The sequence below is a fragment of the Collinsella sp. HCP3S3_D1 genome (assembly GCF_052064015.1).
Classification (GTDB): Bacteria; Actinomycetota; Coriobacteriia; order Coriobacteriales; family Coriobacteriaceae; genus Collinsella.
This window is the reverse complement of sequence record NZ_JBQHWK010000009.1, coordinates 57,672-106,619: the sequence shown is the minus strand read 5'-3', so window position 1 is coordinate 106,619 and position 48,948 is coordinate 57,672. Positions and strand designations below refer to the sequence as shown.

At 59.4% G+C, this 48,948-nt stretch carries 46 protein-coding genes (1 of these 46 cut by a window edge); 37 read left to right on the top strand and 9 right to left on the bottom strand.

Annotation, left to right across the window (positions count from 1 at the left end; all coding sequences use genetic code 11):
- Positions 1-204: 204 nt before the first annotated feature.
- From ACTNDJ_RS04755 to ACTNDJ_RS04625, 27 genes are all read left to right on the top strand, one after another.
- Complete coding sequence (locus ACTNDJ_RS04755) at positions 205-1,686, top strand: DUF1846 domain-containing protein (RefSeq protein WP_154515227.1); 1,482 nt, start codon at positions 205-207, stop codon at positions 1,684-1,686.
- Between the two features lie 193 nt (positions 1,687-1,879).
- On the top strand, positions 1,880-2,263 hold the full coding sequence (locus ACTNDJ_RS04750; RefSeq protein ID WP_441083418.1) for a hypothetical protein: 384 nt from the start codon (positions 1,880-1,882) through the stop codon (positions 2,261-2,263).
- 180 nt (positions 2,264-2,443) lie between these two features.
- Entirely contained in the window at positions 2,444-4,105 is a 1,662-nt protein-coding gene (locus tag ACTNDJ_RS04745) for a CTP synthase (protein ID WP_441083417.1), read from the top strand.
- Positions 4,106-4,107: 2 nt separating this feature from the next.
- Entirely contained in the window at positions 4,108-5,049 is a 942-nt protein-coding gene (locus ACTNDJ_RS04740; protein WP_441083416.1) for a site-specific tyrosine recombinase, read from the top strand.
- 464 nt (positions 5,050-5,513) lie between these two features.
- Positions 5,514-5,948, top strand: coding sequence for a division/cell wall cluster transcriptional repressor MraZ (locus tag ACTNDJ_RS04735; protein WP_035137949.1), 435 nt, complete (start codon positions 5,514-5,516; stop codon positions 5,946-5,948).
- 20 nt (positions 5,949-5,968) lie between these two features.
- Positions 5,969-6,934, top strand: a complete 966-nt coding sequence (gene rsmH, locus ACTNDJ_RS04730; protein WP_154515233.1) for a 16S rRNA (cytosine(1402)-N(4))-methyltransferase RsmH — start codon at positions 5,969-5,971, stop codon at positions 6,932-6,934.
- 90 nt (positions 6,935-7,024) lie between these two features.
- Positions 7,025-7,495, top strand: coding sequence for a hypothetical protein (locus ACTNDJ_RS04725; protein WP_427747787.1), 471 nt, complete (start codon positions 7,025-7,027; stop codon positions 7,493-7,495).
- 239 nt (positions 7,496-7,734) lie between these two features.
- Complete coding sequence (locus ACTNDJ_RS04720) at positions 7,735-9,378, top strand: peptidoglycan D,D-transpeptidase FtsI family protein (protein WP_441063196.1); 1,644 nt, start codon at positions 7,735-7,737, stop codon at positions 9,376-9,378.
- A 124-nt stretch (positions 9,379-9,502) separates the two neighbouring features.
- Positions 9,503-10,927 carry a UDP-N-acetylmuramoyl-tripeptide--D-alanyl-D-alanine ligase gene (locus ACTNDJ_RS04715; RefSeq protein WP_441063195.1) on the top strand — a complete coding sequence of 475 codons (1,425 nt, stop codon included), beginning with the start codon at positions 9,503-9,505 and terminating at the stop codon, positions 10,925-10,927.
- A gap of 3 nt (positions 10,928-10,930) precedes the next feature.
- Entirely contained in the window at positions 10,931-11,950 is a 1,020-nt protein-coding gene (mraY, locus tag ACTNDJ_RS04710; RefSeq protein WP_154515238.1) for a phospho-N-acetylmuramoyl-pentapeptide-transferase, read from the top strand.
- A gap of 9 nt (positions 11,951-11,959) precedes the next feature.
- Positions 11,960-13,366: a UDP-N-acetylmuramoyl-L-alanine--D-glutamate ligase gene (gene murD, locus ACTNDJ_RS04705; protein WP_441053968.1), complete on the top strand. Its 1,407-nt coding sequence runs from the start codon at positions 11,960-11,962 to the stop codon at positions 13,364-13,366.
- A gap of 9 nt (positions 13,367-13,375) precedes the next feature.
- Positions 13,376-14,896, top strand: coding sequence for a putative lipid II flippase FtsW (gene ftsW, locus ACTNDJ_RS04700; protein WP_441063194.1), 1,521 nt, complete (start codon positions 13,376-13,378; stop codon positions 14,894-14,896).
- Entirely contained in the window at positions 14,886-16,001 is a 1,116-nt protein-coding gene (gene murG, locus ACTNDJ_RS04695) for an undecaprenyldiphospho-muramoylpentapeptide beta-N-acetylglucosaminyltransferase (protein WP_427719191.1), read from the top strand. Before ftsW ends, murG begins: the two co-directional genes overlap by 11 nt.
- 96 nt (positions 16,002-16,097) lie before the next feature.
- Positions 16,098-17,516, top strand: a complete 1,419-nt coding sequence (gene murC, locus ACTNDJ_RS04690; RefSeq protein WP_441063192.1) for a UDP-N-acetylmuramate--L-alanine ligase — start codon at positions 16,098-16,100, stop codon at positions 17,514-17,516.
- Between the two features lie 5 nt (positions 17,517-17,521).
- Positions 17,522-18,433: a UDP-N-acetylmuramate dehydrogenase gene (murB, locus tag ACTNDJ_RS04685; protein WP_441083415.1), complete on the top strand. Its 912-nt coding sequence runs from the start codon at positions 17,522-17,524 to the stop codon at positions 18,431-18,433.
- A 205-nt stretch (positions 18,434-18,638) separates the two neighbouring features.
- Positions 18,639-19,655: a cell division protein FtsQ/DivIB gene (locus ACTNDJ_RS04680; RefSeq protein WP_427719196.1), complete on the top strand. Its 1,017-nt coding sequence runs from the start codon at positions 18,639-18,641 to the stop codon at positions 19,653-19,655.
- A gap of 200 nt (positions 19,656-19,855) precedes the next feature.
- The gene (gene ftsZ, locus ACTNDJ_RS04675) at positions 19,856-21,007 is read left to right on the top strand and encodes a cell division protein FtsZ (RefSeq protein ID WP_427719199.1); all 1,152 of its coding nucleotides are present in this window, start codon (positions 19,856-19,858) and stop codon (positions 21,005-21,007) included.
- Positions 21,008-21,217: 210 nt separating this feature from the next.
- Positions 21,218-22,018, top strand: a complete 801-nt coding sequence (locus tag ACTNDJ_RS04670) for a polyphenol oxidase family protein (protein ID WP_441063191.1) — start codon at positions 21,218-21,220, stop codon at positions 22,016-22,018.
- Positions 22,015-22,851, top strand: a complete 837-nt coding sequence (locus ACTNDJ_RS04665; RefSeq protein WP_427795805.1) for a phosphate ABC transporter substrate-binding protein — start codon at positions 22,015-22,017, stop codon at positions 22,849-22,851. Before ACTNDJ_RS04670 ends, ACTNDJ_RS04665 begins: the two co-directional genes overlap by 4 nt.
- Position 22,852: 1 nt before the next feature.
- A complete protein-coding gene (gene pstC / locus ACTNDJ_RS04660; RefSeq protein ID WP_441033191.1) occupies positions 22,853-23,779 on the top strand; it encodes a phosphate ABC transporter permease subunit PstC in 927 nt (308 codons plus the stop codon).
- A gap of 3 nt (positions 23,780-23,782) precedes the next feature.
- Positions 23,783-24,688, top strand: coding sequence for a phosphate ABC transporter permease PstA (gene pstA / locus ACTNDJ_RS04655; RefSeq protein ID WP_427727613.1), 906 nt, complete (start codon positions 23,783-23,785; stop codon positions 24,686-24,688).
- A gap of 12 nt (positions 24,689-24,700) precedes the next feature.
- Positions 24,701-25,504, top strand: a complete 804-nt coding sequence (pstB, locus tag ACTNDJ_RS04650; protein WP_089571588.1) for a phosphate ABC transporter ATP-binding protein PstB — start codon at positions 24,701-24,703, stop codon at positions 25,502-25,504.
- 92 nt (positions 25,505-25,596) lie between these two features.
- Positions 25,597-26,454, top strand: a complete 858-nt coding sequence (locus ACTNDJ_RS04645; protein WP_427719211.1) for a phosphate signaling complex PhoU family protein — start codon at positions 25,597-25,599, stop codon at positions 26,452-26,454.
- A gap of 120 nt (positions 26,455-26,574) precedes the next feature.
- Positions 26,575-27,312 (top strand): YggS family pyridoxal phosphate-dependent enzyme, encoded by a 738-nt coding sequence (locus tag ACTNDJ_RS04640; RefSeq protein ID WP_441063190.1) that lies wholly within the window; start codon positions 26,575-26,577, stop codon positions 27,310-27,312.
- Positions 27,313-27,372: 60 nt separating this feature from the next.
- Complete coding sequence (sepF, locus tag ACTNDJ_RS04635; protein ID WP_154515266.1) at positions 27,373-28,101, top strand: cell division protein SepF; 729 nt, start codon at positions 27,373-27,375, stop codon at positions 28,099-28,101.
- A 15-nt stretch (positions 28,102-28,116) separates the two neighbouring features.
- Entirely contained in the window at positions 28,117-28,404 is a 288-nt protein-coding gene (locus tag ACTNDJ_RS04630; protein ID WP_427727642.1) for a YggT family protein, read from the top strand.
- A 62-nt stretch (positions 28,405-28,466) separates the two neighbouring features.
- Complete coding sequence (locus ACTNDJ_RS04625) at positions 28,467-29,135, top strand: DivIVA domain-containing protein (RefSeq protein ID WP_441063189.1); 669 nt, start codon at positions 28,467-28,469, stop codon at positions 29,133-29,135.
- Between the two features lie 165 nt (positions 29,136-29,300).
- On the opposite strand, the gene ACTNDJ_RS04620 is transcribed toward ACTNDJ_RS04625, so the two are convergent.
- The 3 genes from ACTNDJ_RS04620 to ACTNDJ_RS04610 all read right to left on the bottom strand — a co-directional run bounded on the left by ACTNDJ_RS04620 (position 29,301) and on the right by ACTNDJ_RS04610 (position 31,857).
- On the bottom strand, positions 29,301-29,831 hold the full coding sequence (locus tag ACTNDJ_RS04620; protein ID WP_441063187.1) for a nitroreductase family protein: 531 nt from the start codon (positions 29,829-29,831) through the stop codon (positions 29,301-29,303).
- A 286-nt stretch (positions 29,832-30,117) separates the two neighbouring features.
- Positions 30,118-30,741: a DUF47 domain-containing protein gene (locus tag ACTNDJ_RS04615; protein ID WP_427719219.1), complete on the bottom strand. Its 624-nt coding sequence runs from the start codon at positions 30,739-30,741 to the stop codon at positions 30,118-30,120.
- Between the two features lie 66 nt (positions 30,742-30,807).
- Complete coding sequence (locus tag ACTNDJ_RS04610; protein ID WP_441063186.1) at positions 30,808-31,857, bottom strand: anion permease; 1,050 nt, start codon at positions 31,855-31,857, stop codon at positions 30,808-30,810.
- A gap of 249 nt (positions 31,858-32,106) precedes the next feature.
- On the opposite strand from ACTNDJ_RS04610, the gene ACTNDJ_RS04605 reads away from it, so the two are divergent.
- The 4 genes from ACTNDJ_RS04605 (at position 32,107) to ACTNDJ_RS04590 (ending at position 34,770) form a co-directional block, all read left to right on the top strand.
- The gene (locus ACTNDJ_RS04605; protein WP_154515278.1) at positions 32,107-32,445 is read left to right on the top strand and encodes a hypothetical protein; all 339 of its coding nucleotides are present in this window, start codon (positions 32,107-32,109) and stop codon (positions 32,443-32,445) included.
- Between the two features lie 80 nt (positions 32,446-32,525).
- Positions 32,526-33,221: a Bax inhibitor-1 family protein gene (locus ACTNDJ_RS04600; RefSeq protein WP_154515280.1), complete on the top strand. Its 696-nt coding sequence runs from the start codon at positions 32,526-32,528 to the stop codon at positions 33,219-33,221.
- Between the two features lie 136 nt (positions 33,222-33,357).
- Positions 33,358-34,473, top strand: coding sequence for a TIGR02452 family protein (locus ACTNDJ_RS04595; protein WP_441063185.1), 1,116 nt, complete (start codon positions 33,358-33,360; stop codon positions 34,471-34,473).
- A 78-nt stretch (positions 34,474-34,551) separates the two neighbouring features.
- Positions 34,552-34,770: a hypothetical protein gene (locus ACTNDJ_RS04590; protein ID WP_441063184.1), complete on the top strand. Its 219-nt coding sequence runs from the start codon at positions 34,552-34,554 to the stop codon at positions 34,768-34,770.
- 73 nt (positions 34,771-34,843) lie between these two features.
- Here the strand turns inward: ACTNDJ_RS04590 and thiD are convergent, their stop codons facing one another.
- Together thiD and thiC are read right to left on the bottom strand one after the other, a co-directional pair.
- Positions 34,844-35,674 (bottom strand): bifunctional hydroxymethylpyrimidine kinase/phosphomethylpyrimidine kinase, encoded by an 831-nt coding sequence (gene thiD / locus ACTNDJ_RS04585; RefSeq protein WP_427719233.1) that lies wholly within the window; start codon positions 35,672-35,674, stop codon positions 34,844-34,846.
- Between the two features lie 177 nt (positions 35,675-35,851).
- A complete protein-coding gene (thiC, locus tag ACTNDJ_RS04580; protein WP_099431544.1) occupies positions 35,852-37,186 on the bottom strand; it encodes a phosphomethylpyrimidine synthase ThiC in 1,335 nt (444 codons plus the stop codon).
- A gap of 171 nt (positions 37,187-37,357) precedes the next feature.
- On the opposite strand from thiC, the gene ACTNDJ_RS04575 reads away from it, so the two are divergent.
- Positions 37,358-37,873 carry a hypothetical protein gene (locus ACTNDJ_RS04575; RefSeq protein WP_154515290.1) on the top strand — a complete coding sequence of 172 codons (516 nt, stop codon included), beginning with the start codon at positions 37,358-37,360 and terminating at the stop codon, positions 37,871-37,873.
- A 40-nt stretch (positions 37,874-37,913) separates the two neighbouring features.
- On the opposite strand, the gene ACTNDJ_RS04570 is transcribed toward ACTNDJ_RS04575, so the two are convergent.
- Both ACTNDJ_RS04570 and ACTNDJ_RS04565 read right to left on the bottom strand, forming a co-directional pair.
- Complete coding sequence (locus tag ACTNDJ_RS04570; RefSeq protein WP_441063182.1) at positions 37,914-38,723, bottom strand: YaaA family protein; 810 nt, start codon at positions 38,721-38,723, stop codon at positions 37,914-37,916.
- Positions 38,724-38,826: 103 nt separating this feature from the next.
- Positions 38,827-40,224 (bottom strand): aminopeptidase, encoded by a 1,398-nt coding sequence (locus tag ACTNDJ_RS04565; RefSeq protein WP_441063181.1) that lies wholly within the window; start codon positions 40,222-40,224, stop codon positions 38,827-38,829.
- A 166-nt stretch (positions 40,225-40,390) separates the two neighbouring features.
- Here ACTNDJ_RS04565 and polA point away from each other — a divergent pair, with 166 nt between their 5' ends.
- Positions 40,391-43,141: a DNA polymerase I gene (polA, locus tag ACTNDJ_RS04560; protein ID WP_441063180.1), complete on the top strand. Its 2,751-nt coding sequence runs from the start codon at positions 40,391-40,393 to the stop codon at positions 43,139-43,141.
- Positions 43,142-43,413: 272 nt separating this feature from the next.
- Here the strand turns inward: polA and ACTNDJ_RS04555 are convergent, their stop codons facing one another.
- Positions 43,414-44,241, bottom strand: a complete 828-nt coding sequence (locus tag ACTNDJ_RS04555; protein WP_441063179.1) for a Cof-type HAD-IIB family hydrolase — start codon at positions 44,239-44,241, stop codon at positions 43,414-43,416.
- Between the two features lie 554 nt (positions 44,242-44,795).
- Between ACTNDJ_RS04555 and ACTNDJ_RS04550 the strand changes: the two genes are divergently transcribed.
- The 4 genes from ACTNDJ_RS04550 (at position 44,796) to ndk (ending at position 48,766) form a co-directional block, all read left to right on the top strand.
- Positions 44,796-46,016, top strand: coding sequence for an argininosuccinate synthase (locus ACTNDJ_RS04550; RefSeq protein ID WP_441056173.1), 1,221 nt, complete (start codon positions 44,796-44,798; stop codon positions 46,014-46,016).
- Positions 46,017-46,256: 240 nt separating this feature from the next.
- Positions 46,257-46,427 carry a hypothetical protein gene (locus ACTNDJ_RS04545; protein ID WP_441056172.1) on the top strand — a complete coding sequence of 57 codons (171 nt, stop codon included), beginning with the start codon at positions 46,257-46,259 and terminating at the stop codon, positions 46,425-46,427.
- A gap of 118 nt (positions 46,428-46,545) precedes the next feature.
- Positions 46,546-47,976, top strand: a complete 1,431-nt coding sequence (argH, locus tag ACTNDJ_RS04540; RefSeq protein WP_427747767.1) for an argininosuccinate lyase — start codon at positions 46,546-46,548, stop codon at positions 47,974-47,976.
- Positions 47,977-48,361: 385 nt separating this feature from the next.
- Positions 48,362-48,766: a nucleoside-diphosphate kinase gene (gene ndk, locus ACTNDJ_RS04535; RefSeq protein ID WP_055251725.1), complete on the top strand. Its 405-nt coding sequence runs from the start codon at positions 48,362-48,364 to the stop codon at positions 48,764-48,766.
- A gap of 177 nt (positions 48,767-48,943) precedes the next feature.
- On the opposite strand, the gene rpiB is transcribed toward ndk, so the two are convergent.
- Positions 48,944-48,948, bottom strand: partial view of a ribose 5-phosphate isomerase B gene (gene rpiB, locus ACTNDJ_RS04530; RefSeq protein ID WP_006234151.1) — the 3' end only. It continues 463 nt past the right edge of the window; only the last 5 of its 468 coding nucleotides appear in the window; its start codon lies off the right edge, out of view; it ends in the stop codon at positions 48,944-48,946.

Sequence of the window (48,948 nt, the reverse complement as noted above, 5' to 3'; positions counted from 1 at the left end):
CACTTGCTTTTTTGCATTTTTTTGGGCTGGGTTTGGGCTTGTGTGCAAATTTTTTGGGTCGGGGGTTTTTTGGACAACCCTTTTTGGGGGGGTTTGAAAAAAAAGCCCCGTCCCAAATTAGCTGCCCCGGCCTCGTCGGTGGGGGAGGGTCTGCTCCGCTATAATCGCCTAGGACATTAAATGGAAACGGGACGGGAGCCATACATGCGCCAGGGTTTCGACAACGCGAAGTATATCGAGCTGCAGGCTGCTCACATTAAGGAGCGCATCTCGCAGTTTGGCGGCAAGCTGTATTTGGAGTTTGGCGGCAAGCTGTTCGATGACTATCATGCGAGCCGCGTGCTGCCGGGTTTTGAACCGGACAGCAAGTTCCGCATGCTCAAGAGCATTGCCGACGACGTCGAGGTCATCATCGCAATCAATGCGAACCATATCGAGAAGAACAAAGCCCGTGGCGACTTGGGCATTACCTATGACGAGGACGTCCTGCGTCTGGTCGATCTGTTCCGCGGGAACGGATTTGCCGTTGCCGCCGTGGTTATCACGCAGTATGCCGGTCAGCCCGCTGCCGACGTCTTCCGCAATCGTCTAAACGCGCTCGGCATTCCCGCCAAGCTGCACTATCCCATCGAGGGCTATCCGCACGATGTCGACCTGATTGTTTCTGATGAAGGCTACGGCAAGAACGAGTTTGTCGAGACCACGCGTCCGCTCGTTGTCGTGACGGCGCCCGGCCCTGGCTCGGGTAAGCTCGCCACCTGCCTGTCGCAGCTGTATCACGAGCACAAGCATGGCACCGCTGCCGGCTATGCCAAGTTTGAGACCTTCCCGGTCTGGAATCTCCCCCTCACGCATCCGGTGAACATTGCCTATGAGGCTGCCACGGCAGACCTCGATGACGCCAACATCATCGACTCGTTCCACCTTGAGGCATATAACAAGACCACGGTCAACTACAACCGAGACGTTGAGGCGTTCCCGGTTGTTCGCGCCCTGATGGAAAAGATCTTGGGCGAGAGCCCCTATCAGAGCCCCACGGACATGGGCGTCAATATGGTCGGTTTTGCCATTACCGATGACGATGCATGCCGAGATGCCTCCAAGATGGAGATCGTGCGCCGCTATTTTGCCGCGGTTGAAAGCGTGCGCCGTACTGGCGTGGGCGATGAGCAGGTCGACCGTCTCAAACTCATTATGAAAAAAGCCGGCATCGACAAGAACTATTCGCCGGCACGCTCGGCTGCTCTCACCAGGGAGCAACTGACGGGCGGTCCCGTGGGTGCCATGGTGATGCCGGACGGTTCGGTAGTGACCGGAAAGACCTCAACGCGTCTGGGTGCCGCGAGCTCGCTCATCATGAACGCGCTTAAGCATGTTTCGGGCGTCGATCTTGAGCTCGAGGTCATCAGCGATGAGGCGATTGAGCCTATCAGCAAGCTCAAGACGCATTTCCTTGGCAGCAAAAACCCGCGTCTCCACACCGACGAGACGCTCATGGCGCTCTCTATCACCTCGGCCACGAGCGAGACGGCTACTCGTGTTCTTTCGGGTCTTGAGCAGCTGCGCGGCTGCGACGCCTTCTTTAGCGTGATTATCTCGCCTACGGACGAGACGGTGCTGCGCAAGCTGGGCATTAACGTGTGCTGTGAGCCCAAGTTTGAGCGCCGCGGTTTCTTCCATCGCTAAGATTGAGATGAGACGCCGCATCGGAGTGCGCACCCGATGCGGCGCTTAGGGGGTTTTAGGGCTTAATTTGCCGAAATTTAGGCCGTTTACCTGCCCAAAAGCGATTTGCGCGGTATACAATTACCTCAGTGGATACATCCTTTGCGGGGCTACCCATGATGGATGTTGCCGGCCATCGAGGGATGCGCCGGTCATGCGCGGTGCTTTTGATGCTCGTGCTCGGTTTGAGGAGGCTGCCATGGCGGGCAAGGGTCGTGCGAGTGTCAACGATATGAAGCGTGTCGAGGTGCTGGTGCTGATGGAGATCGCTCGGCAATCTAAGGGAAACGGTGTGCCGTACGGTTTCTCGCGCAAGACACTCTCCGAGTGCGTAGGGGTTTCGCCGTATCGTGCCCGCGCTGCAATCGACCGTTTGGATTCTGAAGGCCTTATCGAGGTCGTTTCTCGTTATAACGATGATGGCGGCCAGCTTGCAAATGGCATATGCCTGACCGGGCGAGGCGAGTGGTACCTTAAGGGTGTTCGTGCCGGCATGCTTGTTCAAGATATGTTGAAGGATGAGACTGCCGATCGGTAACAACACGGCAGTTTCGACGAGCCTGCACCGCCCAAAGCTACTTGGGCGGTGTTTTGTTTCGAGATGGAGAAATGCGGGCATGCGGGTGAAAAATAGCGAGCGGCTTGCTTTTCGAGTATTACAATGAAGACCCGTAAGATGTGAATGGAAAACTTCTACGGGAAGCGCAGGTAATTCAATATGACCAAGCATGTGTTTGTAACCGGCGGCGTAGTTTCGTCCTTGGGTAAGGGCATCACCGCGGCCTCGTTGGGCCGTCTGCTCAAGTCACGCGGCTACAAGGTGACGATGCAGAAGGCCGACCCGTATCTGAACGTCGACCCCGGCACCATGAGCCCGTTTCAGCATGGTGAGGTCTTCGTGACCGAGGATGGCTACGAGTCCGACCTGGACCTGGGCCATTATGAGCGCTTTATTGACGAGAATCTGACCCGTGATTCCAACTTTACGACCGGCGCTATCTACAAGAGCCTGATTGCCCGCGAGCGTCGCGGTGACTTTTTAGGCGGCACCGTTCAGGTGATTCCGCACGTCACCAACGCCATTAAGGATAAGTTCCGCCGCATCGAGGAGCAGACCGGTTCCGACGTGGTCATCACCGAGCTGGGCGGCACGATTGGCGATATCGAGTCGCAGCCGTTCGTGGAGGCCATCCGCCAGTACCGTAAAGAGGCCGGTCCCGAGAACGTCTGCTACATCCACGTGTCGCTCGTCCCCTATATCGCCGCCGCGCACGAGGTCAAGACCAAGCCCACGCAGCATTCGGTCAAGGAGCTTCGCAGCTTTGGCATTCAGCCCGACATCATTGTGCTGCGTTCTGATCACCACATCGACGATGCCATCCGTGGCAAGATCGCAAGCTTCTGCGACGTCGATACCGACTGCGTCTTTACCAACGAAGATTGCGCGAGTATTTACGAGGTGCCGCAGCTGCTCGCCGAGCAGGACTTTGACCTGCGCATTTGCGAGCGCCTGGGCTTGGACCCGCGCGAGCGCGACATGAGCGAGTGGAACGGGTTCCTGCGCAAACAGAATCATGCCAACCACCATGCCGACAAGGTCAAGATCGCCGTTGTGGGCAAGTACACCCAGCTCCCCGATGCCTACCTGTCGGTTATCGAGGCCCTGCATCATGCAGGCGTTTTCTATGATCGTCATGTGGACGTGCAGCTGGTCGACGGCGAGAGCCTCGACGAGCAGAACGTCTCCGAGGTGCTGGGCGACGCATCGGGCATTTTGGTGCCCGGCGGCTTTGGCAAGCGTGCCCTGGAGGGCAAGATTCTTGCTGCCGAGTTTGCTCGCGAGCATAAGATTCCGTATCTGGGCATTTGTCTGGGCATGCAGGTCGCCGTGTGCGAGTTTGCCCGCAACGTGGTCGGCCTTGCCGGCGCTAGCTCCTCCGAGTTCGATCCGGACGGTCCGTTTAGCGTAATTGACCTGATGAGCTCGCAGGAGGACGTGACCGAGAAGGGCGGCACCATGCGCCTGGGCGCCTATCCGTGCAAGCTCGCCGCCGATACCCTTGCGCGCGAGGCCTATGGCGAGGAGCTTGTCTATGAGCGCCACCGTCATCGCTTTGAGTTCAACAATGCCTTCCGCGACCAGCTCGAGGACGCGGGTTTGGTTATCTCGGGTCTTTCGCCTGACGAGCGTCTGGTCGAGATGGTCGAGCTGCCGCGTGACGTGCATCCGTGGTATGTGGCCACCCAGGCCCACCCCGAGTTTAAGAGCCGTCCGACCAAGCCGCAGCCTCTGTTCCGCGAGTTCGTGCGCGCCTCGATTGGCCAGCACGAGGGTGTCGATCGCCTGCAGGTGACGCCCATGAACCTCGCGACGGACTAAGGGTGTCAGCTAACGAAAGACATACCGAAGATACTCCCTCGTTGCTCGATACGGTGACGGGGGAGTATCTTGATTACCTTGCGGTCGAGCGAGGCTTGGCGCGCAATACGATCGCGGCATATCGTCGTGACTTGACGACTTACTGTTCCTACCTGGAGCGGGCCGGTGTTGAGTCCTTTGAAGGCGTGAACCGTCAGATAATAGAGGGTTTTGTCGGTGATCGGCGCGACGGGGGCTACTCCGATGCCTCGGTGGAGCGTGCAGTTGCGGCCGTGAAAGGTTTGCATGCCTTTTTGGTTCGCGATGGAATCGTCGCCCAAAACCCGACGGCTGCACTGCGCCTGCCCAAAAAGGCAGAGCGCCTTCCGGAGTGTCTCTCGGTAGGGGATGTCTCGGCGCTCCTCGACCAAGATTTCCCGGAAGGGGAGATGGGTTTGCGGGACCATGCCATTTTGGAAGTGCTCTATGGATGTGGCCTGCGCGTGAGCGAGTTGGTGGGGCTCGATGTAGGCGACGTTCATTTTGACGACGGCTTTGTGCTGGTGCGCGGCAAGGGCTCGAAGGAGCGGCTTGCCCCACTCGTGGGAAGTGCCGCACGGGCTATGGCTCAATATATTGCTGATGGGCGTCGGCGCCTGGCCGCTCATGCCCGCGGGTCAAAGACGCCGGCAGTCTTTTTAAATAAGAACGGTGGTCGCCTGTCGCGTCAGAGTGTTCACGTCATATGCGAGCGATACGGGCGTCAGGTGGGACTGGTGGGGCTTCATCCTCATGCCTTGCGTCACTCCTTTGCGACCCATATGCTTGCGGGCGGTGCCGACCTGCGCGTGCTACAGGAGATTTTGGGACATGCCGACATTTCGACCACACAGGTCTACACGCATGTCGACCGCACGCAGCTGACCGAGGTCTACCTGGCGGCTCATCCGTTGGCGCATCGCTAGCGACTCTTTGACCTGCATATTTACAACTAATGGGGGACGGACCCCAGGTTGTCGTGACGCGGTTTTGTGCGCGTATCGGCAATCTGGGGCCCGCCCCATCTTTTGTCTTGCGCCGATGCGCCGGTGGGTCGCGCGTGACGTTGGTGGGGAAGTTTGGGGGGGCGATGTGAACGGCGCGTAAAGGGACACAAAATTCGCCTCAAGGTCAACTTGAAGGTTGAGGTTGAAAGCCGGGCTGCTACAGATGGCATCCCGGCTTTGCTGTAAACACAACATGTTGTGTTTTCGAACATATGAACGAGGGTGTTTTACAGCACATAAAGGGTGGAGTGGTGGGGTGTTGTGGGGGAAGGTGTGGGGAAAGATGTTGAAAAATGGGGCAGTTCCCCATATTATTAATGACGTCGACAGGCGGGGTGGTTCCCCGCGTACGTGCCATCTGAGTAACCGAGGGGAGGGCGCACATGGGAATGACGGGTGCATACGAGCGCAATCTCGATGCAAAAGGTCGTCTGTCCCTGCCTGCACCCCTTCGCGAGGAGCTTGGAGAGCATGTTCGCGTGTTCAAAGCCCTGGATGTCGATGCTCTGTACGTGTTCTCTGCCGAGGCCTTCGATAAGTGGGTCGAAGGACTCTTCGCGGGTCGTGAGGGCCACGAGGGTTTTAACCCTCGTGACATCAACGACCAGAAACTCATGAGGGCGATCAACAAGCGCACCACCTCGATGGATGTGGACAGCGCCGGTCGTATCGGTCTTTCTGAGTCTCTCCGCAAGCAGGCGAACCTCGACCGCGAGGTCACGGTTGTGGGCAACTACGACCACCTCGAGGTTTGGGACCGTGCTACGGCCGATGAGGACGATGACGATGAGGCTCTGCTGGACCTCTTCTTCTCGTAAGGGCAAGGCATGAGTAACGGATGGAGCGTGGGATCTTGACACAAGAATATCGGCATGAACCTGTCATGCTCGGCGAAGTGCTTGAGTCGCTGCAGCTAAAGAGCGGATCTGTCGTCTGCGATTGCACCCTTGGCGGTGCCGGTCATTCGGTAAAGATGGCCGCGCAGGTGGGGGAGACGGGTCTTTTGCTTGGCGTCGATCAGGACGACATGGCCCTCGAGGCCGCTGGTGCCCGTCTGGACCGCGAGGTCCCCGGCGTCCCGCATCAGCTGCTGAAGGGCAACTTTGGCGACTTGGACGAGCTGCTTTGCTCGGCCGAGGTGCCCGGGGTCGATGGCTTCCTGTTCGATTTGGGCGTTTCGTCACCGCAACTCGATATCCCTGGCAGGGGCTTTTCGTATAACGAAGATGCCCCATTGGACATGCGGATGGATCCGGGTAACAACACCTTAAACGCAGCTGAGGTCATCAACACCTATAACGAACACGACCTCGCCCGGATTCTACGCGTCTATGGTGAAGAGAAGTTCGCCTCGCAGATCGCACGCGAGATCGTGCGTCGACGCGAGTCCGAACCGATTGAAACCACCGGTCAGTTTGTCGAGATCATCAAGGCTGGCATTCCGGCTGCCGCTCGTCGGCATGGCGGACACCCGGCCAAGAAAAGTTTCCAGGCCATTCGCATCGAGGTCAATCATGAACTCGATGTGCTCGAGAGAGGACTTGACGCCGCCACCAGGTGGCTCAACCCGGGCGGACGCATCTGCGTCATCTCGTATCACTCGCTCGAGGACCGTATCGTAAAGAACCACTTTAAGGAGATGAGCCAGGGGTGCACGTGTCCGCCGGAGATTCCGGTGTGCGTGTGCGGCAACGTGCCGATACTCAAGGTCATCACCCGCAAACCCTTGGTTGCCCAACCCGATGAGGTTGCGCGCAACCCTCGGGCGAGATCAGCCAAAATCCGTGTGGCGGAGCGCTTGTAGCGTTACGCGCGCGATATTGGACCTCCCGCTCGCACCATAAACGAAGCTTAAACACACTACCAACGTACTCGGGATGGGAGGCGGCATATCATGGGCTACAACACCTCAAACGCAGCACTCGCCTATGATATGAACGCCATGCCCGCCTACCGCGAGGCACCGCAGGCGCCCGCTGCTCCTCGTGAGCAGCGCACACCGCGCTTTGATGTCTACACGGGCGCGGGCCGTCAGGCAAACCAGGCGGTAAGCCCGGTTTTCATGAGCGTTCTTAAAACGTTTTGCATCATTGCGGCTATCTTCATGACGATTGGCGTCGCCCGCGTGGCGCTTGCAAGCGTTACGGCCCAGGTGCTCAACAGCAACGCCGAGCTTACCAACACGCTCGAGAAGGCGACCGATGAGAGCTCTGACCTTGAGGTCATGCACTCTGTTTATGGTGCCGATACGCGCATTCGCGATCTTGCGGGCGCTTATGGCATGGTGGAGCCCAGCGAGAGCGTTACACTTGATTTTTCGCAGGATGCAGCCGCGGGCGCTAGCTCGGTTGCGGCTGTCCAGTAATAAGACGGTAGCTGAGTATGACAAATGATTATCGCCGCGGTCCAGACGGGAGTCGCGGGCAGGGACGTCCCTCTTCGCAGGGACGTTCTGGTTATCAAGGATCGGGTCGGTCATCTTACAACTTGGGGTCGAATCGTGGCAACGACCCAATGTCGCGCCTTCGCGGCTCGGATGACCCTCAAGTACGCAATAGCAGATCGAATAGACGATCTTCGACCGAATGGCTTACGGGGACGCCATTGCCTCGCCGTAATGTCGTCATGGGTTGTATCGGTTTGGGCCTGGCTGCGGGCGCCATCCGCCTTACCGACTACCAGATCGTAAATGCCGATGAGTTACGCGGGCGCGCCGATGCTCGACGCCTGCTTGCGGAGACGCTTTACGCCAAACGCGGCACGATTTACGACCGAAACGGCAACGTGCTGACGTCGTCGGTCGAGTGCAGCAATGTCGCCGTGAATCCACAGCTGATCGAGGATGTCGATAAAACGGTATCGGCCTTGGTTAAGGCGACTGGAATCGATAAGAAGACTTGCCGCAAGCTGGTTCAGTCCGATGGCACTTGGGTGTATATCAAGCGCCAGGTGGACGAGGACGATGCCGCGGCATTGAAGAAGAAAAATCTGCCCGGCGTGCTCTTTGAGCAGGCGATGAAGCGGGTGTATCCATACGGCAATCTGGCTTCGCAGGTTCTAGGCGTGGTGAACGTTGACAACGTGGGCCTAACGGGCCTTGAAAAGCAATATGACAAATTGCTGACCGGAACAAACGGCACGCTGGTACGAGAGCGTGCGAGGGACGATAGCTATATTGCGGGTGGCGCCTATAAAAAGGTTGCCGCCATCGATGGCGTTGACATCGTGACGACGCTGGATGTCAATATCCAGCGTGCAGCAGAGGACGCTCTGGCGGAGGCGGTCGAGAAGACCAAAGCCAAGAACGGTTCGGCTTTGGTGACAGACCCTACTACCGGCGAGATTCTGGCCGCCTGTTCGTATCCGACCTACGACCCGACCAATCTGGAAAACGCCAAGACCGAGGATATGAACTTGCGCTTGGTCACCGATGCGTATGAACCCGGTTCGGTCTTTAAGACGCTCGTTGCAGGTGCGGGTTTCGATTTGGGCGTCGTGCGCTCGAGTACGTCGTTTGAGGTGCCGGCGAGCATTAAGGTCGGCGACGATACCGTCACCGATGCCGATAAGCGTGACTACGCCATGACCATGGATGTGCGCGAGATGATGCGCCGCTCATCCAATGTTGGCTTTGTATTGGTCGGGCATAAGATCGGCGCGGACGATTTTGCCGCGTACGTGGACAAATGGGGCGTTGGACACAGTTCGGGCATCGATTTTCCCGGCGAGAGCCTTGGCATTGTCAAGGAGCGTGACCAGTATGACGGCGCCACGTTGGGCTCGATGAGTTTTGGCCAAGCGCTGTCTGTCTCGCCGATCGAGATTGCGCGCGCCGTGGGTGGCATTGCCAACGACGGCGTGATGATGACGCCGCACTTTTATAAATCCAGCAAAGGCGAGGAGAAGGACTGGGGCGAGGGCGAGCAGGCGATTTCTGGGGACGCCGCCGCCCAGGTGATATCGTGCATGCAGACGGTCGTTTCCGAGGGCACGGGTGTCGGGGGCGCCGTCGACGGTTACGACGTGGCGGGTAAGACCGGTACGGCCGAGCGCGCCGATGAAAAAGGCGGCTACCTCAAAGCGAGCTATATGTCGTCCTTTATGGGGTTTGCCCCGGCGCAAGCACCCAAGGTTTTGTGCTATATCACGCTCGACGGAACGCCGAGCGGTTCGGATGCCGCCGCCGTGCCGTTCCAGGTCATTATGGCTAACGCGCTCGATGTGTTGGGTATCCCACGCACCAAGTAGGGGGTTACAATCCTGAAAAGGGCTGTCGATTAATCTGGAGGGTGTTCACATGCCCTGCACCACGCATGCGCGGCGCTGGGATACAATACGCCGATAGCATTATTAGGTTTACAGGGGAGCTGCAATGATAGAGATCGCCGTCAACAACCTCGCGGCCGCAACAGGGGCCCGAACCGTGACGGGAGAAGCCGATCGGGTATGCCGTGGGTGCGTTATCGACTCGCGCCAGGTTGAGGAAGGCGCGATTTTTGTTGCCTTTCCGGGTGAAAAAGTCGACGGCAACGATTTTGCTTCCCGCGCCATCGAATCGGGCGCCGGCGCTGTTGTGATGACGCGCGAGCCCAACGCCGAGCTTGTATCGCTGGCTCAGCGTAAGGGCTGCGCCATCCTACACACCGATGATCCCGAGGAATTTTTGCTGCGCCTGGCACATGCCTATCGCACGCAGCTTGGCTGCCTCGTGGTTGGCATTACCGGCTCTATCGGTAAGACGACGACCAAGGATGTCCTTGCGGCAGTGCTTGCCAAGCGCTATCGCGTTTGGGCCACCAAGGGTAATTTCAACAATCTGATCGGTATGCCGCTCACGGTTTTGGCCGCTCCTGCCGACACCGAGGTGCTGGTTCTCGAGATGGGTATGAACCATTTTCACGAGATCGAGCGCCTTTCTCGGTCCGCCAATCCCAACCTTGCCATCGTGACCAAGATCGGCACCTCTCATATTGGAATCCTGGGAAGTCGCGAGAATATCGCCCGCGCTAAGTCCGAGATTGTTGGGGGCATGTGTGCCGCCGACGACCTTCTCCCGTTGCTGGTTTTGGGCGGCGAAGACGACTTCACCCCGTTCATTCGTGAGACGTTTGCCGAGCCCGCGGGTATCGACGTGATGCTGGCGGGTGTTTCGGATGTTGATGAGGTTTGCGCCCGCGGCATTCACATTGATGACGAGGGCCGCCCGGTCTTTACGCTTGACTTTGGCATGGGTGAGTCCGTTGACACCATGCTCGTCATTCCCGGCGTCCAGTCCGTTCCCAATGCCGTTAAGGCCGCCGCAGTTGCCTATCGTTTGGGTGTGACCCCCGAGCAGATCGATGCTGCCTTTAGGGGTATCGCGATTACCGGTCATCGTCAGGAGATCAAACACGCCAAGAGCGGTGCCCGCATTATCGACGACTCGTATAACGCCAGCGCCGAATCCATGGCTGCTGGCCTTGACCTGCTGTGCTCGCTTTCGTGTTCTGGCTCTCGAATGGCGATTCTGGGCGAGATGGGCGAAATGGGCGACGAGGCCCCCCGCATGCATGAGCTGGTGGGCGCCTATGCCGCGGCTAAGAAGCTCGATATGCTGGCGTGCGTGGGCGGTGAGCTGGCCGCTCGTATGGCCGAAGCCGCGCGCATGATGGGCATGGATGAGGACCGCATCCAGGTGTTCTCCGATTATCAGCAGGTGCTCGACCGTATGGCCGGCGCACTTGAGAAACATGATGTTGTGCTGGTCAAGGGCTCTCGCTTTGTCGAGCTCGACCGCTTTGTGGAAGGTGTGTGCTAGCCCATGTTCGGGAACCCCGCGTATCCTACATACCAGGCCTTTTTGGGACTTGGCATCGCCGCCGCCATTGCGCTGCTGCTCATGCCGTGGTGGATCAAGCTTCTTAAGGTCGAGGGTATCGGCCAGCAGGTCCGCGCCGATGGACCCAAACGCCACCTGATTAAGCAGGGCACGCCCACCATGGGCGGCGTTGTCATTCTCGTAGCCGTTTCGCTGACGTGCCTTTTGATGGGCAAGCTCACCACCGAGCTTGTGCTCGTGCTGCTTGCCACGCTTGCAACCGGCGTTCTGGGCCTTATCGACGATTTGACATCTGTCACGCACGGTCGTTCGCTCGGCCTGACGCCCCACGCCAAGATGATCGGTCTCACCATCATCTGCGTCACGTTTACTGTGCTTGCCGTCAGCTGGTGCGGCGTTGCCCCCGAGATTCGTTTTCCCGGCGGTCTGACGATTGACCTCGGTATCTTCTCGACCACCATTGGTGGCCTTACCTTTCCGTGGCTCTATATCGTCTTTTGCTGGCTGATGATCGCCGGTCTTTCTAATGCCGTGAACCTGACCGATGGCCTGGACGGCCTTGCCGGTGGCACCTCCATGATTGCCATGCTTGCCATGGCTGCCATGGCGTTTTTGCACGGTGACGTAAACCTGTCTATCTTCTGTACCGCATGTGCTGGTGCTTGCCTGGGCTTCCTTTGGTTCAACTGCTATCCGGCGAGCATCTTTATGGGTGATACCGGCTCTCTTGCCTTGGGTGCAGCCTTTGCCTGCACGTCCATTATGACCAACACCGAGGTCGTCTCGCTCATCATCGGCGGCCTGTTTATCGTCGAGACCCTGTCGGTCATGATTCAGGTCGTCTACTTCCACTTTACGCATAAGCGCGTCTTCCTTATGGCGCCCATTCATCATCATTTCGAGAAGAAGGGATGGGCCGAGACTAAGGTCGTCATCCGTTTTTGGATTGTCGCTGCCGCTTTTGGCGCTCTGGGCCTTGCCCTGTTTTTCCAGTTGGGATAGTGGTTTTTCATGCCTCTTGCAGATTCCTTTAGCCTGCTCGTCTTGGGCCAGGGTAAGTCCGGTCTAGATGTCGCTCGCTGGGCGCTTGCGCACCCCGAGCGCGTGAGTACCGTTACCGTGTACGGTGGCGGCACGTCCGAGCCCAATGATGCCACGCGCTCGCTCGAGGCGCGCGGGGTATCGTTTGTCTACGGAACCGAGCAGGTCGAGGGCGCGTTTGATGTATGTGTGACGTGTCCGGGCATCTCGGAGTTCTCGGCATTCTTTAAGGCTGGCCGCGATCACGCTGCCCAGATCATGGGTGAGCCCGAGTTTGCCTACCGCCTGTCTCCCCAAAATTGGATCGCCATTACGGGCACCAATGGCAAGACGACCACCACGTCGCTGACCGACTACCTGCTTAAGGCAGCGGGCGAGGCGAGCGTTGCTGTCGGTAATATCGGTGAGCCTCCGGTGAACGAAATCGACGACCGCGCGCATAACGAGTGGTTTGTAGCTGAGCTTTCGAGCTATCAGATCGCAACGACGACCGAGCTTCACCCCCGTGTGGCGGTGCTGCTCAACATTACCCCCGACCATCTGGGCTGGCACAAGAGCCATAAGAACTATGCGCTCGCCAAGATTAAGCTCTTCGAGAATATGGTCGATGATGACCTTGTGGTTATCGACGTCGAGGATGCCGGTATCCATGAATTCGATGAGTATGTCTACACGCCGGGTCGTCGCATCTGCAAGGTCGCCTTTGACGAACCTGCGGGCGAGGACGCCGCATTTGTGCGCGATGGCAAGATGGTCATTCGCCTGAAGGGCGTCGAGACCCCGCTCATCGCCACGTCCGAGCTCAAAATCTCCGGACATCACAATGTCATCAATGCCCTGTGCGCTGCCACGGCTGCCCTGGCCGTCGGTGCCGATGTCGACGGTGTGTGTCGCGGCCTGGCCTCATTCCAGCCGCTGGAGCACCGCGTTGAGCCCTGTGGCGAGATCGATGGCGTGCGCTACGTCAACGATTCCAAGGCAACGAACACCGATGCGGTCGAAAAGGCCCTGACGGCGTTTCCCGACGACGACGTGATCTTGCTGCTCGGTGGTCACGATAAGGGCACGCCACTCGAGTCCTTCGCCCGCGTTGTCATGGACAACGTGCGATCGGTCGTCTGCTTTGGCGATGCGCGCGAGCGCTTTACCGCCGCTATGGACGAGGCCGATGTCGATGGTGACGTTGATATCGCTCAGGCTGACGACCTGCGCGACGCCGTCGACGTTGCCCGTTCGCTGTCGAGCCGAGGCGACGTGATCCTGCTTTCTCCCGCCTGTTCTTCGTTCGATGAGTTCTCGGGCTACGAGGAGCGCGGCCGCGTGTTTAAGGACTACGTGGCCCAGCTTGCCGCCGCAGCGAAATCGCAAATGGAATAGGGGCCGCCGGTGAGAGAGGAGAGCCCCCGACAAGATATGAGGAGGCCCGACTCGGACCGTGCTTCCTCGCAGCGCAGTACGCCGCGTTCCGGTCGCGGCGGGCAGACGCTCAGCGAACGCTATATTGCCGGCGTCCCCGCCCGCATCATGCGCCCTCGTTTGATATTCATGGCGTGCCTGTTTACTTTAGTGTGCTTTGGGCTGCTGATGGTGTACTCGGCGTCATCGGTCGAGGCATTGCACGAGAACGGCTCGGCGACGTTTTTCCTGGTTCGACAGGCTACCTTTGCCGGAGTTGGCGTGCTTGCCATGGTTGCGATCGTTCGCGTCTTGCCGGACAGCTGGTTTGGGGAAAATGTACTTAGGATCTTCCTTATCGGCATGATTCTCTTGTTGTTTGCGGTATTTCTTGTCGGCAGTGGCAGCCGTGGCGCCACGCGCTGGCTCAACATCGCCGGTATTCAGTTCCAGCCGTCTGAGTTTTTAAAGCCGTTTGCCATCGCGTATTCTGCCATCATACTCGACCGTTTCTTTTCGCCCGGTGGCAACATCAACGAGTTCCTTCGTAAGATGGTCGTCTACTTGGGCATTTCGCTCTTTTTGATCTTTATCCAGCCCGATTATGGCACCGTCTTGATCATCTCGCTGACCCTCATGTGTATGGCGTTATTTGCGGGCCTAGACCCCAAGTTTATCATCGGCGTGATCATTCTCGTCATTGTCATGAGTGTGTTTGCGCTTGTTGCAGAGCCGTACCGCATGGTGCGTGTTCAGGTTGCCCTGAACCCTTGGGCCGACGAGTATGGCGATGGCTATCAGGCAACGCTTGCCATCATGGCGTTTGCTTCGGGCGGCTTGTTCGGCCGCGGCATCGGTAACTCCACCATGAAGTATTCGTATCTGCCCGAGGCACACAACGACTATATTCTGGCCATTATCGGCGAGGAGGTCGGTTTTGTCGGGACCGCGCTGCTCTTCCTGGTCTTTGCGATGCTGATTTACTCAGCGTTTCGCATTGCCGAACAGGCTGCGGACCGTCGCGGAGCGCTCATGGCATCGGGTTCCGCAGTCATTCTCGCGGTACAGTTTTTGATCAATGCGCTGGGCATCCTCAACGTGTTTCCCATGACGGGTAAGCCGCTGCCGTTTATCAGCTACGGCGGTTCGTCGATTATCGTATCGCTTATGCTTGCGGGGCTGATCTTGCGCGTCTCGCACGAGAGCGCCCGTCGTGATGAGTACGACCGTCGCCGCGAGAGCTTTGCCGTTATGGACGAGAGCACCGCCGGCGTGCCCCATGTGCGCGGCGATCGCCCTTCGCGCAACGGTTTTACCGTCTTGGATGGCTCTGCGTCCGAGCCGGCGGCTCGTCCGCGCCCGCGAACGGCTCCGCAGGGGCGTCCCCAACGCCCGAACCCCCGAAGCTCGGGCGGCGGATATAATCGAATCAATTTGAATTCGGACCCGTCGGCGCGTCTGCGCACCGACGATCAGGGACCGCGCGTACGAAGGGATTTTCATGACCGATAAGATGACCGTTGCTATCGCAGCCGGCGGCACGGCGGGACATATCAACCCTGCGCTTGCCTTGGCTGAGGAGTTGCGCGACCGCGGACATCATGTTGTGTTCGTGGGCCAGTCGCACAAGCTCGAGGGTCGTTTGGTTCCCGAGGCCGGGTTCGATTTTGTACCTATCACGGTCACGGGCTTCGACCGCTCCCGTCCTTGGACCGCGCTGAGCTCGCTGTGGCGCGTCAATAAGGCCAAGCGCTCGCTCGCCAGCCATTTCTCAAAGGTTGGCAAGCCCGATGCGGCTATCGGTTTTGGTGCCTACGTCGAGGTCCCGCTGCTGGGCTGGTGCAAGGATGCGGGCGTTCCGTATCTGCTGCACGAGCAGAACTCTGTTCCGGGCCTGGCCAATAAGATGATGAGTTCCCATGCCGCCCGCGTGTGTATCTCGGTGCCGGCTGCGCGCTCTGTCTTTGAGCGCGAGGGCGACCCCGAGCATGTGCTCATGACCGGTAATCCGGTGCGCCGCTCGGTCATTGAGGGCGATCGCGCCCGCGGCCGCGAGGCACTTGGCGTGCCCGAGGATGCGACGCTTCTGCTCGTCTTTGGTGGTTCGCTCGGTGCCCAGCATCTCAACGAGCGCGTAGCCTCGCTCAAGAGCGAGCTGCTGACCCGCGAGAATCTCTACATTTTGCATTCGACGGGAGCCGACGGCTTTGAGGACACCGAGCGTGCTTTGGCGCTGACGTCCGATGAGACGAAGCGCTATCGCGTCCAGCCCTACATTGACAACATGGGCGACATGCTAGCTGCAGCTGACCTGGTGCTCTCGCGCTCCGGCGCCTCGAGCGTGGCCGAGATTGCCGCCCTCGCCGTGCCTTCGGTGCTCGTGCCGTATCCGCATGCCACGGCCGACCACCAGACGACCAATGCGCGTTATCTGGTCGATGCCGGTGCCGGCGTGCTTTGTGCCGATGCCGATATCGATGCTCCGGCGTTTGCCGAGGAGCTGCTGCATCTGGTCGATGACGCCGCAGCGCGCGATGCCATGCGTCAGGCGGCGCGCGGGTTGGCTCAGGACCGCGCCGCCGCACTTTTGGCCGATGCGGTAGAGGGTTTGCGTTAGTTAGACGGGATATCGAGCTTGCGCTCGCGCGGATGCGGTAGGTGCGGTACAGTTAACGGGTTACAGGCAGTGTTTACGCAAGGAGTACACGAGCACATGGCTGATTCCCAGACTGCAACCTCCGCGCCCGAGTTCAAGAGCGCCCACTTTATCGGTATCGGTGGCGCCGGCATGAGCGGTATCGCTCTCGTTTTGCACGAGCGTGGCTATGCCGTTACCGGTTCCGACCTTAAGACCTCGCGCTACATTCGTCAGCTTACCCGTGCTGGCGTGAAGGTTCATGTGGGCCACGAGGCCGCCACGATCGATGAGGTCAAGCCCGACGTGGTCGTGGTCTCTACCGCTATTCCCGAGTCCAACCCCGAGCTTGTGCGTGCTCGCGAGCTCGGTATTCCTGTGTGGCCCCGCGCCAAGATGCTCTCGGCTCTGGGCCACGGCTACACCACCATCGCTGTTGCCGGCACGCACGGCAAGACCACGACGTCCTCGATGTGTGCCACCATGCTCGACCGCATGGGTCTGGATCCCAGCTTTTTGATCGGCGGTATCGTCGAGGGTTACGATACCAACGGAAAGAACGGCTCGGGTGACTACTTTGTCGCCGAGGCCGATGAGTCCGACAGCTCGTTCCTGTTCCTGAACCCCAACGTGGTCATCGTGACCAACGTCGAGGCCGACCATCTCGACCACTACTCGGGCATCGAGGAGATCGAGGCCACCTTTGCCAAGTTTATGGGCCTGGTTGGAGAGAGCGGTACCGTCATCGTTTGCGGTGAGGACCCGCATCTGGTCGAACTCGCCAAGTCGACGGGTCGCCACGTGCTTTCCTATGGCTTTGCCGAAACCAACGACGTCGTCTGCGTGCATCCGGATGTCAAGGGCATTCAGAGCGACTTTACCGTTCGCTTTGAGGATGGGACCGAGCATGCTGTCGAGATCAAGAGCAACCCCGGTCGCCACAACATGCTCAACGCCACGGCAGTGCTAACCGTTGCCCATGTCCTGGGTCTCGACGTCGATGCCGCAGCTGAGGCGCTTTCGAGCTTTGAGGGCGTCCGCCGCCGCTTTACCCATGTGGGCGATATTGATGGCATCAGCGTGGTCGATGACTACGGCCATCACCCCACCGAGATCAAGGCGACGCTCGCCGCCGCCTCGTCGCTAGGCTACAAGCATGTTGACGTCGTGTTCCAGCCGCACCGCTATTCGCGTTTGCAGGCGCTGTGCGATGACTTTGCCGATGCCTTCGCCAATGCCGATAAGCTGCTGCTCATCGATGTGTTCTCTGCCGGCGAGATGCCGATTCCGGGCGTAACCTCCAAGATGCTCGCTGATACTGTGCGCGCCAAGCACCCTGGCAAGGAGGTCGTGTACTGCTCCAGCCGTCTCGAGCTCAATCGTGAGCTCGAGAAGATGGTAGGTGAGGGCGATCTGCTGCTTACTATGGGCGCCGGCGACGTTACGACCGTTGGCCCTGAGTTCATCGAGTATCTGACTGCCAAGAAAGACGCTTAGCCCCTATGGGTCTGTTTAACGCCGTCATGGCGCTTTCGGGCATGATCGACACGGATGTAGTCGAGGATGAACGCCTTGCGCGTCATACGAGTTATCGTATCGGCGGCAAGGCCGACCTCTTCGTGACGTGCCATAGCTATCATGCCCTTCGTCGTGCCGTGGCGGTGCTCGACCGTGAGCAGGTGCCGTGGGTCATTATCGGCAAGGGATCTAATCTGCTCGTTGCCGATGCGGGCTATCGCGGCGCCGTCATTTCGCTGGGGCGTGAGTTTCAGCGCACCGTTGTTGCCGAGGACGGTTGCACGCTGACCGTTGGCGCGGGCGTTATGTTCGCACGTTTGGTCAACGATGCCCTGTCGCGCGGGCTTTCGGGCCTTGAGTTTGCGGTTGGCATCCCCGGCTCGGTCGGCGGCGCCGTATCTATGAACGCCGGTACGCGTACCGAGTGGATAGGTTCGCTTGTCGAGGATGTGGTCACGTTTGACCCGGCATCCGGCATTAAGCATTATGCGGGGTCCGAGATTGCCTGGGGCTACCGTGAGTGCAGCCTGCCGCGTAACGAGATTATTCTCGAGTGTGTGCTTAAGCTCAAGCCTGCGCCTAAGGCCGTCATTCGCGAGCGTATGGAGCGGTACCTGACGAGGCGCAAACGCACGCAGCCCATGGGTCGCGCTTCTTGCGGGTCGGTCTTTCGCAATCCACCCGACGCGAGCGTTGGCAAGCTGATTGAGGATTGTGGATTAAAGGGTTTTTCGGTTGGCGGTGCGGAAGTTTCGCCCGTACACGCTAATTTTATCGTTAATAACGGTACCGCCTCGGCCGATGACGTGGCCGCGGTTATCAGGCATGTGCACGGAAAGGTGAGGGAGGCGTATGGCATCGAGCTCAGACCGGAAGTCAAATTCCTCGGCTTCTAGAGCATCGAAACCTACCTTCCGCCGCGCCGGAGGGCGTTCCGGCGCACCCGTCCAGCCTCAACGCAAGCCCCCTGTGTCCTCCAAGCCCGCTGGATCCGTACGGTCCGCCAAACGTCCGGTCGTCGGCTCGCAACTTGGTGGACGCACTGCCGCAAAAAAGACGGTTCACCCGGCTCCGCGCCCCTCGGTGACGTCTAAGTCGGCGATGGGTGCCAAGCCCTCTCGCCCCATAGTGACGCCCAAGCCCTCGCTGGGGGCTAAAGCGACGCATCCCGGCCGTACGTTGGGCGCTGCCAAGCCGCGCTCGTTGACGTCGGTGCCCGCCACTAAGGCACCTGCGACCAATAAGGGTATCAATCCGCTGTCGTCGCTTGGCGCCATGGCGAGTAAGACGTCCGAGGCCGCCTCTGCCGTTAAGGGCAAGGGCAAAATCGTGGGCGGTATCTTGGCGGCTGTGGCCGTGCTTGCCGTCGTTGCCATCGTCGTTATCAATTCCGGCCTGTTTGCCGCTACCGATATTCAGATCGAGGGCAGCGAGCATGTGACCAAGCACGATGCCATGCAGCTGATCAGTCTGCCCGAGAACACATCGCTCTTCAACGTAAATCCCGACCAGATTACCGAAGATCTCAAGCAGAACCCGTGGGTCTCGGGCGTGGACGTTCAACGGCAGTTTCCCCACACGCTCGTCATTACGCCGACGGAGCGCAAGGTCACCGCGATCGCTTATATAAGTTCCGACGATCTTGCCTGGGCCATCGGCGACGATGACACCTGGATCGCACCGCTTTCGACCTCTGTGGAGGTGGACGACCAGGGAAATGTCGTCACTTCGGGTGAGGGCGCCAACACGTTGAGCGGCATCGATGCTGCGTTGGCGCTGGCCAAGCACTACGGGGCCGTGCTGCTTACCGATGTCTCGGCTGATGTCGAGCCGGTCTCGGGGCGGGCTGTTTCTTCCAAGGCCGTTAAAGCGGGCCTGGATTACGTGCGTGGTTTTTCCGGCGAATTCTTGGCGCAGATCAAGGATATTTCTATACCTTCGGTCGAGGCCATCTCGGCGAATCTTGATAATGGCGTTGAGGTCTCGCTGGGCGATTCTGATGATATCGCCAAGAAGGAACGCGTCGTGACCAAGCTTCTGTCGCAGGTAGAGGGCGTAACCTACATTAACGTTCGGTCTCCCGGCAACTATACGTTTAGAAACGCACCGACCGCTTAGCGTCGGTGCGTGGCTTTGTTGAGGGGCCATACCACGCCGTTTATCTGGTTTGTTTGGTTTTCACGGTCAATTATTTGACTGATACGTTCATAATGTGCAAACATAATACGGTTTACCTTTGCATTTACTTTCAACCTGAAGGTTAATGTGCGCAGGGGTCAACCCATGCTATGGCTATAACCTTTGTTCGGAGGACCGACATGCACGAGACAGAGATCAACAACTACCTTGCCGTCATTAAGGTGGTCGGCGTCGGCGGCGGCGGTACCAACGCGGTCAATCGAATGATCGAAGAGGGCATTCGTGGCGTCGAGTTTGTTGCCATCAACACCGATGCTCAGGCGCTCGCGATCTCTGATGCCGATATCAAGGTCCACATCGGCACCGACCTTACCCGCGGCCTGGGCGCTGGCGCCAACCCCGAGGTTGGTCGCAAGGCTGCCGATGAGTCCCGCGATGACATCGCCGAGGCGCTCGCTGGCGCCGACATGGTGTTCATCACCTGCGGTGAGGGCGGTGGCACCGGCACCGGCGCCGCTCCCATCGTTGCCGATATCGCGATGAACGAGGTCGGTGCGCTGACCGTCGCCGTCGTGACCAAGCCCTTCACCTTCGAGGGCCGCAAGCGTAAGAAGAGCGCCGAAGAGGGCATTAAGACCCTTTCCGATTGCGTCGACACCATGATCGTTATCCCTAACGACAAGCTGCTCGACATCGCCGAGAAGAAGACCACCATGCTCGAGGCCTTCGCGATTGCCGATGGCGTCCTTTCCCAGGGTACCCAGGGCATCACCGACCTCATCACCGTCCCGGGCATCATCAACCTGGACTTCGCTGATGTTAAGACCATCATGAAGCAGGCCGGCACCGCCATGATGGGTATCGGTACTTCTTCTGGGGACACCCGTGCCGTCGACGCCGCCCAGCAGGCTATTTCCAGCCCGCTGCTCGAGAGCTCTATCGATGGTGCTACGCGCGTCCTGCTCTCCATCGCCGGCTCCAAGGATCTGGGCATCCAAGAGATCAGCGACGCTGCCGACGTTGTCGCCAACGCCGTCGATCCCGAGGCCAACATCATCTTTGGTACCGTTGTCGACGAGTCCCTGGGCGATCAGGTGCGCATCACCGTTATCGCTACGGGCTTCTCCGACTCTAATGTCAACCGTCAGGACGAGCTCTTCGCTGCCCAGCAGTCCCAGAGCAAGGCTTCCGTTGTCGAGCCTCAGCGTACCGCTCCCGCTGCAAGCTCGGCTCAGTCTGCCCCGACCCGCAATGTCGGCGGTACGGAGCTTCCCAATTTTGGTAACGACCAGTTTGAGCTTCCCGACTTCCTTAAGCGTGGTAGCTTCTAGTTCGTTTTTCTCAACGACCTGCACGGGGTGTGTCCATTTGGATGCACCCCGTTTTGTTTCTCGTTTGTAAACGAAAGTCTCCAATCTCTTTACGTTCCCCTTACGTTTGGTTCCTACCGCTGCGGGTATCCTTTTGTAGAAGTATGGCAGCCGTATGGCACGGACTGCTGCGGCTTGGCCGCGATACTCGTGTTATTAGGAGGCTTTAGTATGGCAGCACGTGCGGACAACGTTTCGCGTGTCGACCATGATGGAGTTACGTTGGTAGAGGGCGCGACGCACGATGTCCGCTTTGCCTTCACCGAACGCACTGGCGGTGTTTCCGAAGATGCGTACTCCTCACTCAATCTGGGCTCGCATGTTGGCGATGACCCCTTTGCCGTTCAAGAAAATCGTCGCCGCGTACTCGAGGCCATGGGTATTGTCGAGTGCGAGCACAACCTGCTTGTCCCCAATCAGGTACACGGTGACAATGTCGTGACGGTGACCTCGAACGGCGCCGATGATCTCGAGAACATTCGCGAGCAGATTGCCGAGGGCTGCGATGCCCTCGTCTGCACGGCGCATGAGGTGCCCGTGATGCTTTGCTTTGCCGATTGTGTTCCCGTTGTGCTGGTGGCTCCCGGCGGCTTTGCCGTGGTGCATTCTGGCTGGAAGGGCACGATTGCGCGCATTTCCGCCAAGGCGTGCCAAGCGCTCTGCGAGGCGGCTGGCTGCAAGCCAGACGACATCTCTGCCTATATTGGGCCCCATATCCTGGGTGACGAGTACGAGGTGTCCCAAGAACTTATGGTCCGCTTTGCCTCCGAGTTCGCGTGCATCGATGCTGCCGCTTCTCGTATGCTCGATCTTTCCGCCGCCATTCGCGAGGCGCTGATGGACGCCGGCGTCGAAGCGAACGGCATTGTGGACACCAAGCTCTCCACCGTTCGTCAGAACGACCGCTTTTATTCCTACCGCAACGAGGGCGGCACCTGTGGGCGCCATGCTGCGATCGGCGTGATGCTATGAGAAAGATCGCATCGGTCCTAAGCGCGGCAGTGCTCACGCTTACGCTGTGTGCCTGCTCCTCGGGATCTTCCACGTCTTCTATCACCGTGGCCGGCTCGACCACCTGCCTTCCCATTGCCGAGATTGCGGCCGAGGGCTTTAAGGAGGAGACCGGCACCGACGTGCTCGTCTCTGGCCTTGGCTCTTCTGCCGGTATCGAGGCCGTCAGCAACGGCACGGCTGACATCGCCAGCTCGTCTCGTGGCCTCAATGCCGACGAGCAGGATCTGGGCCTGACCCCGATTGTAATCGCGCACGACGGCATCGCAGTCATCGTGAACGACGGTAATCCGGTCGACAACCTCTCGACCGAGCAGCTTCGCGACATATACGCCGGTAAGATTACCAACTGGAAGGAAGTCGGCGGAGAGGACCTGAAGATTCAGGTTATTAACCGCGATGAGGCGTCCGGTACGCGCGAGGCCTTCCGTACCATCGTGATGGACGGCACGCCGTTCGATCGTCGCTCTGCCGTTCTTTCGGGCACGGGCCAGGTACGCGATGTCGTATCCCGTTCGCGTGGTGCCATTGGCTACATCTCGCTGGGTTTTGTCGAGAGCCTCAACGCTAAGACTTCGGTTAAGGCTGTTTCGGTCAACCATGTCGAGGCATCCGAGAAGACGGTCGCAAGTGGCGGCTATCCCATCTCGCGCGACCTTTACTTCTTTGTGAAGGGTACGCCTTCGCAGCGTGCACAGGACTACATTGACTATGTGACGTCGGAGAAGATGGACAAGCAGATTCGCGAGGCGGGCTTTATTCCCGTCACCAACGACGGAAAGGGGAGTGAGTAGCATGGAAGCACAGGAAACCCCCCAGATTGAGCGAGAGGCTCAGGCGCCCAAAAAGCGTGAGTTGGCGTTGGTGTCGCGCAGCACCTATCTCAAAGAGAAGGCGCTGCAGTGGATCTTCTTTGCTTGCGCGTTCTTGGCGGTCGTTACCGTCATCCTGATTTTTGTCTTTACCACGTACTCGGCGTTGCCCGTCTTTACCGACATCGGTCTGGCGGACTTCTTTAGCTTTACGTGGGCGCCCTCCGAGGGCCACTACGGCATCATGTCGCTGCTGGCGGGCTCTGGTCTGGTGACGGTCGGTGCGCTCGCCATGGGTGTGCCCCTGGGTGTGGGCACGGCCGTGTATCTGGTCGAGATCGCCGGCAAGCGCGTGCGCAGTCTCATCAGCCCCGCCGTCGACCTGCTGGCGGGTATCCCCTCCATCATCTACGGTTTCTTTGGCATGGTTATCATCCGTCCGTTTATCGCGCAGCTGACCGGCGGTCTTGGCTTTGGTGCGCTGACAGCGTGGCTCGTGCTCGCCATCATGATCGTTCCCACCATCACCACGCTCACCATCGATGCCCTCAATTCCATTCCCATGGGCATTCGCGAGGCATCCTATGCCATGGGTGCCACCAAGTGGCAGACCATCTACAAGGTCGTGCTGCCTGCAGCCAAGTTGGGCATCGTCGATGCGATTGTCTTGGGCATGGGTCGTGCCATCGGTGAGACCATGGCCGTGCTCATGGTCGTTGGCAACGCTCCGGTCATCCCGGACAGCATCTCGAGCCCCATCTCGACGCTCACGAGCCAGATCGCGCTCGACATGAGCTATTCCTCGGGCCTGCACCGCTCGGCTCTGTTTGGCATGGGCGTGGTCCTGTTTATCATTTCCGCCGCATTGGTGGGCATCGTCCGTCTGATTTCCAAGAAGAAGAGGGGGTAGGCTATGTCCGATTCCGTTGACACGACGGTCGATACGACCTCGTCGCGCGAACGCATCAAGCGTGCCCTTTCCCATGGTAAGAAGGGCCGCATCAACAAGGATCTGTCCAACAAGATTATGCTCGGCGTGTTTCGCGCCGCGGCCTATATCACCACGCTGGTGCTGGTCGCCATCATCGCCTACGTAGTTATCAACGGTCTGCCGCACATCTCGCTCGACTTTATCTTTGGCTGGCCGCAGGGAGTAAACGCCGAGGGCGGCATTTGGCCCACTATCGTCTCGACCGTCTACGTGACGGCGCTCGCCATGCTCATCTGCACGCCGGTTGCCGTCTTGGCTGCGGTCTATCTGGCTGAATATGCCAAGCAGGGCAAGGTTGTCGACATCATTCGCTATGCTGCCGATGCCCTGGCCTCGGTGCCCTCCATTGTTATGGGCCTTTTTGGCTACGCCTTGTTTGTCGAGGCCATGGGCCTGGGTCTTTCGATGGTTTCGGCCGCCCTGGCGCTCGCACTTCTGATGCTGCCCATTGTCATGCGTACCACCGAGGAGGCAATCCGCGCCGTTCCGCGCTATATCCGTTGGGGCGCATATGGCCTGGGTGCCACCAAGTGGCAGGTCGTCTCCAAGATCGTGCTTCCTTCGGCTTTTGGCCGCATCGCCACCGGCATCGTACTTGCCATCGGCCGCGCCATCGGCGAGACCGCCGTGGTGCTCTACACCATGGGCCAGGCCATCAACCTGCCTATTTCGCCGCTCGATTCCGGTCGCCCCATGACCGTTCACCTTTATCTGCTTGCCAATGACGGCATCAACATGAACGCAGCCTACGGCACCGCGCTTTTGCTGATGGCGATTATTCTGGCCTTCAACCTGTTTGCGCGTTATCTGTCGCGCAAGCGCCGCTAGTTAAGGAGTCCCATGTCCGTCTATCAGTCCGCTCCCACGCTGGAGCAAGCGGCCATCACGGCCAAGGATTTCAACTTTTGGTACGGTGACTTTCATGCGCTGACGGGGCTCGACCTCAACATCGCCAAAAACGCCATTACCTCGTTTATCGGCCCTTCGGGCTGCGGCAAATCGACGTTTTTGCGCTGTATCAACCGTATGAACGACCTTATCGAGGGCACGCGCGTCGAGGGCACCATGACGCTCGACGGCAACGATATCTATGCCGAGGGCGTCGACCCGGTCGACCTTCGCCGCCGCGTGGGCATGATTTTTCAGCAGCCCAACCCGTTCCCTAAATCCATCTACGAGAATGTTGCTTTTGGCCCTCGTCTGCAGGGCGTGACTAGCAAAAGCGACCTCGATGACATCGTGGAAGAATCGCTCAAGCGCGCCAACCTCTGGAAAGAGGTATCCAATCAGCTCAACAAGGATGGTTTGGCGCTCTCGGGTGGTCAGCAGCAGCGTCTGTGCATCGCGCGTGTGCTCGCGGTGCAGCCCGATGTCCTTCTGATGGACGAGCCCTGCTCCGCCATCGACCCCACGTCCGTCTCCAAGGTCGAGGATCTGATGGCCGAGCTGGCGCCCGAGATGACGATCATCATCGTCACACATTCAATGCAGCAGGCAGCCCGCATTAGCGACTACACCGCCTTCTTCTTGCAGGAGGTTGCCGGCGAGCCCGCCACGCTCATCGAGTATGGTCAAACCGACGCGATCTTCACCAGCCCGGTGGATTCGCGGACGGAAGACTATATCACCGGCCGCTTTGGCTGATCGGTGCGACTAGTCCCGAGCCGATCGGACCTGGTCCGGTGCGTATTCACTGTGCGGGCGGCATGACCGCACCCAACTGATTGGAGTGAACCATGCGCAAACTGTTTTCCCGTCAGCTCGTCGAGGCTCGTCACGAGATGTTGAGCATCTACGAGGCTGTAGACCTGGCTCTTCACGACGCCGTGAAGGCCTATGTGACCGACGACCGCAAGCTCGCCACCAAGACCAAGAAGCGCACGCTTTCGATTGACGCGCGCTGCGCCAACCTGGAGGCCGTGTGCTACAACCTGATCGCTACGCAGTCGCCGGTCGCCTCCGACTTCCGCTTGCTGCAGACAATCATCTACGTCGACTTTAACCTGCAGCGCATGACCGATAAGGTTCGCCAGATCTGCCGCGCCACGCGTCATATGGTCAAGGCCGATATCTCGCTGCCCCAGGAGCTCGTCGGTACGGTTGAGGCCGAGGCCGAAGCCGTATACCAGGTGCTGGGCTCGTCGCTTTCCGCGCTCGTCACCAACGACATGTCCATCATCTGCAACTTGGCCGTCGAGGACGAGCCGGTGCATGCGGCCTATGAGAAGTTCTTCCGTACCTTCAACCGCATGGACGCGGGCGAGTTTATGGACGACGACAGCAATTATGACGATCTGCGCCGCGCTATCATGGTTTCGCGCTACCTCGATCGCATCGCCTCGATTTCCATCGATGCCGCCTGCCGTCTGACCTTCCTTTTGACCGGCCAGCGCATGAACGCCGGCGATATCGCCCGTACGGACGAGGATGAGCTCGAGAGCATGCGCGTACCTTCGGGCGAGGGCGTCATCATGAGGCCCGCTGTCGATGCGCGCTTTGTTGCCAAGGTGCCCGCTAACGAGGTGAGCGAGGGTCTTCGCTACCTGCTCGAGCACCTCGAGGACGAGGACGATACCGAGGATGACGAGGAGTAGGGTAGCTCCGTTCGTCGAAAGATTGTAAATACCTAAGTGAGCGCGGCCTTGCACATGCAGGGCCGCGCTCTTGCGTTAGCATGGGACTACTTGTACGTCTGTCTGCGGAGGCGATTGGCAATGGATAATTATTTGAACGTGATGCGCGCTCGCCGCGAGCAGATTCTCGAACGCTTTTATGCCGCACTCGATCACGCGGGCCGTTCTCACGATGCCGCACGTCTGATTGCCGTCTCCAAGACCGTTGGCGTCGATGAGACCGTTGCCGCCATCCAGGCAGGGTATCGTCATTTTGCCGAGAACCGTCCGCAGGAGCTTGTTCGCAAGCTTGCGGGGTTGGCGGAGCATCCGGAGCTGCCCGAGGTGCGCTTCGATATGATCGGTAATCTTCAGACCAACAAGATCAATGCGGTGCTGGGTGCGGCCGAGCTGATTCATTCGGTGGGGTCGCTTCATTTGGCGCAGGCTATCTCGAGCCGTGCCGTCCGCAAGATTGAGGCGGGCGAGCTTTCTGCTCCCCAGCGGGTGCTGATAGAGGTCAATGTAAGCGGGGAGGAGTCCAAGGGCGGCTTTTCGCCCGATGAGGTTCGTGCCGCGGCTGGCGAGCTTGCGGAACTTGAGGGAATTTGTGTGCAGGGGCTTATGACCATGGCACCCCGGGGGAATAAGGATGTGGCGCGCCGCACCTTTGCCGGGCTGCGTGAGTTGAGGGATGAGCTGGAGACGGCACACCCCGATCTGTGTCTGCCTGAGCTATCTTGTGGCATGAGCGAGGACTTTGAGCCTGCCCTTGAGGAAGGCTCGACGCTTGTTCGCCTGGGCAGGGTAGTATTCAGCCCGGAGTTTGAAGTAAAATAAGAGCCTGAAGTGCGCGCTGATTATCAGAGCGCCTGCATTAGACCGTGAGAGGACACAACCATGGGTTTCCTTGACGAAATTAAAAATAAAATGCACCTAGGCGGCCAGCAGGGTTATGACCAGGGTTATGGCCAGGATGATGACTACGGTTACGATGACGGCTATGACGACGGCTATCAGAACAACGGCTACAGCGGTGCTTCGGGCGAGGGCTTCTACACGCAAGATGAACCGAGCAATGGACTGCTGGGGCAGACACGCCGCGGAGAGGCTGAGTCGGTTGCTGTGTACACGCGTTCCGGTCAACTGATCGGCGACGACTCCCGTCACGCTACGACGTACAATCCGCCTTCGCGCTCTCAGGATGCCGCTGCGGGCGGTTATCGTCCCGGCGCCTATGACACGCCGTCAAGCTACGCCGAGAACGCTCGGGTCCGCGCGGCCGCTGTGCCCGCTCCTGCTTCAACGCCGAGCGATGCCTCTGCCTATGCGAGCAATATCATCAACGCCACGCCTCAGTTGCCGGCCTACGTTCTTCGTCCGGAGAGTTATGACGACGTGGAGACGGTTGTGCGCCGCGTGCGTACCAAGCAGCCTGTCGCGCTGATCTTTGTGGGCGTTCGCACCGAGGTCGCCAAACGCGTCCTGGACTTTAGCTATGGCTTTGCCTGCGGCCTGGGCGCTTCGGTCAAAGAAGTGGGCGATCGCGTGTTTATGGTGCTGCCCGCCGGCTGCGAGGTCAAGGATTCGGATCTTAAGAAGCTTCGCGCCGACGGCTATCTCAAGTAAAGACAAGGCGAGGAGATTCCCATCAACATCTACACCATCGTTCAGCTTGTCAACACGCTGTTTAATTTTTATTCCACGTTGATTGTGGTCTACTGCTTTATGACGTGGATTCCCATGAAGCAGGGTGGTTTGCTACAGGATATCGCGGCGGTGCTCGACAGCGTTTGCGGCCCTTGGCTCAACCTGTTTCGCCGGTTTATGCCGCCGATGGGCGGTATCGATTTTTCGCCGGTCGTTGCGATTATTGCGTTGCAGTTGGTGCAGAAGCTCATTCTGCAGCTACTTATAGGTATACTCGTATAGGACTGGCTCAGTAACCTATGTCGGGCGCTTAGCGCCAAGGCGATGATAAAGGAGAACTTGTTATGGCTATTACCCCTGCTGACATCCAGGCTCAGACCTTCTCTGAGGCCAAGCGCGGCTACGATCCCGCCGAGGTCGACGTCTTCCTGGAGACCCTGTCCTCCGAGGTCGACGCTATGCTTGCCAAGATCGTTGATCTTAAGGGTCGCCTGACCGCCACCGAGCAGCAGCTTGCCGATACGCAGGCTCAGCTTGCGCAGGCCCAGGATTCTGCCGCTCAGGCTGCCCCTGTCGCCACTCCCGCTCCCGATTTCTCCGCTCAGGAGCGTCAGATTTCCGCCGCTCTCATTGCGGCTCAGCAGACCGCCGAGGCGATTGTCAACGACGCTAACGAGAATGCTGACCGCATCCGCAACGAGGCCGACGCCAAGGCCCGCGAGGTCATCCGTCAGGCCCTGACCGAGAAGCAGGCCGAGCTCGAGGAGATTGACCGTCTGAAGGCTTCCCGCGAGGAGTTCAAGGCCGAGTATCTCAAGCTCATTCAGCACTTTATGGACGATGCTCAGAATTCCTTCCCGGCCGATCTGCTGGCTTCTACGCCGGTCGGTTCCGCGGCTTCTCCTGCCGTGTCCATGCCTGCCGCCGAGCCGCTGCCTGTCGCTGATCCGGTTGTCCCCGTGGCCGACCCCTTCGCCCCGATTGACAACTTTGCCGCGGACGACCTGGACTAGCGCCAAAACTACAATCTAGCTCTTAAAAGGAGCTCGCGCTTGCGAGCTCCTTTTTTGTAGCTGTATACGGGTTGGGAAACAAAACGCCGAGCTCTGCGTGCGATAGGGCAGAACTCGGCGAACGTTTGAGCGGTAAAAGGTAGATTTTAGGGCATGGGCCAAAAACTACTTGAGGAGGAAATTGGATAGGGGAATGGTGCGGGCCTCGCGATGCTCGGGGTCGGCAATATGGTCGGCGGGATAGCCGCAGACGAGCATGTGGTAGGGATAAACGCCCTCGGGCAGGTTGAACTGCTCGCGGGCTAGCTCGGGCTTAAAATGGCATACCCAGCACGTTCCCAGGCCCTGTTCCTCGGCCTCCATCATCATTTGATCGCAAACAATCGAGGTGTCGATAGCGCTGGAGTTCATCTGATCATAGGGACGCACCCAAGCATCGTTGGTAACGCTGCAAACGAGGAAGATGAGCGGAGCGCCAAAGATGGACCCATCACGAGCAAACCGAGGCTGACAAGCAGCTGCCTTTTCCAGAAGCTCAGGCGTATCCAACACCATCACGCGGGTTGGATGATTATTGCAAGCAGAAGGAGCAATGCGCCCAGCCTCAACAATGGTATCCACCATAGCCTGCTCAACAGAACGATCCTCAAACTCACGACAAGAATACCGAGACCGAGCCAGATCCATATACGACATACAAGCCCTCCAACAATTAAAATTCAAACAAACCCAAAGTAACCCAAAGAGTACCCAAAGCAGCAATCAGTCAAACGCTCACCAAGGGCCAAAGTGTCCGAGCGGGTACCAAAGGTCCCTTCAGCCAAACCCCCATTGCGCTAAAACTATCAGCCAAAGTTCCAACGGTGGTACACAAGGGAGCGGGCCCGACCACTGATAACCTTTTGAACGACTCTGCTTGCAGCCGGAGTGAAAAAAGGTTATCAGTGGTCGGGCCCGCGACCGGTGGGACGCGTACCCCCAATTAACTGTTCTTCATGACAATCGAATCCACGACATCGGCCACATTCTCGCAGCAGTCGGCGCAGTACTCCAAGAAGGCGTACACGTCACGCCAGGCGATGACCTCGAGCGGGTCCTTGCCGTTGACGTGCAGGTTACGCATGGCGTTGATGTAGAGTTCGTCGGCCTCGGACTCGATGGTGTTGATCTGGATGACGAGCTCGCGCAGCGTTTTGGACTTGCGGTAGTTGGGCAACTCGACCATCAGGTCCTTCATGGCGCGGCAGGCGTCGGTCACCTTGTGGGCGATCACGATGGCATCGGGGTGGATGCTCTGGATGTTGGTGAAGTAGAGGCGCTGTACGACGCCCTCAATACGGTCGAGCACGGTATCGAGCGAGCAGCTCATTAGGTTAAGGTCCTCGCGCTCAAGCGGGGTGATAAAGGCCGTGAGCAGGGCGTCTTCGAGCTCATGGTGCTTCTTGTCTGCTGCATGCTCAATCGCATGCATCTTCTCGAGCATGTCGTGGATCTGCGCGGGGTCAAAGTTCTCAAAAATCTTGGTGAGCAGCTCGGCTGCCTGAACGGCGAAGTCGGCGCAGGCGACGTAGTTGTCAAAGTAGAACGAATCGGGTTTCTTTGCCATGAGTGATCCTTTCGGGGCGAAGACGGGTGGGCGAGGTAATGCGGTCCGGATGGACGTTCGGTTTGACTAGAGGAACATCATGAACAGCCTGGCCATGACAAAGCTGATGAGTCCACAGGCGGGGAAGGTGAAGAACCACGTGAACATCATGTCCTTGACCACGCCGAAGTTGATGGCCGAGAGGCGCTTGACGGCGCCAACGCCCATGATGGCGCAGGTCTTGATGTGCGTGGAGGACACGGGGATACCGGTGAGCGTGGCAAGCAGCAGGTTTGCGGCTCCTGCCAGGTCGGCAGAGAAGCCCTGATACTTCTCGAGTTTAACCATGCTCTGGCCGACGGACTTGATGATACGCTCACCGCCCACGCTGGTGCCGATGCCCATGGTGGCCGAGCACAGCAGCATGATCCAGATGGGGATGCCGGCGTCGCCGACGCCGGTCTGTCCGTTGGCAAAGGCGACACCTAAAAAGAGCACGCCGATGAACTTTTGTCCATCCTGCGCGCCGTGCATAAAGCTCATGGCCGCGGCGCTCGCGATCTGAGCATATTTAAAGAAGACGTTGGCACGTCGCCTGTTGGCGGCAGCGAAAAGAATCGAGACGAGCTTGCACAGGGCCCAGCCCATGACAAAGCCCAGACCGATGGAGAGCGCCAGGCCGTAGATGACCTTCATCCACTCGTGGACATTGACGCTGCTGGCGCCGCCGAGGGCGATGGCAGCGCCGGTCAGGCCGGCGATGAGGCTGTGGCTCTGCGAGGTGGGGATGCCAAAACGCGATGCCGTGGCGCCGTAGACGACGATGGAGAACAGGGCCGCGCAGAGGCACGCGAGCGCCATGGTGCTGTTTCCGCCAAAGTCGACGATATGGGAGATGGTGTTGGCAACGCTGGCATTAAAGTGCGTCATGATGAGCACGCCCAAAAAGTTGAACGCGGCACTCATGAGAATGGCGGCGCGGGCGGGCATGCAACGCGTGGTGACACAGGTCGCGATGGCGTTGGGCGCGTCGGTCCATCCGTTGACGAAGATGGCGCCGAGCGCGAGGAACACGGTGACGGCAAGGACTGGGTTCGAAACAAGTTGGCCGAGGAAGGCTGAGAACGTTACGTCCATATATGGGCTTTCTCGAAGTTTGCAGAAACGTTACAAAAACATGATAAATCGTATCACCTCCTGCGGGTTTCTTTACCGAGTTCTGACGGGAGAAGTGAATTTTTTGGCACTAAAATTGAATATTGGCCCTGTTGACCGCGGGTGTTCTTTTTGCTAACACGCCGTGAGGACACGTGCGCTCGCTCCGACACCCCAAAACCACAGTCTGTTCGCTTTACAATATGCAAACATGCGTTCGATAATAGGGGCATGGAATATCGACAGACAGATGGCAAAACTCGGCGCGTGCACAAGCAGTATGTGGACGTCGTGGCCCGCATCCTCGCGGGCGGACAAGTTGTGCCGGTTACCGTCTGCTGGGTCGACGGTCGCTGCTTTACGATTGACGAGATTGTCTCGTCTACCGGTTTTGGCCTGACGGTTCACGGCATTCGTACGGCAACCTATAAGGTTCGTTTTGGCGGACATACGACCGAGCTGTATCTGGAAGACCAGGCGCGTGAGCGACCGGATGGCTCGCAGGCTCATCTGATGCGGTGGTGGGTGTGGGCGTTCGACCGCACACTCGAGAGTGAGCGCCGCGGGTAAGAGCGCGCGCCATTCGGGTACAATGGCAGGAATCTTGTCACCTACGGCGCTGTCGCGGCGCTTTTTGAAAGGACGAAATTATGAACGATATCCAGGGCTATCAGAACGGCCCCATCGAGACCGGCGCAAGCCGTGCCAAGGAGATGTCGCCGCGCGCGTACAACCTTGCCATGTCTGCCCTGATCTTTTTGGGTTTTTGCGCTATGGGCGCTGGTGCCTACTTTACGGGCACCATGTCGTTTGCGCGCATGATGATGAGTGGCGCCGCCCTGCCGCTGGTCTTTGGCTCGTTTATCCTGACCATTGTCGGCATCGTCATGATGTCGGCCGCCGCCAGCAAGCAGTCCGTGGGCCTGTCGCTCGCGGGTTACGCGATCTTTGCGAGCACCTTTGGTCTGACCGCGTCGTTTGGCCTTGCCAACTACGACCTGCCCACCATCAACACCGCCTTTATCGCCACTGCCGCCATCACCTTTGTCTTTGGCGCACTGGGCGTGACCTTCCCCAAATTCTTCCAGCGTGTGTACGGCATTGGTTTTGGCATTCTGCTTGCCACGATTCTGGTCGAGATCGTGCTGATGTTCATGGGCGTCTCGCAGACCATCACCGACCTGATCGTGATTGTGGTGTTCGCCGGCTTTATTGGCTACGACACCTATGTGGCCACGACGGTGCCGCCCACGCTGCCCAACGCCGTGCTCATGGCGTCCAACCTGTTCGTGGACATTATCAACGTGTTCCTGCGCATTCTGAACATCCTTGGTCGTCGCGACTAGTGCCAGATTGCAGCGGTGCTTGCCGCGCGCAAATCGATGCGAAAGGCGGTCCTTCGGGGCCGCCTTTTTTGTACGCGGCGGGGTATCATGGATGGGAAAAGCCGATAGCGGCAGCGACCGAGAAAGGTGACCACTTATGGCAGACGTCGACAACAGGAACCGTAACCGTAGGCCCAACCGCGCGGGACAGCCCAATCCCAAGCGCGAGGCCCGTGCCAAGGCCGCCGAGCGTCACGTGGCGACTGTGTCCGAAGCGTGCGCAAAGGATATCGAGCGCTCGCTTGCCGGCGTGCGCGAGTTCGAGGGCATGCCTGCCGGATTTGTCGCGGCGATGAATGCTAAGGCCCAGGTGGCTGCTGCCGAAGAGCAGGTTACCGATGAGTCTGAGGCCACCGAGGTTGCGCCTGCCGAGACCGAGGTCGTGGCCGAGCCTGTGCCCGCAGAGGAAGCCACGGAGACCGAGCCCGCGCCTGCTGCCGAGGAGCCCGCTCCGGTCCTGCCCGAGGTCACCGTGCTCGACGCCTCTGCCACGCAGGCCATTCTGGATAACGGCCGAGGCTACGCGCAGTTCTGCGACATGGCCGTGCTCGCCTTTGCCTCGTTCACCAACCCGGGCGGTGGCTACATCCAGGGCTATCTGGGTCAGGAGGCCACGCTCTGTGCCGATTCGTATCTGTACAATGTGCTCGATAAGCAGCGCAAATGGTACGGCGAGAACCGTCGCCGCAACATCAACTGTGAGCTGTACCGCAACCGCGCGCTGGTGGTGCCTGCGGTGCGCTTCGACCGCAACCACGTGCATGCGTACGCCGACGTGATCGTTGCCGCTGCGCCCAACGCCAAGCGCGCTCGCCAGGAGTATCGCGTGGGTGACGATGCCCTGCTGGACGCCCTGCGCGATCGTATCCGCTTTGTGCTGGCTATCTGCGACGAGCTTGGTCGCGAGAAGCTCGTGCTGGGCGCCTGGGGCTGTGACAACAACGGCTTTGACGCCGAGGCCGTGGCCGAGCTCTTCCGCAAGGAGCTCGCATCGGGCGACTTTAAGGTCAAGCAGGTCTTCTTTGCCGTGCCCTCTACGCGCTGGGACGAGGATTTTGCCAAGTTCGAGCACGTGCTGGCAAGCTTCCCCGAGCGCAACGAGGAGTCCTATGCCCAGGTTGCCGCCCGTGCCGCGGCCGCCCGTGCCGCCGAGCAGGCTCATGCCGCTGCCGAGGACGACGAGGATGATGACGACTGGCGCAAGTATCTGTAATCGGTGCGCGCTGACAGATAGGTCGAGCCGGCGGGAGGGGCTGCTCCCGTCGGCTTTTTGCTGAAGGAGGGGTTTGCGATGAAAAACGTCCTGTGCTTTGGTGACAGCAATACCTATGGCTACGATCCGGCGGGCATGCGCGATGGCACCGCGGTGCGCTATGCGCACGATGTGCGCTGGTGCGGCGTGGCCCAGCGCGACCTGGGCGATATCGATTATCTGCACATGATGCCCGAAAGCCACGAGAGCCTGGGCCACGCCGTGGCAGCCAAGCTCCAAGAGATGCTCGGTGAGTAGCGCAGCCCCAAACCACCACAAAGGGACGGGCGCCTTTGTGGTGGTTTGTGCGGTGGTTTTGGTTGCTGGCTTTTTAGTACTGCCACATGTGGTTGACGGGGCCGGAGCCCTTGCCCATGTTCAGGCCGGCGGCGAGAGCGCCGGTTAGGTAGGCCTTGCCGGCGTTGACGGCATCGGCAAGATCCATGCCCTGGGCCAGCGCGCAGGCGATGGCGGACGAAAGCGTACAGCCGGTACCATGCGTGTTGTCGGTCTCGATGCGCTTGTGGCGGAACCACGTGGTGAGCGGATCGCCCAGGTGGTTGCCCTCGTCATCGAGCGGCGCGGGCTCTGCTAGCACATCGTTGGCCTCGTTGACAAAATGCCCGCCCTTAACGAGGGACGCGCAGCCAAAGCGGCGGGTGAGGAGCATGGCAGCGTTTTGCTGCGTGCGCTCGGAATCGACCTCGTAGTCGAGCAGCGCCATGGCCTCGGGAATATTGGGCGTGATGACGGTCGCCAGTGGGAACAGGCGGCGTGTAAGCGCTTCGGCGGCGTCCTCGGCGATGAGACGAGCGCCCGAAGTGGCGACCATGACGGGATCGACGACGATATTTTGTGCGTCCCAGGCGCTCAGGCGGTCGGCTATGACTTCGATAATCTCGGCAGAAGAAACCATGCCGATCTTGACGGCACTGGGGCGGATATCGTCAAAAACGGCATCGATCTGCGCCGCGACAATATCCGGGGAGATGTTCTGCACGGCGGTGACGCCTAGGGTGTTCTGTGCGGTGATGGCCGTGATGACCGTCTCGGCATACAGGCGGTGCGCCGTGATGGTCTTGATGTCGGCCTGAATGCCGGCGCCACCGCTGGAATCGGATCCTGCGATGGACAGGACGGCTGGTACCTTACTGCGATCCATGTTCGCTCCCTTGTTCGGTCGGATTCAAATGGGTCTCCTGCCCGCATTATAAAGTTGCCCGGGCCGGCTGTATGCCGATCCCGGGCGGGTGGTGCAATCTTTACGTAAATGAAAGAAATTGTTCACACGTCAACAATTGACGAACGACTTGTGGCCGATTATGGCTCCGGTGACGAGTTAGTCCTCCATGCCGAGGTCGATCGTCGTGCCCTCGAACACCTTGTTGACGGTGCGGACGGCGCACATCTTGCCGCACATGGTGCAGGTGCCCTCGGTGGCAGCAGGGGATTCCTCGTAGCGCTTCTTGCCGGTGACCGGGTCGAGCGCGCACTTCCACATGGCGTCCCAGTCGAGCTTGCGGCGTGCCTGGCCCATCTTGTCGTCCATGTCGCGGGCGTGGGGCACCTTTTTGGCGATGTCGGCGGCGTGTGCGGCAATCTTGGTGGCCATGAGGCCGTCGAGCACGTCCTGGGCGTTGGGCAGGCACAGGTGTTCGGCGGGCGTCACGTAGCACAGGAAGTCGGCGCCGGAACTGGCGGAGATGGCGCCACCGATGGCTGCGGTGATGTGGTCGTAGCCCACGCCGATATCGGTCACCAGCGGCCCGAGCACGTAGAACGGGGCGTTGTGGCACAGGCGCTTCTGCAGTTTCATGTTGGCGGCGATCTCGTCGAGCGCCATGTGCCCCGGGCCCTCGACCATGACCTGGACGCCGGCGGCCCAAGCGCGCTTGCACAGCTTGCCGAGCTCGATCATCTCGGCGGTCTCGGTGGCGTCGTTGGAGTCGTAGAGGCAGCCCGGGCGGCAGGAGTCGCCGAGCGAAATCGTCACGTCGTACTCGTGGCAGATCTCGAGCAGCTCGTCAAAGTACTCGTAGAAGGGGTTCTCGTTGCCGGTGACCTCCATCCAGCCAAACAGCAGTGAGCCGCCGCGGCTGACGATGTTCATGAGACGGCCGGTCTCCTTAAAGGTTTTGGTGACCGACTTATTGATGCCGCAGTGGATGGTCATAAAGTCCACGCCGTCCTCGGCGTGCGCGCGCACGACCTCGAACAGGTCGTCCTTGGTAAGCTTGACAAGCGGCTTTTCCATGTAGCCGATGGCGTCGTACATGGGGACGGTGCCTACCATGAGCGGCGTCTCGTCGATGAGCTGCTGGCGGAATTGGCGCGTCTTGCCCGAGTTGGAGAGGTCCATGATGGCGTCGGCGCCAAAGTCCTCGGCGATCTTGACCTTCTTCCATTCCTCGGCGGCATCGGCCTTGTCGCCCGAGATGCCCAGGTTGACGTTGACCTTGGTAGACAGGCCCTCGCCGACGCCAAAGGCGCGCATGCCCTTTTTGATATGCACGATGTTGGCGGGAATGGCGATGCGGCCGTCGGCCACGCGCTCGCGGATGTACTCGGGGTCGCGATGCTCGCGCTCGGCAACCTCCTTCATCTGCGGTGTGATTTGCCCGGCGCGGGCGAAGTCGATTTGCGTGACGAGCTTGGGCTCGGTCTGTGTGCTCATTGGCACGGCTCCCTTCGTTGGCATTACCCATATCAGGTTTGCGGGTCAGGGCGGGCGCGCCCAGTCTCAGCCTGCCGTCTTGTCCTGCAAGCTCCCCGTTTATGTGGCGGGCTCAAGTATAGCTCGAATGGGTACGATTGACGCGACGAGCATGCCCGCGGGGAGGCGAACATGGAAGACAAGCATCTGTATCGAGAGACGCAGTGGGATGTGTCGGCCGAGGAGAGCCGCGCCCATCATGGGCTGGTCGCAATTGGTTTCGCGATTCTTGTCGTGATGGTGATTGCCTGTTGTATCTGGACGTTTGGCGGGCGTGGGGGAGTTTCCTGGACGTTTGAGGCGGACGATAGCCTGCCGATTATGACGGCGAAGGTCGCGGGTGGCAATACTGTTGCCGCGCCGGGCGACTATTGGTATCCGCGCGACAAGTTTGTGCAACTGCAGCTGAGCGGTGGTTCCATTCCTGGTGAAGAGATCGAGCGTGTGACCTTCGATGCGTCGCTTAGGACGCTGTCGGTCGAGCTCAAAGATCAGGGGGATGTACCCACGACCATGGATATAGCCCTGACGGAATGGCGCCTGGAGCCTCCGTCGGGTGTTGAGGCGTCCGAGGTGGAGCACGTTAAGGTTACCTACCAAGATGGCTCGACGAGCGAGATTGCAAAAGCCGACGGCCTGGCGGAATAGAGGCCGTGCCTAGGCAGCACATTCAAAAGTAGCGGTAGTCCTACAAGGCCTGTTCGTTCAGGAAGACCAAAGTGTTTTTATTTGAAAGCTCGGGAAAGTAACGATAACCAACGTCGAACGCGGTGAGCCCGCTTACATCCTCGAACTTGTTTTCTGCCATCCAGCGCACCATGGAGCCGCGCGCTTTTTTGCTGGCGGTCGAGCGTTGGATAGGCTTGCCGTTGCGGATGCCTTCGCCAAAGAGACATGTGACGACCGTGGCGTCGGTGGTGAGGCGGGTCAGAACGGCTTTGGCGTATTCCGCGCTGGCGAGGTTGACGATCGTGGCGTTGGAGCCTGCCGGAGCGATGACCCGTGCGAGCTTGTCGCCCCAAAACGCGTAGAGGTCTCGGGCGTCGTCGACGGCAAGCTTCGCGCCCATCTCCAGCCGATACGGTTCAACGGCATGAAAGGGGCGTACGCATCCGTAAAGGCCCGAGAGGATCCACAGATGGTCTTGCAGCCATGCGAGCTGTGCGGAATCCATCACCTCGGGCGCCATGCTTTGGTATTGAATGCCGTGATAGGACATGACGGCAGGGGAGAGGTGACGGGCGAGTGCGGGATTGTCGAGATCGCCGCTTTGCAAGATGGGCTCGAACTCATGCAGGGTGTTGAGGCAGGGCCCCAGCAGTTTGTCACTCACGTTCCACAGCGCCTGCAGGCTGCCGCTGCCTTCATTCCGCTCGATATCTAGCAGTGCGCGGTGGAGGCGAGCCGTCTCGCGCGCAAAAGGTGGAATGCCCAGGACTTCAAAAGCATCTTGGGCCGCGCGCATCTGCTTGGCGGGCGAAATGATGACCTGCAGCATGGACTCTCCTCTGCCAAAAAGGAAGTTGCGGTGTAATACGGTCTGTTTTGGCCGTTTATGGGCCAGTTTAGCCCGTATCTCACCGCAACTGATGAAGGGTTGGTTAGGCGCGCTCGATGAAGGCCTTGTAGCCGCGATAGGCCTCGTAGATATCGGCCTTGTTGGCGACCTCCCACAGGGCGTGCATGGACAGGACGGCAACGCCGGAGTCGATGACGTTCATGCCGTACTTGGCCATGATGTAGGCGATGGTGCCGCCGCCGCCCGCGTTGACGCGACCGAGCTCGCAGGTCTGGAAGTCCACGCCCGCCTCGTCCATGATGTCGCGGACGAGGGCCACATACTCGGCGTCGGCATCGTTGGAGCCTCCCTTGCCGCGGCTGCCCGTGTACTTGTTAAAGCACAGGCCGCGACCCATAAAAGCTGCATTCTTAGTCTCGAACTTACCGGCATAGCCCGGGTCAAAGCCGGCGGACACGTCAGAGGAGAGCATGCGGCTGCGGGCGAGTGCGCGGCGCAGGGCCAGCGGGCTGCTCTCGCCGGCGAGCGTCATGATCTCGGCGACGGTGTTCTCGAAGAAGCGGCTCGTCATGCCGGTGGCGCCCACGGAGCCGATCTCCTCCTTGTCGACGATGAGCGTGATGCTCGTGCGCTCGACGTCTGCCACGTTGATCTGGGCGAGCATGGAGGGGTAGGCGCAGACGCGGTCGTCGTGGCCATAGCCCAAAATCATGGAGCGGTCGAGGCCCATGTCGCGGGCGGGGCCGGCGGGCACGACCTCGATCTCGGCGGAGAGGAAGTCCTCCTCCTCGACGTCGTACTGTTCCTTGAGGATATCCAGGAACATCTGCTTGACGGGCTCCTTGGGGGCGTCCTTGTCGTCCTCGTCAAACTTGACGGGGCGGCCGCCCACGATCACGTCGAGGATCTCGGCGTCGACGGCGTCCTTGGCCGGCTTGGACATCTGCTCGCTCGAGAGGTGGATCAGCAGGTCGGAGATGGTAAAGACCGGGTCGTCTGCCTTGTCGCCGATGTTGATGTCGACGGTGGTGCCGTCCTTTTTGCAGATGACGCCCACAAGCGCGAGCGGGGAGGCCACCCAGTGGTAGCTCTTGACGCCGCCGTAGTAGTGCGTGTCGAGGTAGGCCATGTCGCCGGCCTCGAAGGCGGGATTCTGCTTGAGGTCCAGGCGCGGCGAGTCCACGTGGGCGCCCAGGATGTTAAAGCCCTGCTCGAGCGGGGCGGTGCCAAGGTTGACGAGCATAAGGTCCTTGCCGTGGTTGGCGGCGTACACCTTGTCGCCTGCCTTGAGCTCGCGGCCCTCGGCGATCGCGGTCTCCAGGTCGACGTAGCCCGCCTCCTCGGCCATCTTGATGCCGGCCTTGACACACAGGCGCTCGGTCTTGTTCTCACTCAAAAACATCTTATAGCCGCGGCAAAGCTCCTCGAGCTCCTCGATTTGCTGTGGCGTGTACTTTTTCCATGCGCAGGGACGCTCCATGACGCAGGCTCCTTTCGGATCGATCGTGCTGATTAATGTACCGCGAGCCATCGTATCACGCGCGGGCGCGCGGTGGCGGGGGAGCTTGATGTGCGGTGGCCGCGAGGCGGGGAGCGTGTAAACTGGTGGGAGCAAATCGTGCCCAGCCCAAAGCGAGGTATTCAATATGTCTGACAAGCACCGCACCTTTGCCGTTATCGACGGTAACTCGCTCATGCACCGCGCCTTCCACGCCGTGCCGCCCACCATGAACGCGCCGGACGGTCGCCCCACCAACGCGATCTTTGGCTTTTTAAACATGTTTCTCAAGATGATCGACGCCTTTAACCCCGACGGTGTGGTCGTGGCGTTTGATAAGGGCAAGCCGCGCGTGCGCATGGAGATGCTGCCGCAGTATAAGGCGCAGCGCCCGCCCATGGACCCCGACCTGCACGCGCAGTTCCCCATGATTAAGGAGCTGCTCGCTGCGCTCAACGTGCCGATTTTGCAGTCCGAGGGCTGGGAAGGTGACGATATCCTGGGCACCATGGCGCGCCTGGGCGAGGAAGCCGGCTGCGACATGCTGCTGGTGACCGGCGACCGCGACATGTATCAGCTCGTGACCGAGCACGTCAACGTGGTCTCGACCCGCAAAGGCCTGTCCGACGTGGCGATTATGACGCCCGAGAGCGTGGACGACCTGTATCACGGCATTACACCGGCGCTCGTGCCCGATTTTTACGGCCTGAAGGGCGATACTTCCGACAACATTCCCGGCGTGCCGGGCATCGGCCCCAAAAAGGCGAGCGCGCTCATCGCGCAGTACGGCAGCTTGGACGAGGTCATCGCACATGCCGACGAGGTCAAGGGCAAGATGGGCGAGAACCTGCGCGCGCATATCGACGACGCGCTGCTGAGCCGCAAGGTCGCAACCATTCGTACCGATGCGCCTGTCGAGCTCGACTTTGATGCGACGTCCTTCCCGGCGTTTTCTGCCGACGAGGTGTCCGCTGCGCTGGGCACGCTCGGCATTACGGCCATGCAGAACCGTTTTTTGGCGCTGATTGGCGGCGAGGGCGGGGCTGCGGCCGCTGCCAGCACGTTCGAGATGCCTGCTGTTTTGCGTGCCGCCGCCGGCGATGCCGAGGCGCTTGCTGCCGCCGCCGCCGAGGTCGCTCGCGCGATTGATGCGGGCGAGTGGATTGCCGCTGTGGTGGACGATGACAAGGAGGAAGGCGCACTTTTTGGCCTGACGCGCACGCTGTGGCTGGCGACGTCCAAGGGGTTGCTTGCGCTCGAGGAGGGCGACGGCGGTGCGTCTGCCGTGGTCGATGGCTTCAACGTTGCCCACGGCGTGATCGCCGGCGTGCTCGCGCGCCTGTTTATGGAGGGCCGCGTGGCGAGCCCGGACATGAAGGCGCTGCTGCACGAGCTTTCGCCCATCGATTCCTCTGAGCCTGAGCTCATGGATCCGCTGGCCGTCGATTCCACGCGCATCTTCGATACTGTGGTCGCCGCCTATCTGTTGGATTCCGACCGCTCCGAGTTTGACGAGGCATATCTGGCCGATACCTATCTGCAGATGGCGCTGCCTGCGGCGCGCGGTGCGGATGGTGCTGGCGAGGACGCTCCTGCTCCTGCTGCCCGTACCGCGGCGTTGACGCTGGCACTCGTGGCGCCGCTTCGCGACCGCATGGCCCGCGAGAACGCCGCCAACGTGTTCGATGGCATTGAGATGCCGCTCGTGCCGGTGCTTGCCAAGATGGAGCGCGCGGGCATGCTCGTAGATCCCGACCGGCTGCACAGCCTGTCCGAGGGCCTGGCGACCCAGATCACCGAGGTCGAGCGCAGCATTCGCGACCTGGCAGGTGATGAGACGTTTAATATCGGCAGTCCCATGCAGCTCTCGCACGTGCTCTTTGACGTTATGGGGCTTCCGACCAAGGGCCTCAAAAAGACCAAGCGCGGGTACTATTCGACCAACGCCAAGGTGCTGAGCGACCTTGCCCGTGACCACGAAATCGTGCGCCTGATTTTGGACTGGCGTGAGAAGTCCAAGATTAAGTCGACCTATCTGGACACGCTAGGTCCGCTGCGCCGTGGTGACGGTCGCGTGCACACCACGTACAACCAGACCATCACGGCAACGGGTCGCCTGTCCTCGAGCGACCCGAACCTGCAGAACATCCCGACGCGCTCTGAGCTGGGCCGTACCGTTAAGACGGCGTTTTCGGCAGGCGAGGGCAGTGTCTTTTTGGCGGTGGACTACTCGCAGATCGAGCTGCGTCTACTCGCGCATCTCTCGGGTGACGAGCACCTGGTGCGCGCCTTTAACGAGGGCGAGGACTTTCATGCCGAGACGGCCGCGCGCGTGTTTGGCGTTTCGGTGTCCGAGGTAACGCCCGACTTGCGCAGTCGCGCCAAGGCCGTGAATTTTGGCATTGTGTATGGTCAGCAGGCGTACGGTCTGTCGCAGTCGCTGCACATCTCGATGGCCGAGGCGCGTGGCATGATCGATCGCTACTACGAGGCCTACCCGGGCGTGCGCACGTTCCTCGACAACGTGGTGGCGCGCGCCAAGCAGACGGGCTACGCCGAGACCATGTACGGTCGCCGGCGTCATATTCCGGAGCTCAAGGCCAAAAACCCGCAACTCCGTGGCTTTGGTGAGCGTACGGCCATGAACCACCCCATGCAGGGCACCGCCGCCGACATCATCAAGATCGCCATGGCCCGCGTAAGCCGCCGCCTGGAAGAAGAGGGCTTTGCCGCCCACATGATCTTGCAAGTGCACGACGAACTGGACTTTGAGTGCCCCGTCGACGAAGTCGAGCGCCTGACCGCCATGGTCCGCGACGTCATGGAGCACGTAGTAGACCTCCGCGTACCCCTCATCGCCGAAGCCAGCACCGGCATAACCTGGGCCGACGCGAAATAGGAAAGCGCCCACAATTCCAAAGTAACTAAAGGCAGAAGGGGGCTCCTTGCCAACAAGGAGCCCCCTTCATTCCAAAAAATCAGCCAAGTATCTAGACACCCAAGACGCCATCTAGGCGGCAAGCAAGTCAACATAGCCATGCCCGGGGCCGGCCGTTTGATTTTTGTAGATTCCGCACGAGCCGAAGGCCACTTAATGTGGCCTTCGAGCGAGCCCAGGACCTGACCGAGCAAAAATCAAACGGCCGGCCCCGGGCATGGCGACGAGATAGATTACCGAGCCGCCAAGATGGCGTCGATGAGCGTCAGTACGCCCCCGTCGTTGTTGCTCGGAATGCGCCACTTGGCATGCGCATTCATATGCTCTTCGGCATTGTCCACGATAAAGCTATGCCCGACGCGCTCGAGCATAGGGATATCGTTGTAGGTGTCGCCCACGGCGGCGGCATCGGCGATATCGATGCCCAAGTGCTCGCACAGGTGCGCGACGCCGGCGCCCTTGTCGACGCCCAGGTTCATAAAGTCGATCCACTCGCGGCCCGCATTGGTGACGTAGAGCTGATCCGAGAACGCGGGGTTATAGGTCTCGCGGAACGCAGGCTCGGCGTCGTAGGCGGGGAAGAAGATCGAAATCTTGTTGGACTCGAAATCAATGCCCTCAAAGCTGTCGACGTAGTTGATTGTGTTGTAGTAGACGCTGATCTCGTCGTGGTATTGATGGTCGCGGGCAAGCACGTAGAACTCGTCGAAGCAGCACAGGACGGGAACGGCGCGAGAATCCTCCGAGGCACGAGCGAGCACCTGTTGATACAGCGCCACATCGATATTGCTCTTATAGATATAGTTGCCGCGATATATCACGCACGCGCCGTTATCGGGGCAAAAAGCGATGCGGCTCTTGATGTCCTCGAACATCTCCTCGAGCTTGGGTGCGGGACGTCCGCTGGCGGGGCAGAATACGATGCCAGCCTCGGCGAGCTTGTCCAGGCGCTCGTCAAGTCCTTGCGGCAGCACGCGCTCGTCGGTCAGCAGCGTCTTGTCCATGTCGACGGCGATGAGCTTAATGTTTCCGATATTGGCGTCCGATTCGTAAGTTTGCATAAAATCGAGCCTTTCGTTTCGAAATTGTTTCAGACGTTATAACCATCAACTCGTAATCAGGCGTATTTTCGCAGGAACGGAGCGTATTTGCACTGCATTTCACAAACTAATGAAAAAACTTTTCAGAAATTTGAATTTGTCGCTTGTGCAGCGGGCACTTTAGCGTAATATAGCGACCATCGAAAACGGAGACGGCAAAAGAGCCGCTTACCGAGGAAAAGGTACCGTTTGCGATATTAGAATTGCGCCCGGCGATAGGTGAAAGGAGAGGCAGATGCAGTTCGTAAAGATCATAACCACTGCAGACAATGCCATCCGACGCCAGCGCGCAATTTCCCGACGACGATAACAATCGTCTCTGTCCGCATGGGGCGAATTGCCTCAACAGAGTCATTTTAAGGTCGTTGGGTTTTAGCACGACATTGCTGTATGTTTCTAGGGCATGTATGTGCTGATTTTTGCTATTTAACCTGATATTGCACGGTACGTGACCTTGAAATGACTTGCAACTGACCGATGTTCTAACTAGCTACCAAGGGCGAAAGGAAACAGCCATGAGCAAGGAAAAAGTCGTTCTCGCATATTCCGGTGGTCTTGATACATCCGTATGTGTCAAGTGGCTCCAGGACGAGAAGAATCTCGATGTCGTTTGCGTCTGCGGCAACGTGGGCCAGGAGGAGACCGGCCTGGATGCCAAGAAACAGAAAGCGCTCGACCTGGGCGTTCTTGATTGCCAGGTGCTCGACCTGCGCGATGAGTTCTCCGATGAGTTCCTGACCAAGGCCATCGCCGCAAATTCCATGTACGAGAACAAGTACCCGCTGCTTTCCGCTCTGTCTCGCCCGCTGCTCGCCAAGAAGCTTGTCGAGGTCGCCCACGAGTTTGGCGCGACCTACGTCGCCCACGGCTGCACCGGCAAGGGTAACGACCAGGTTCGTTTTGAGGCTGCCGTCAAGGCCCTCGACCCCGAGCTTAAGGTTATCGCCCCGGTTCGCGAGTGGGATCTGAAGTGCCGTCCCGACGAGGTCGCCTATGCTCACGCCCACAACGTGCCGGTTCCCGAGGGTGCCAACGACAACCCCTATTCCATCGACGACAACCTGTGGGGTCGTGCCATTGAGTGCGGCCACCTGGAGGATCCCTGGAACGAGCCGCTCGACGACGCCTGGGTTATGACCAAGAATCCCGAGGACACGCCCGACACCCCGACCTACACCGAGATTGAGTTTGAGGCCGGCAAGCCCGTCGCCGTCGACGGCAAGAAGATGAAGCTCTCCGAGATCGTCATCGCCCTCAACAAGATTTCGGGCGATAACGGCTTTGGTCGTCTCGACCTGGTCGAGGATCGCCTGGTGGGCCTCAAGAGCCGCGAGTGCTATGAGGTTCCCGGCGCCCTGACGCTTATCACCGCCCACAAGGCGCTCGAGGATATTTGCGTCGAGGGCGATCTGCTCAAGACCAAGATTAAGCTCGAGCAGGATTGGGCCACCGCCGTGTACAACGGCCAGTGGTACAGCCCGCTCAAAAACGCACTCGACGCCTTTATGGCCGATACCCAGAAGTTCGTGACCGGCACCGTCCGCCTGAAGTTCTTTAAGGGCAACTGCCATGTTGTCGGCCGCAAGAGCCCCTTCAGCCTCTATGACTACGGTCTGGCCACCTACGACCGCGACACCACGTTTGACGAGAAGGCCAGCGCCGGCTTTATCGAGATCGACACGCTGTCGCTCAAGACGTGGGCCAAGGTCCAGGGTCCCAGCTCTGCTGCCGCCTAGGCTTAAGTCTTTCTCCCTTGGTATCCGCGCGGCCCATCCGCGTGATACATAACGGGCGCATGGGGTCCCTACCTTTCGTTATGCTTGCTGACACTTCTTAACATCGGTGGCCCCTACATTCCGCCCGCATATATGATGCCGCGCCTGCGGCTGAGTCCGAGCCCCGCCGGGGTTGTCCGGCGGGGCTCCTTCTATCAATTTGACGGCTCTGCGCCTATATATATCTGAGGAGTATCCATTATGTTCAATGCTATCGCGCATGCTTTACTTGCCCTCGCGCCCGAGTTCGATGCTGCAAAGGTCGAGGATGTCCCTATGAGCCTGAAGACATGGATTGACGGCTCGGCGAGCAACGGCTGGCGGGAGTCGATGGGCGCCAAGTGCCTGGTGCGTCACTTCTTTGCAAATTAGCCACATGGTCTCGCGCTCGGTGGGGAATGTGCAAAACTAGCGGTTGATAAATCGCTTTAGCGACATGGCGCTTTGCTTTGGGCGCTTGTTTTGGTATTTGGAGAAAGGGGACGGTTCCATGGCTCTTTGGGGCGGTCGTTTTGAGACAGGCGTGGCCGAGGTCACGCAGGAGTTTGGCGCGTCGCTGCCGGTCGACAAACATCTCTATAAGCAGGATATCGCTGGCTCTAAGGCACATGCCAAGATGCTGGCGGCCCAGGGCATTATCAGTGCAAAGGACGAGCAGGCGATTGCCGAGGGTCTGACCGCAATCGAACAGGATATCGATGCCGGCAACTTCACCTTCGATATCAACGACGAGGACATTCATATGTCCATCGAGAGCGAGCTGACCCGTCGCATCGGCGAGGCGGGCAAGCGCCTGCATACCGGGCGTTCGCGCAACGACCAGGTGGCGACCGATACACGCCTGGGCGTCAAGGCGCTGGCCAAGGAGCTCATGGAGGCCAATCTTGAGCTGCGCCACGTGCTGGTGGATGCGGCCAAACAGTACGACAAGGTGATTCTGCCGGGTTACACGCACATGCAGCATGCTCAGCCCGTGCTGCTGTCGCATCATCTGCTGGCGTATTCTTGGATGTTCGCGCGCGACTTTACACGCCTGAAGGCCGCCTTTGATGCTGCCGACAACTGCCCGCTGGGCGCTGCCGCGCTTGCCGGTACGAGCTATCCGCTCGATCGTCAGATGACGGCCGCCGAACTTGGCTTTGCGGGCGTGATTCCCAACTCGCTCGATGCGGTTTCCGACCGTGATTTCCTCCTCGATCTGCATTACGCCGGCTCCGTCATGGCGATGCACCTGTCGCGTCTTTCCGAGGAGATCGTGCTGTGGTCGAGCTCCGAATTTGGCTTTATCACGCTTTCCGACTCGTATTCCACTGGCTCGTCCATCATGCCGCAGAAGAAGAACCCCGATTTTGCCGAGCTTATCCGCGGCAAGAGCGGCCGAGTCTATGGCAACCTGGTGCAGCTGCTCGTGACCATGAAGGGCCTGCCGCTCGCCTATAACAAGGACTTGCAGGAGGACAAGGAGGGCGCGCTCGATACCGCCCATACGCTCATGCAGTGCCTGTCCGTTATGGCCGGTATGATCTCGACCTGGACCGTCAACGAGGATGCCATGGCGCGCGAGTGCGGCGTGGGGCACCTTGCCGCCACCGACGTTGCCGACTACCTGGCCAAGCGTGGCCTGCCGTTCCGCGAGGCCCACGCCGTGGTGGGCCATTTGGTCCTGATGTGCGAGAAGCGCGGCTGCAATCTTGAGGACCTGCCGTTTGAGGTGTTCCAAGAGGCAAGCCCGCTCTTTGAGCACGACATTACCGAGGCGCTCGACATCCCGTCGATTGTCGCTGCACGCACGACCGAGGGCGGTACCGCCCCTGCCGCCGTTGCCGTGCAGCTGCAGCGTGCCCAGGCACAACTCGTTGCCGACGAAGGTGTGCTTGGATCGCTGACCAAGGTCGTCGAGATGGGCCATGGGGCAAAGTAAGGGTTTAGTTGAAGCGGCTTTGGCCATTTATTGATAAATCGTTTTTGCCTTTACGGGCGTCTGCTGCAGTGGACGCCCGTATTTTGTTGCAATGGGAAAGGGGCTTGTCGATAACTTCTGTAGGACCTTTGGGCAGGTTGTGAAGGGGCTACGTTCACGGGCGGCAACCGACCGTCCGCTCGGTTCGGTGCGGTTGATGCGCGGTCGGATGGTACTCTAATCGGGCTTCGAAACAGAAGTGACACATATGGAACGTTTTAATAAATTGTAGTGTTTCAATAAACAGTTTTTTGTTTAACTGCAGCTAAAACTCTGTTACGATGCAGTCCAGGCGGGTGCCGGAATGGGACTTGGGCACGCGCGAACCTACTTGAAAGGCTACCTTATGGCTATCGAGAAGACCTTCATTATGATTAAGCCCGACGCTGTGCGCGATCGCAAGATCGGCGAGATCGTTGCTCGCATTGAGCGCAGCGGCCTTGTCATCGAGCGCATGGAGATGACCACGCTCGAGCGCGCTACCGTCGAGGAGCACTACGCTCATCTGGCCGACAAGCCTTTCTTTGGCGGTCTCTGCGACTTTATGACGAGCGGTCCGGTCGTCAAGATGGTCGTTTCCGGTCTTTCTGCTGTCTCCAAGATGCGCACCCTTATGGGCGCTACCAACCCGCTTGACGCTGCCCCCGGCACCATTCGCGGCGACTTCGCTGTCGATGTCAACGCCAACGTGATCCACGGCTCCGACTGCCTGGAGAACGCCGAGATCGAGATCAAGCGCTTCTTTGGCTAAACCAGCTTTGACTCCTCAAAGCTGTTAGCGTGTGGCTTTGGCGCCGCGGAATTCCATCCGCGGCGCCCTTTTTATTCCAGTAGATTTCTAGGTATATCCCAAAAATCTACTAAACAGCCCCCGTCCGGATGTTTCTTCCGGGCGGGGGCTGGCGTTAGCGTATGGCTTTGTAGGTCTTTAAG

What these genes read in the sequence shown, in the direction of transcription:
- ACTNDJ_RS04755 (WP_154515227.1), top strand. Translation starts at nt 205, where the DNA reads ATGCGCCAGGGTTTCGACAACGCGAAGTATATCGAGCTGCAGGCTGCT.
- ACTNDJ_RS04750 (WP_441083418.1), top strand. Translation starts at nt 1,880, where the DNA reads ATGCGCGGTGCTTTTGATGCTCGTGCTCGGTTTGAGGAGGCTGCCATG.
- ACTNDJ_RS04745 (WP_441083417.1), top strand. Translation starts at nt 2,444, where the DNA reads ATGACCAAGCATGTGTTTGTAACCGGCGGCGTAGTTTCGTCCTTGGGT.
- ACTNDJ_RS04735 (WP_035137949.1), top strand. Translation starts at nt 5,514, where the DNA reads ATGGGAATGACGGGTGCATACGAGCGCAATCTCGATGCAAAAGGTCGT.
- rsmH (WP_154515233.1), top strand. Translation starts at nt 5,969, where the DNA reads ATGGAGCGTGGGATCTTGACACAAGAATATCGGCATGAACCTGTCATG.
- ACTNDJ_RS04725 (WP_427747787.1), top strand. Translation starts at nt 7,025, where the DNA reads ATGGGCTACAACACCTCAAACGCAGCACTCGCCTATGATATGAACGCC.
- ACTNDJ_RS04715 (WP_441063195.1), top strand. Translation starts at nt 9,503, where the DNA reads ATGATAGAGATCGCCGTCAACAACCTCGCGGCCGCAACAGGGGCCCGA.
- mraY (WP_154515238.1), top strand. Translation starts at nt 10,931, where the DNA reads ATGTTCGGGAACCCCGCGTATCCTACATACCAGGCCTTTTTGGGACTT.
- murD (WP_441053968.1), top strand. Translation starts at nt 11,960, where the DNA reads ATGCCTCTTGCAGATTCCTTTAGCCTGCTCGTCTTGGGCCAGGGTAAG.
- murG (WP_427719191.1), top strand. Translation starts at nt 14,886, where the DNA reads ATGACCGATAAGATGACCGTTGCTATCGCAGCCGGCGGCACGGCGGGA.
- murC (WP_441063192.1), top strand. Translation starts at nt 16,098, where the DNA reads ATGGCTGATTCCCAGACTGCAACCTCCGCGCCCGAGTTCAAGAGCGCC.
- murB (WP_441083415.1), top strand. Translation starts at nt 17,522, where the DNA reads ATGGGTCTGTTTAACGCCGTCATGGCGCTTTCGGGCATGATCGACACG.
- ACTNDJ_RS04680 (WP_427719196.1), top strand. Translation starts at nt 18,639, where the DNA reads ATGGGTGCCAAGCCCTCTCGCCCCATAGTGACGCCCAAGCCCTCGCTG.
- ftsZ (WP_427719199.1), top strand. Translation starts at nt 19,856, where the DNA reads ATGCACGAGACAGAGATCAACAACTACCTTGCCGTCATTAAGGTGGTC.
- ACTNDJ_RS04670 (WP_441063191.1), top strand. Translation starts at nt 21,218, where the DNA reads ATGGCAGCACGTGCGGACAACGTTTCGCGTGTCGACCATGATGGAGTT.
- ACTNDJ_RS04665 (WP_427795805.1), top strand. Translation starts at nt 22,015, where the DNA reads ATGAGAAAGATCGCATCGGTCCTAAGCGCGGCAGTGCTCACGCTTACG.
- pstC (WP_441033191.1), top strand. Translation starts at nt 22,853, where the DNA reads ATGGAAGCACAGGAAACCCCCCAGATTGAGCGAGAGGCTCAGGCGCCC.
- pstA (WP_427727613.1), top strand. Translation starts at nt 23,783, where the DNA reads ATGTCCGATTCCGTTGACACGACGGTCGATACGACCTCGTCGCGCGAA.
- pstB (WP_089571588.1), top strand. Translation starts at nt 24,701, where the DNA reads ATGTCCGTCTATCAGTCCGCTCCCACGCTGGAGCAAGCGGCCATCACG.
- ACTNDJ_RS04645 (WP_427719211.1), top strand. Translation starts at nt 25,597, where the DNA reads ATGCGCAAACTGTTTTCCCGTCAGCTCGTCGAGGCTCGTCACGAGATG.
- ACTNDJ_RS04640 (WP_441063190.1), top strand. Translation starts at nt 26,575, where the DNA reads ATGGATAATTATTTGAACGTGATGCGCGCTCGCCGCGAGCAGATTCTC.
- sepF (WP_154515266.1), top strand. Translation starts at nt 27,373, where the DNA reads ATGGGTTTCCTTGACGAAATTAAAAATAAAATGCACCTAGGCGGCCAG.
- ACTNDJ_RS04625 (WP_441063189.1), top strand. Translation starts at nt 28,467, where the DNA reads ATGGCTATTACCCCTGCTGACATCCAGGCTCAGACCTTCTCTGAGGCC.
- ACTNDJ_RS04620 (WP_441063187.1), bottom strand. Translation starts at nt 29,831, where the DNA reads ATGTCGTATATGGATCTGGCTCGGTCTCGGTATTCTTGTCGTGAGTTT.
- ACTNDJ_RS04615 (WP_427719219.1), bottom strand. Translation starts at nt 30,741, where the DNA reads ATGGCAAAGAAACCCGATTCGTTCTACTTTGACAACTACGTCGCCTGC.
- ACTNDJ_RS04610 (WP_441063186.1), bottom strand. Translation starts at nt 31,857, where the DNA reads ATGGACGTAACGTTCTCAGCCTTCCTCGGCCAACTTGTTTCGAACCCA.
- ACTNDJ_RS04605 (WP_154515278.1), top strand. Translation starts at nt 32,107, where the DNA reads ATGGAATATCGACAGACAGATGGCAAAACTCGGCGCGTGCACAAGCAG.
- ACTNDJ_RS04600 (WP_154515280.1), top strand. Translation starts at nt 32,526, where the DNA reads ATGAACGATATCCAGGGCTATCAGAACGGCCCCATCGAGACCGGCGCA.
- ACTNDJ_RS04595 (WP_441063185.1), top strand. Translation starts at nt 33,358, where the DNA reads ATGGCAGACGTCGACAACAGGAACCGTAACCGTAGGCCCAACCGCGCG.
- ACTNDJ_RS04590 (WP_441063184.1), top strand. Translation starts at nt 34,552, where the DNA reads ATGAAAAACGTCCTGTGCTTTGGTGACAGCAATACCTATGGCTACGAT.
- thiD (WP_427719233.1), bottom strand. Translation starts at nt 35,674, where the DNA reads ATGGATCGCAGTAAGGTACCAGCCGTCCTGTCCATCGCAGGATCCGAT.
- thiC (WP_099431544.1), bottom strand. Translation starts at nt 37,186, where the DNA reads ATGAGCACACAGACCGAGCCCAAGCTCGTCACGCAAATCGACTTCGCC.
- ACTNDJ_RS04575 (WP_154515290.1), top strand. Translation starts at nt 37,358, where the DNA reads ATGGAAGACAAGCATCTGTATCGAGAGACGCAGTGGGATGTGTCGGCC.
- ACTNDJ_RS04570 (WP_441063182.1), bottom strand. Translation starts at nt 38,723, where the DNA reads ATGCTGCAGGTCATCATTTCGCCCGCCAAGCAGATGCGCGCGGCCCAA.
- ACTNDJ_RS04565 (WP_441063181.1), bottom strand. Translation starts at nt 40,224, where the DNA reads ATGGAGCGTCCCTGCGCATGGAAAAAGTACACGCCACAGCAAATCGAG.
- polA (WP_441063180.1), top strand. Translation starts at nt 40,391, where the DNA reads ATGTCTGACAAGCACCGCACCTTTGCCGTTATCGACGGTAACTCGCTC.
- ACTNDJ_RS04555 (WP_441063179.1), bottom strand. Translation starts at nt 44,241, where the DNA reads ATGCAAACTTACGAATCGGACGCCAATATCGGAAACATTAAGCTCATC.
- ACTNDJ_RS04550 (WP_441056173.1), top strand. Translation starts at nt 44,796, where the DNA reads ATGAGCAAGGAAAAAGTCGTTCTCGCATATTCCGGTGGTCTTGATACA.
- ACTNDJ_RS04545 (WP_441056172.1), top strand. Translation starts at nt 46,257, where the DNA reads ATGTTCAATGCTATCGCGCATGCTTTACTTGCCCTCGCGCCCGAGTTC.
- argH (WP_427747767.1), top strand. Translation starts at nt 46,546, where the DNA reads ATGGCTCTTTGGGGCGGTCGTTTTGAGACAGGCGTGGCCGAGGTCACG.
- ndk (WP_055251725.1), top strand. Translation starts at nt 48,362, where the DNA reads ATGGCTATCGAGAAGACCTTCATTATGATTAAGCCCGACGCTGTGCGC.